The following is a 57,671-nucleotide window of genomic DNA, read 5'->3' as shown; positions in this document are numbered from 1 at the left end:
ACCGCCTCCTCGGCCATCTTTTGAGACAGCTCCTTGTCTGCATAGACGATGCGCATCGCCAGACGCAATTTCAGGGAGTTGGCAAACTTTGCCCACTTAGCGGGGTCCCCGTAGTAGACCTTGTCGGCTGGGAGATAGTAGTAGCCCTTGCCGGTCAGCTCCTTGATCGACTGATCTAGGTCTGCAAAGTAAGCCTTGAAGAGCTCCGGCTCACTGTCGTAGGGGTTAGCGATATCCTGAGCTACTGTCGTAATTTTGGAGTACGGTGTTGGTCCGTAGGTATCGGATATGCGGTGCATGGCAGCCACCTTGATGATCCGTGCTATGGCAGCAGGGATGGGGTTGCCTTTGCGGTCCGAGTTTCCGACGATGATCGCATAGTTCGTGTAGAGCTCGGGCATCACCTTGTCACTGTTCATGAAGACATTCGTCCAGTTGTTGGTGGGGTTGAAGTTGCTGATCGTCGCTCCCCAACCACTCTGAGAGTCTGCGAAGTACCCGCCCATCGTTCCCCCAAGCAAGAGGTCGGTAAACTGCAGGGTGTTGACATCTGCAGACATGACTGCCCCGGACAATCCGGCAAAAGCCGCCCCCAGCAGGTAGTTATCGGCAGAGAGGTCATCGGGCTGGTAGGGATGGGAGTTGATCTCCTTGAATCCTCCGGTGCAAGCCACACTCGCAAGAGACAGGCCGGCAACTGTGAGTAGTCGAAAAATATAGCTCATCTTATGCATTATCAAAATTTCATGTTTAGGCTGATACCAACACTTCTCAAGGAGGGCATCATGAAGTAGTCAATCCCGTCGTAAAAGTTGCCTGTAGTGGCGACACTCTCCGGGTCAAAGGGTGCCTTGTTGTACAGCATCAGCAGGTTGCGACCCACTGCGGTCACGGTAAGGTCACAGACTTCACCGAGCCACTTGCGGGGGATCGTGTAGCCGATCGAGGCCTCCTGCAGCCGGACGTTGGTGGCTGAGTAGGTATAGTACTGAGGTACGCCCTTGGTGCCGATGGTCGAGTACCACGACTCCGGGTTCACTCGGTCACTGCCATTGACGAGGACATACCCTCTGTCTCTGGCGAGTGCAGAGGCTTCGCTCACCCCGTACTCATCGAGGAGGCTCTGTGTCCTGGAGTAGCCCACGCCACCAATACGTGCGCTCACCAAGCACCCCACGGTCACACCGTAGATGCTAAAGTCATTTCGCCAAGCCATGTTGGCCTTTGGGAGCACACTACCCAGCTTGATGTAGTCTTTTAGAGACTTTATGTCAGCCGTTGCCAGCGTCTGTCCGCGACCGATCAGGATATCGTGGTTGCTGTCTCTCTGCAGGTCCACTCTGGAGTAGAGGTCGCCCATACTGCCCCCCTTGCGGAGGATGAAGCGGGCGTCACCCATACCGCCCATGTCGAGCGACTCTATCGAGAAGCGACTCCCGGTGAGGGGGTTGGTCACATCCTCGGCTAGCGACAGGATCTTGTTTTGGTTGGTGGAGAAGGTGTAGTTGGAGGACCAGCCGAACCACCCCCACGTATTGCTGTACCCCAATGACAGCTCCACACCTTGGTTGAGCACGGCACCGGTCTGCACATACATCTTGGAGTAGGCACCGCCACCTAGTTGTGGGTCAAAGGTCTGGTTGCCTGTTACAGCATGGTAGTAGGTCAGATCGAGATTCAGGTGCCCAAAAAGCTTTGTCGACAATCCCGCCTCATAGGAGTTGGTTCGCTCGGGCAGGAGGTTGTACACGGGGTAGGTAGTGGTGTTCTTCCATACATTCTTGCTGCTGTCCCATTCATACGTTGGATTGGCGATGAATCTTGGGAAAGGGGCACCCACCGAGGCAAAGGAGCCTCTAACCTTGAGGAAGGAGACAAACTTGGGTAGCTCAAAGATCTCAGAGAGCACCGTAGAGAGCCCCACCGATGGGTAAAAGAAAGAGCTATGTACCGACTTGGGTCCAGCCAGCTGAGAGGGCCAGTCGTTACGCCCGGTCAGGGTGAGATAGACCATGCTACGATACCCCACCTCCAGAGAGCCATAGAGTGCTTGTGTCTGCTCTCGCCATCCATCCTGGATGCGCTTGGTGTTGGAGGGACTCAGGTTTTGGATCGAAAAGAAGTTGGGCAGCCCGGCCGGCTCTCCCTCCACTTTGCCATCCGAGATGGGTCCCCTGTTTTCGATGAGGTTGTTTTGCACATCGGAGATCGAAGCACCGAGGTTGGCATCGACCGACCACGAGTTGCCGAAGTGCTTGTTGATTGAGAGCAACAGGTCTCCGTACATCTGCTTGTCGTGGATGCGCTGTATGCCGTAGAGACCGCGTTCAGACTTTTCGGTCAGCTGGTTGTTGGTCGAAGCGTAGTTTTTGGTCTCATAGTCGGTGGTGCTGTTGTCCAGTCGGGCACGACCGGAGAGGGTGAGCCAGTCCAAGATCTTGTAGGAGAGCGAAGCATTGAGCATGTACCGATTCTTGTTGTTCTCTCGGAGATTGCGATAGGCTACCCAGTAGGGGTTTTGCATCACCAGCGATCCACCGGATCCTACCGGCCAGTACTGAGTGGAGAGCTGGCGCTCCTCGTCGTACCGCTCATACATACGGATATCCTCCCAGTCATTGCCTCGGGGGAAAAGGTAGGCACCGGTCAGGGGGTTGCCGTACACACCTTGGTTGACCATGTTGCGGTCATACTGCTTCACGTAGCCCGCCCCTAGGTCCAGGGTCATCTTGTCATCCAGGAAGTGGGTCGTGTGCCTGATGTTGAAGTTGTACCTATTGTACTTGTTGTTGGGCACTATGCCATCCGAGTGTACAGACGCCACGGAGAGGTAGGTCTGGTTTTGGGCATTGCCGGTGGAGAGGGAGATGTTGTTGGAGAATATTGTCCCGGTGCCCAAGAAATCATTGACCGGGTTGTACCCACAGTCGTCCGAGCAGGCTAGCTTTCGTCCCCACGACTTGTCTAGAACCACCTCCTTGGAGAGACCGCTACCGGTACCGTATCTGTTTTGAAATCTCGGGGTGACAAAGGCTTTCACCCACTCAGATGAGCTGCCCACAGTCAGTCGCACCCGTCCGTCCTTACCGGACTTGGTCGTGATCACAATAGCACCGTTGGCCGCAGCCGAACCATAGAGTGCCGCCGCAGCCGCACCGGTCAGCACCGACATAGACTCGATATCCTCGGGGTTGAGGTCGGCTATTGGGTCGGTGAAGCCGGAGGAGTCAAACTCCTTTCCCGCCTTTCTCGAGTGCGTATAGATCGGCACTCCGTCTATCACGTAGAGAGCGTTGTTGGAGCCCTCTATGGACTTGGTACCACGCATCACCACCTTGCTGGCGCCACCGATACCGGCGGACGACGCATTGATGTTGACTCCTGCCACCTTGCCCGACAGTGCGTTGATGAAGTTGACATCCTTCACCCGTGTCAGCTCGTCATCCTTTAGCTCTTGCACATTGTAGGATAGAGCTTTCTCCGAGCGCTTGATACCCAGTGCGGTTACGACCACCTCATCCAGGAGCTCGGTATCTTCGGTCAGTGTGACATCGATGCGTGTCATCCCATTCACAGGACGATCCACGGTGCTCATCCCCACAAACGAAAAACGAAGCGTCGCCTTGGCGGGCACCTCCCGAAGCGTATAGTGCCCATCGATGTTGGTTACTGTACCTGTGCCGGACTTGCCGACCACCTGTACCGTGACACCCGGCATAGGGAGCCCATCAGAGTCCGAGACTGTACCGGACACGGTTAGGGTCTGCGCATAGAGCGTGCCGGACAAAAAGAAGACCAGCAAGCCGTACACGAGCCGGAGGAGAGAAAAGTTGGATTCTCTAATCATGCTATTGTGTTATTGAGAGTGATAATTATAGTGTTGTGGCTTTCAAAATGGAAGCGCAACAAGGTTTATTCTTAGTTTCTTTTCCGCAAAGATAGCAAATAAATAAAAGAAATGGGGGGGGAGTGTTTATTTTTATAAACTGGCTAGGGATTAGCGTAGATACGAAAAATCAATTTCACCGATCGTACCTCCACCGGACTCCAAAAACGAACTGCTCTTACTCGGATGACCGGTTTGTCAAATGCAATCAAGCCTACTGTGCATCTCCCCCTCTCTGACATGCTACTTTGGATAAACGGAGGGAAAAAGATACCTTTGCGACAATACGTATTATTTATGTCCTACTAGCTAGTATGAAAAGATTTATTACGACTTTAGCTATCGCCACCATTGTCTTGGCCGGATGTACAGACAAGAAGGCCGAAAAGGATGATACCACAGCGACAGAAGTCGCTCAGGAGGCCACCACACAAGAGGCGGCTACTCCAAAGGTTGACTCAGAGGCGGCAAAATCCCTAATCACCCAGCTCTACACCGATCTTTATGTCAACGAGATCTCCAACGACAAGAGGGCAGGATTCCTTGGCGACAAGCTTAATGCAAAGCTAAACGAGAAGGATGGAGAGATGGCACTGATAGACTACGATCCGTTTATCGACGCACAGGACTATGACGCCAAGAGTGTCCAATCCTCACTCACCATCACGGAGGTGTCCGATGGCCTTTTTCAGGTGGAGGTAGAGCCTCTGAAGGGGTACAAGAAGACTCTCCGGCTGACACTGGGCCTTGAAAATGGGGCACTAAAGATCCTTGATATCCCCAGCGACCCCAATATTTCGGTCCTGAAGTAGGCCGACCAAACCATCATGCACAAAGGGGTGTGCCGGTTTTGACCATCGGCACACCCCTTTGGGTATATCGCCCGATGGGGATGCGTGCCGGCGGCCGGGCGCATAGCGGCCGAAGGAGGCAACCGGGTTGTGATGACCAAAGTATACAGTACTAAATATTGTAGCTGTTGAGAATAACTAATACTCCCACCACACTAGTTGACGTACCCCCTATCTTTGTCGGCAGAAAATCGTCTATCCGTCCAAGCGATTGCTTCTATCCGTGAAAAGTTTCGCTTCTATCCGTGAAAAAGATCGCTTCTATCCGTGAAACTCAAGGCGCTGTATAAGTGTTTGATTATCAATATCCCACAAGATGGGGCTTTTGCCCAAAAATGGCCTGTTTTTTTATCTTTTTTTTGAGGGTGCCTTTTGGTTGGGAAAAGTGTCGGACTTTGCCGACCTGTTTTGCGACCACTGGCGGGGTGCGACCGGCGTCCTTTGGAGACTGTTGCACGAAGGCGATATGCTGCGTTGCTTTCGGAATTCGGGCTAGGTCACGTACGTGAGTACGCTCCCTTCGCCCTCATCCTCAGCGCCTTGCATCTCATCCTTCGTGCAAAGTCTCAGCACATTTTAGCAAATGTGCGAGAATGGCACTTCGTGCAACATTCTCTTTTGGTGGGGCGGAGGCTCTAGTGGGGGCTGTTTTTGGGGGTTGCTTCTTGGTCGCGCATTTTTTTATGCCAAAAGAGACCGGCCCGGGGTACCCCCTGACCGGTCTCTTTCGTGCTCGCTTGGCTGTAGTCGCTACTCTTCGTCGTGGTGTGCGGCTAGGAGTTGCTCTTGGACGTCTTGTGGTACAAGCTCGTAGTCGGCAAACTCCATCGTGAACGACCCTCTACCTCCTGTGATAGAGCTGAGTGTCGTGGAGTAGGTGGAGAGTTCTTTGAGTGGTACTCTGGCGTTGAGCTCTTCGTAGCCATTTTGGCTCTCCATGCCTAGGATGAGTGCTCGGCGGTTTTGGAGGTCGCTCATGGTGTCTCCCATGAATTCTGCCGGGATCTGTACTTTTATGGTATAGATGGGCTCAAGTACTTTGGGACCTGCCTTCCGGAAAGCTTCGCTGAATGCGTTTCGTCCGGCTAGCATGAAGGAGACTTCGTTGCTGTCTACCGGGTGCATCTTGCCGTCGTAGATGATCACACGTACATCTCGGGCATAGGAGCCAGTCAGTGGTCCACGCTCCATCCGCTCCATGATCCCTTTTTGGATGGCGGGGATGAACCTTGCATCAATGGCTCCGCCTACGATGCTGTTGACGATCACCAGCTTGCCCCCCCACTCTAGGTCCACGACGATGGTGTCTTTGGGCGAGGTCTTGATCTCTTGCCCATCCAGCTTGTAGACTCCGGGCTGAGGCATCCCCTCAGTATAGGGCTCGACGATCAGGTGTACTTCGCCAAACTGTCCTGCTCCACCGGATTGTTTTTTGTGTCGGTAGTCGGCTCGTGCTGCCTTGGTGATTGTTTCGCGGTAGGGGATCCTGGGCTCTTGAAACTCTACCGGGATCTTGTCGTTGTTTTCGATACGCCACTTGAGGGTGCGTAGGTGAAACTCTCCTTGCCCGTGTACAATGGTCTGGCGTAGCTCTTTGGACTGCTCGATGACCCAGGTCGGGTCTTCGGCATGCATGCGCTGGAGGGCGGCGTTCATTTTCTCTGAGTCGCTTGTGTTTTGGGCCACGATGGCTCGTCTAAACTTTGGTGCCGGGTATTCGACGCTGGGCATTGAGTGGGTGACTCCTTTGGTGCACAGGGTGTCTCCTACACGCACATCTTTTAGCTTCACTGTGCAGCCGATGTCACCGGCTTTCATCTCGGTCAGGCGCATCTTGGAGGGTCCGTATGGGACTAGGAGCTGGGTGATCCGCTCTTTGGTCTCATCTCGTGTGGTGTTGTATAGGTCGTCTCCCTCATGCACGGTGCCACTCAGGACCTTGAAGTACATCACTTCGCCAACGTGTGGCTCTAGGTCGCACTTGAAAAAGTAGAGAATCGTGGGGCCGTTGCTGTCGGGGACAATAGGTGTGCCGTCTGCCGCTGTGGGGGGCTCTAGCTTGTCGGTGCAGGGGACAATGTCGCCCAAAAACTCTAGTGTCCGGCGCACGCACATGTCCTTGCCGGCACTGACACAAAAGACGGGGAACATGTCTCGGTTGATCAGCCCTTGACGGATGCCTTGGCGCATCTCATCCTCGGTGAGGGTCTCTTTTTCAAAAAAGAGCTCCATCAGGTGATCGTCGTGCTCTGCAGCGGCTTCTACCAGTGCTTTGTGGTAGGCTCCTGCTCTCTCTTTTTCGCTCTCGGGGATATCCAGCACCTCCGGCTTGCCTCCCTTGGGGCCCCAGCGGTACATTTTGTTGGTCAGGACATCGACTACTTCATTGAAGTTTGGTCCGGTAGTCACGGGGTATTGTACGGGGACGACCTTGCTGCCAAACTGTTGCTGTAGCTCGTGCAGGCTATTGTCGTAGTCTGCGTTTTCGTGATCCAGTTGGTTGATGATGAAGATGACCGGCTTTCCGAGCTTTTCGGTCTGTGGAAACTGGTTGACCAGCCCGACCTCGACTCCATATTGTGCGTTGACGACCATCAATGCGGTATCGGTCACGTGTAGTGCGCTGACTGCCGCTCCCACAAAGTCGTCACTCCCGGGACAGTCGATGAAGTTGATCTTGCGGTCTTTCCAGGGGACGGAGAAGAGGGTGGAAAAGACGGAGTAGCCGTACTCTTTTTCGACCGGGAAACGGTCGCTCGTGGTATTTCCCTCCTCTACGGTGCCTCTGCGATCGATGGCACCGCCCTCAAAAAGCATGGCCTCGGATAGGGTGGTCTTTCCGGAGCCGGAGCTCCCTAGGATGGAAACGTTTTTGATCTGGTTCGTTTCGTATACGTTCATAGCAAATTTGCAGATTAGGATTATGGTTTTTTGGTCTGGTTGTGGTTTTTGGCAGAGTATGGAGTCCTTTTGGTGAACAGTAGGTCGGGCTGTTGGACAAGCGGACTACCTCTCATCACCCTAAAGATAAGTAGTTTTCATGATGTAAGCAAATTTAGGGCATACAAAAAGAGACATTTTCTCAGCTCTGTAGCCAAGAAAATGTCTCTTTCTTTGTTTCCTTATCACGCTCTGGTACCCGGAGCGGGACTTGAACCCGCACGACCGTTGTCGGGTCAAAGGAGTTTAAGTCCTTCGTGTCTACCGATTCCACCATCCGGGCGGGTAGATCATGAGCGGAAGACGGGACTCGAACCCGCGACCCCAACCTTGGCAAGGTTGTGCTCTACCAACTGAGCTACTTCCGCGTTTTTGTTTCGTGCACAAAGGTACCAAAACATTTTGGATCGCCAAAATATTTGTCCAAAAGCTTTTGTCCGTCGGACTGGGATGCTGTGGGTGCTGCATTTATGCGGTGACCGGTGGTAGTGTGTATAGGTGGCTTTCGTGATTTTGGGGGAAGCCCGGGTGAGTCGTGGGATGAAGAAAGATGGTATCTTTGTGTTTCTGAAAAAAGAAGACGCTCATATGCCACAATGGTATTATCTCTTTGGGTCATGAATAAAATAAAAGGACATCTGCAAGGTATTGCCTCCTCCACGACTTTTGGTCTCATTCCACTCTTTAGTGTTCCTCTCCTGCTGAGTGGGATGCCTCCGGCGTCCGTGCTGGTTTTTCGTTTTGGGATCGCTGCTGTGGTGACTCTTTTGCTAGCCTTGGTGGGGGGTGTTTCGCTACGGGTGCGTCCAAGCCTGATGGTGTGGTATCTTGGGCTGGGGGTCCTCTATTTTTTTTCGGCAGTGTTGTTGTTGAGTGGCTACAACTATATGAGTACGGGGGTGGCTACGGTTTTGCACTTTTCGTACCCGGTCTTTGTGGCCTTGATCATGGCTTTGGGGTTTGGGGAGCGTCTGAGTATGGCCTCTATTTTGGCTATTTTGATGGCCCTGTGTGGGGTAGTCCTACTGTCGGGTATCACCTCCGGTGTCTCCGGTGTCTCTCTTGTGGGAGTGGGGATCGTCCTAGCCAGTGGTTTGGCGTATGCACTCTATATCGTGATCGTCAATCGTTCGTCAATAGGCCGTGAGCATCCGCTGAGGTTGTCCTTTTATATCCTTGGGCTTGCGGCGTTGCTCTGCCTGGCGTATAGCCAGACCGGGGATGGGCTGATCTTCCCGGACGGGCTCTACGGTTGGCTCAATGCTCTGGGGCTGGCTGTGATCGCAACGGTGGTGTCGAATGTGATGCTGATACACGCCATCAGCAACATTGGCTCCACTCCGACCGCTGTGATGGGTGCTCTGGAGCCTATGACTGCTGTGGTGGTGGGGACGGTGGCATTTGGCGAGGTCCTGTCGCCGGCCGGGCTTGTAGGGGTTGTCTTGGTGCTGAGTGCGGTGGTGACGCTGGTTTTTCGGAAGCGATAGCGGGGAGGGGTTGCGCTTTTTTTGAGAAAGGAGTGTGCGGTATCTCCCGCTCGCTACGCGGGGTTGTCGTTGTACCGCTCCGGCACTTTGCCCATGGAGGAGTGGTAGTAGGACTGTAGGTGTCGGAGGTCCTTGTCGATGTCTCCTGTGGGATAAAAGAGGTCGATGATCCCTACTTCTCGCTTGGCATAGTCGAGCTTGCCGATCTCGATGGGGACACCGGCACCCAGTGCGATGCGGTAAAATCCGGTCCGCCACCGCTCGGAGTAACCTCTTGTCCCCTCGGGTGTGATGGCCAAATGGAGGTTGGGGTGCGACCCAAAGGCCTCAATCATTGTGCTGACCATGGAGCTTCCTTTCACCCGATCCACCGGGACGCCTCCCAATGCTCTGAATGCGAGGTTTAGGGGAAAGAAGAACCACTCTTTTTTGATCAAAAAATTGGGCATACCCCCATAGGCGAGGTAGAAGACAAGACCTATCCAGAAGTCGGTGTTGCTGGTGTGGGGTGCGACACAGATGACACTCTGTGTCGGGCGTGAGGCCGGTATGATAGGCGTCCAGCGCATCACTTTGTGGAGGACGAAGGCCCAAAATCTGGACCGTGGTTTGGAGGAAGGGTAGGTCATAATAAAACGAGGGTAAATGCCATGATCACCATGCCGAGTATAAGTCCGATGATGGCCAAGTGGTGCCGACCGTACTGCTCTGCCGCCGGTAATAGCTCATCCAGGGAGATGAAGACCATGATGCCGGCGATGCCTGCGTTGATGATTGAGATCAACTCCGGGGTGATAAAGGGGCGTAGGATGAAGTAGCCGGCGAGTGCGCCCAGTGGCTCGGCTAGGCCGGATAGGAAGGAGACCCAAAAGGCCTTGGAGCGATTGCCACTGGCATAGTAGATCGGGACGGCGACCGAGATGCCCTCCGGGATATTGTGGATGGCGATCGCAATGGCGATGGGTATGGCGAGTGATACCTCGTTGAGTGCGGTCAAGAAAGTGACCATCCCCTCGGGGAGGTTGTGCAACCCAAGGACAAGCGCACTGAGTAGCCCCACACGGTGGAGCTTGCCAAAGTCGGGGAGGTTGTCGGGGTTTTGCATATCCTCGATCATATGCACCTCATGAGGGTTCTCCTCTTTTGGAATCAAAAAGTCTAGGATCATGATGATCGCTATTCCGCAAAAGAAGGCAAGGATCGCATAGGTCACACCCATCTTGTCGCCATAGGTGGCACTGAGGCTGACCTGGGCTTTTGCCAGGAGTTCCATGAACGAAATGTAGATCATCACACCGGCGGAGAGCCCGAGTGAAAAAGCGAGGAGTCCAAAGTTGGTCCGCTTCGCAAAAAGGGCGATCAAGCTACCTATCCCGGTAGCCAGTCCGGCAAAGAGAGTTAGGGCAAATGCCCAAAGTACGTTTTGTTCCATGTGTTTGAGGCGAGAAAATAGGGATGCGGATCGCTCCGTTATTCGGTCCGATGTTTGCTGATCCAGAGTCTGCCATCGTAGGTCTTGCCCTCCAGTGCCAACTCCTCCAGCGTCGAAAAGACACGCTCCAGTCGGATGCTCCTCGAGCCTTTGACCAGTATGCAGCTGTCATCGGGGATCTTTTGCCCCTTGAGGTAGCTGACCAGCTCATCGACATCCGCAAAGCACGGGTACTCCTCAGGTGCCAAAGCTGAGAAAGCATGGCCACACAGCAGAGCGTGGATAGCTGGGTGCTGGCGTAGCCATGCCAGGATAGCACGATGCTCCTCCGCTGTGGCCACACCCAGCTCGAGCATGTCGCCCAGGATGGCGTACTTGTGTTGCTCCGGTGCCTCGGACAGATTCTCAAGAGCCTCGTGCATACTGGAGGGGTTGGCATTGTAGGCATCCATGATGACATTGATCTCGCGGTGTAGCTGCTCGATCTGTGAGCGGTTGTTGCTTGGGGCATAGCTCTCAATCGCATTGCGTATGTCGGCCATTGGGACCCCGAGGTACAGCCCTACCGTGGCCGCTGCCAGGACATTCTGGTAGTTGTACTTGCCGGTAAGCGAGGTCGGTACCATGTCCTGCGCTCCCATTCCGGAGACCAATACGGTCAGGTGTGGCTGGTCGATGAGGATGCGTCCTACGACGTCTAGGCGGTGCTCGACACTGTGGTGCGAGCCATACTTGAGGCGGGCAAAGTCGCTCCATCGCTCACGAAGGCGGTCGTCATCATCGTTGAGGAAAAAATCTCCTCCGGTCTTTCGGAGCTGCTCCGGCAGTTCACTCTTGGCCTCCAGTACCCCCTCCACGCTGCCAAAGCCCTCTAGGTGAGCTTTGCCGATATTGGTGATGAGTCCGGCAGTGGGTTGTGCAATGGCAGATAGCAGTCGTATCTCCCCCTTAGCGCTGGCCCCCATCTCAATGATTGCCACCTCGTGCTCCGGGCGTAGTCTCAGGAGGGTGAGCGGGACCCCTATATGGTTGTTGAGGTTGCCTTCTGTCGCCAGCACGTTGTACTTCTGGTTGAGGACGACATGGCAGAGCTCCTTGGTGGTTGTCTTGCCATTGGTACCAGTGATGGCGATCACCGGCCCGTGAAAGGTCATCCTGTGGGTATAGGCCAGCTCTTGCAGGGCACGGAGTGTGTCGGGGACATAGAGATAGCGCTCATCTTGCTGTGCCAGCTCTTTGCGGCTCACCACAGCATAGGCCGCCCCTGCATCCAGTGCGGCTTGAGCGTAGTCATTACCATCGTGGTTGGGCCCTACGAGAGCAAAGAAGAGATCACCCTTCTGCACCCGACGATTGTCGGTGCAGACATTGGGGTGATGCAAAAAGTAGCGGTATAGGAGTTTGCGGTTCACACGAACTTTAGGAGGAAGTAGTTCTTTTTGCCCCTCTGAACGATCATATACTTCCCATCTATCAGGTCGTCGTTGGTTGGGCGATATTGTGCGTCCTCCACTTTCTCTTTGTTGAGGCTGACACCTCCACTCTGTATGAGCTTGCGCAGCTCCCCATTGCTTTTGAAAAAGCCTGCATGCTCTACCAGCAACTCCAGTAGGCCGGTGCCACTTCCGAGCAGATCACGCGATAGCTCCGCCATAGGCACGCCGTCAAAGACGGACAAAAAGGTCTCCTCATCCACCTTCTGCAGGGTGTCCTTGGTCGCTTGGCCAAAAAGGATCTCACTGGCCTGTACTGCCATGTCGTAGTCTTCGCGTGAGTGTACGAGCGTGGTCAGCTCTTCGGCTAGGCGCTTTTGGAGGATGCGTTGGTGTGGTGCTTGTGTGTGCTCTGCTTCCAGAGCCTCGACCTCCTCACGCTCCAGCATCGTAAAGATGCGGATAAACTTGCCGGCATCCTCATCCGAGACATTGAGCCAAAACTGATAAAACTTGTACGGTGTTGTGTAGCGCCTATCGAGCCATACATTTCCGCTCTCTGTCTTGCCAAACTTTCCGCCATCCGCCTTGGTGATCAGTGGACAAGTGATCCCAAACGCATCATTGGCACCCAAGACGCGACGGATCAAGTCTACACCGGTCGTGATGTTGCCCCACTGGTCCGATCCTCCAAGCTGGAGTCGGCACCCCTCTGCCTCGTAGAGGTGTAGGTAGTCGTAGGCTTGTAGTAGCTGGTAGGAAAACTCTGTGAACGACAGCCCGGTCTTGGAGTTGGCATCCAGGCGTTTCTTCACCGAGTCCTTGCTCATCATGTAGTTCACCGTGATGTGCTTCCCGACGTCTCGTATAAAGTTGAGAAACGAGTAACCCTTCATCCAGTCGTAGTTGTTGACCAGCTTGGCCGCATTGGGCGCATCACTCTCAAAGTCCAAAAACTTGCTCAGTTGGGCTTTGATAGCCTCTTGGTTGTGCCGGAGCGTCTCTTCGTCGAGCAGGTTGCGCTCAGCCGACTTGAGTGAGGGGTCTCCGATCATACCGGTGGCACCACCGACCAGTGCGATGGGGCGATGTCCGGAGTTTTGGAAGTGGCGGAGCATCATCACGCCCACCAAGTGTCCGATGTGTAGCGAGTCCGCTGTCGGGTCGATGCCCAGATATCCGGAGACTACACCCTTGCTCAGCTCTTCTTCTGTCCCGGGAGTAAGGTCGTGGATCATTCCCCTCCACTTCAGTTCGTCTACAAAGTTCATTTATGTCTATATCGCTTTAGAGTGTCACAAAACATTGCATGCGCATGTGGATATCAAGCGATCAACCACCTGCTTTGCAAAGTTAATCAGAAATAGTAAGATCCGGAAACCTGTTTTTCCCCCTTTCTCGATTTCCACTTACGGCACTCGCTCCCCCATGACAATCATTGTGGGTATAAAAAAAGGAGGCCCCACCGGTTGATGGGGTCTCCTTTTTTCATATCGGCTCCGATGAGCCTATCCTTGTAGGCTGAGGATCATTCGTTGTCGTTGCGACGATTGTCTCCGCGATGGCCTTGGCGCTCGCTACGTTGGCCACCTCGTCTTTCGTTGTCGCCACGCTCTCTGCGGGGACGTCTCTCCGGCTCTACATAGCCCTCGGGCTTTTCGATGATGGCACGACGGCTCAGGCGGAACTTCCCGGTCTTTGGATCTACCTCCAGGAGCTTGACCTGGAGCTTTTGGCCCTCTTGTACTCCGGTCTCCTCGATGGTCTCAAAGCGCTTCCAGTCCCACTCACTGATGTGGAGCAGACCCTCCTTGCCGGGCAAAAACTCGATGAAGGCACCATACGGCATCACGCTCTTCACGGTTCCCTCATACACTTTGTCTACCTCAGGGATGACGACAATGGCGTTGATCATCTCCAGAGCCTTGTCGATAGCCTCCTTGTTGCTGGCGGCTACTTCGATCACTCCGCCCTTCTCGGTCTCCTCGATGTTGACTGATGCACCACTCTCCTCTTGGATACCTTGGATCACCTTTCCGCCCGGCCCGATGACCTGACCGATGTACTCCTTGGGGATCAGCATGGTGGTGATGCGCGGGGTCTGTGGCTTGAAGTCCGCACGTGGCTCGGAGATCGTCTCCTCTATGATGTCCAGGATGTGGAGGCGTCCCTCACGCGCTTGGGCGAGGGCATTCTCCAGGATCTCGTAGCTGAGGCCATCCACCTTGATGTCCATCTGAGTGGCTGTGATACCATCGCGAGTGCCGGTGACCTTGAAGTCCATATCACCCAAGTGGTCCTCGTCGCCGAGGATATCGGATAGGATTGCATAGTTTTGCCCCTTGTTTTCCGAGATCAGCCCCATTGCTATACCACTTACCGGCTTCTTGATCTTCACACCGGCATCCATGAGTGCCAGAGTACCGGCGCACACAGTGGCCATGGAGGAGGAGCCATTGGACTCCAGGATGTCACTCATGACCCGAACCACATAGGGGTAGTCCTCCGGGATCATGTTTTTGAGTGCACGCATGGCCAGGTTGCCGTGTCCAATCTCGCGACGAGATACCCCTCGTGATGCCTTGGCTTCTCCGGTGGAGAAGGGCGGGAAGTTGTAGTGGAGCAAGAAACGGTCCTTGCCGTAGTTGAGGACATCGTCCACCAGCTTTTCGTCGTTTTTGGTGCCGAGCGTGACGGTCGACAGAGATTGGGTCTCTCCACGTGTGAAGATAGCAGATCCGTGTGGGCTGGGTAGGCAGTCCACTTCGCACCAGATCGGGCGGATCGTCCGAGTGGTCCGGCCATCGAGGCGCTTGCCGTGATCTAGGATGGCACGACGCATAGCCTCCTTCTCGGCATCGTGGTAGTAGCGGTCGATGAGGGCTCCTTTGAGGAGGAGCTCCTCTTCCGTAAAGGTTGCCTTGAAGTCCTCCACGATCTTGCCTAGGCGTTCGCCGCGTGAGTGCTTGTTGGTATCGCCCGACAGAGCCACCTCGAGAGCCTTGGGGTAGAGTTCGTCGTGTATGCGTTGCCTGAGTGCCTCATCGTTGGCCTCCGGCTCGTAGGAGCGTTTTTGGGTCGTTCCGAGCTCTTCCATCAGCTCTATCTGTACACGGCACTGCTCCTTGATCGCCTCGTGTGCGACCTTGATTGCCTCGAGCATGTCGGACTCCTGTACCTCCTTCATCTCGCCCTCCACCATCATGATGTTGTCGAGGGTTGCCGCAACCATCAGGTCTAGGTCGGCACGCTCCAGCTGGTCGGTGGCGGGGTTGATGACAAAGTCGCCATCAATACGTGCGACACGTACTTCCGAGATGGGACCGTGAAACGGGATATCACTCACCGCCAATGCCGCCGATGCCGCCAGTCCGGCCAGTTGGTCGGGTAGCTCATTGACATCACCGCTAAAGAGGGTGACGCTCACGTACACCTCAGCGTGGTAGTCGTCGGGGAAGAGGGGGCGCAGTGCGCGGTCTACAAGCCTGCAGACGAGGATCTCGTAGTCGGATGCTCGTCCCTCACGACGGGTGAACCCTCCGGGAAAACGGCCCACAGCCGAAAACTTCTCCTTGTACTCCACCTGGAGGGGCATGAAGTCGACATCCGGCTTGGCCTCCTTGGCGGCGACTACGGTTGCCAACAATACGGTGTTGCCCATGCGAACCGTTACGGCACCGTCGGCCTGCTTGGCGAGCTTGCCGGTCTCGATGGTGATCGTACGACCATCGGGCAGGGTGACGGTTTTAGTGATAACATTCATATCTTGATCTTTTTACGTAAAAAATAATTGGATTCTTTTTATACCTCAGTACATTCGGGCAAATTTACCCAAATCTTTTGAGACTGTGTCTGTTTGCCCAATCGTCGGTCCGCCGGGATCAGTCGTGGACCCTGAGACCTTGAGACGCAGGATGGGGAGCACCAAGGCTCCCCATCCTGCGTCTCGGACTTGGTAGTCTGTCCGGTAGGTCTCCGGTTACTCTTGTGGTAGTCGTTTGGGGTTGGGTCCGTATTGGTTGTCATCGACACTGTCTAGGACGGTCACGACAAACACAGCGATGCTAATGGACCAACTTACTATCATGCCAATGCCCTTCAGTATTAGCATGTTGTCCGGATTTATGAGGGCGATGGACTCTATGGATACTTCTATCAGCGTGCTGACTACCCCTGCACCAATGATCCACCAGCCACTCAGCCCTCTGTCGTGAAAGCGACGTACTTGTGCGCAAAAGCCGACGTATGCCAGCGGTAATGATAGGATGCCTGCCAATACGCAAGCAACCCCAATCGAGTTCGTACCACCGATAAGGAATCCCAAAATCAGCGCAACGGCCCAAATAGCAATTAGGATTCCGATAAGTTTTAGCTGCAGTAGCCAATAGGATTGGCGTCTGCTTCTCCCCTTCCATGACCAGATTGATGTCTTCTCCATAGGTGTTTGAATGATGTGTGATGGTAAAAAGTGTGTCTGTCGGGGTGCAGTCTCCTGACACTATCCCGATTTTGTCTGCTCGGTGACGAAGATAGCTATTTTTTTGACAATAATTGGGACTATTTGCTGTTTTTTGTGAATGGCTGTTGCTGGCTTGAGTAGGTCGCACAAGGAGGGTGACCAAGCCCGTCAGCCCAGAGTCACGATACTGTCCGAATTTCGGCCACAACTTTTGCTCTCCTATCCGTCTGAGCGATTGCTTCTATCCGTGAAAAGGTTCGCTCCTATCCGTGAAACCTTTTGCTTCTATCCGTGAAACTCGAGGCTCTCTACAAGTGATTGATTGTCAGTGTCTCCGTGGCGCACATTTGGAGCCCCCAAGAAATCGCCTCTTTTTTGCCCCTTTTGGTGACTCCGTCGGGGGTGGCTCACACGCTCTCAGAAGTCTCGTTTTTTGTACGTAAACTTGGCTAGCAGCCCCAGTATGGCTCCGAATAGGAGCAGGATGGCGAGGTCGCCTCGGACGGGAAGCAGGCCGGCTCCTCGGAGATAGATGAGTCGGATGGCGTGGATGTAGTAGGTGAGGGGGTTGATGCGTGCGATGATCTGTGCCCAGGTGGGCATGTTGTCTACCGGTGTGAAGAGTCCGCTGACCAAAAAGAGGATGAGGATGAAGAATAGGACCAAAAACATGGCCTGCTGCAGGGTCTCGGAGAGGTTGGAGAGGAGGACGCCGAATAGGGTCATGGCAATGATGAAGGCCAGCGAGATGAGGTATAGTACGGGGAGTGGCCCAGCCACGCTCAGTCCGTAGATGAGCTGTATGAATAGGATGGCAAATGTGAGGACGGCGAGCCCAATGATCCAGAATGGTAGGACCTTGCTGATGATGTAGGTGAGACTCTTGATGGGTGTGACGTTGATCTGCCGGAGTGTGCCTGTCTCTCGCTCGAGGACGATGGACATGGCTGTGAATATGCCACAAAACATGGTGAGGAGTATGACGACGAATGCGGGGAGCATATAGGTCTTGTAGTCCATGTGGGGGTTGAACCTGTAGTCGGGCAGGAGCTCTATGGGGGTCAGTTCGGCCGCTGTGTGGCCGGTTTGTTGGGCTCGGATGTCGTCGGCGTAGCTATTGATGAGCTCTTGGAGGTAGCTGAGTGCGAGTGAGGCTTGGGTGGCGTCGATGGAGTTGGCCAAGAGCATGAGGTTGGTGTGCCGATCTCGTATCAGTCGTGTGCCAAAGTCGTGCGGTATGTGTAGGATGAGTGTGGACTTGGCGCTATTGATATCGCTGAGGGCTTGGGGGTAGGTGTGGTGGATGTCGGTGATGGTGAAGGTGGGTGAGGCGTCTACTTTTTGGATGAGTTGCCGAGCTTCTTGGCTGTTGTCCTGACAGATGACGGAGACGGAGACGTTTTTTAGGTCAAAGCTGACAGCCCATGGAAAGATGACAATGACCATGAGAGTGAAGAATACAAAGATGCCAACCATGATGGGGTTGCGGGCGATCTGCTTGAACTCTTTTTCGAGTAAGAAGGGTAGGGTCATGTGTGGTGGGGTCTCTTTTTATCGATTGAGCCGTGGGCGTATGTTGCGGATGGCCAGCGTGAGGAGCAGGATCAGCATGCCGATGAGGATCGCCATCTGTCTCCATACTGCCGCCAGGGATAGTCCCTGGATCATCACCATGCGGACGGCCTCAATGTAGTAGCGGGCCGGGACAATGTCGCAGATCCACTGTAGGATGGTGGGCATGCCGGCTATGGGGAATAGCATGCCACTGAATACAATGGTGGGCATCATCATGGAAAATCCCGAGAGCATGATGGCCTCGGATTGATCGTTGGCGATGGAGGATATGAGCATACCGATGGCGAGTGCCACGAATACGTATATGAGTGTGAGGAGTACAATGAGCCACAGAGGCCCACGCATGGGCACACCGAGGACATAGTAGGAGATGAGTAGGATGCTGGCGATGTTGATGGCCGAGACGACAAGGTAGGGTATGGTCTTGGCGAGTACCATGGTGTGTGGCCGGACGGGGGAGACCAGGAGTAGCTCAAAGGACCCTTTCTCCTTTTCTCGTGCGATGCTCACGCTGGTCATGATCGTACAGATGATGATGAGTACGAGCCCCATGATCCCGGGTACAAAGTTGTACGCGGATCGGAGTGAGGGGTTGAACATCATGCGGGTATTGCAGTCGATCGTGTAGGGACTCTGAGCGGTGTCCGCCCCCAGTGCGGTGGCGAGTACCCCCTGTGTGTAGGCGTATCGTATCCTCGCACTATTGGGGTCTGTGGCCTCGGTGATGATCTGTATCTGTGTCTTGTCTCGTCGCTGCAGTGCTGTCTCGAGTACAGGAGGTAGTACGATGGCCAGATCGGCCCGGTCGTCTCGGAGCAGGGTGTCGGCGTAGGTGGGGGTGGGCACCGTGCCGGTGTAGACGAAGTAGGGGTTGGCCTCGATGGCTCGGGAGACTTGTCGGTAGAGGTCGCCATGTGCGCTGTCGACGATGACAGTGCGTATGTTGCCCACCTCCATGTTGAGCGCAAATCCAAAGATGAGCATCTCGACAATGGGCATGCCGATGAGGATCAATAGTGTGAGTGGGTCTCGTATGATGTGTACGAACTCTTTGGCCACAAATGTCCTAAACAGTCTCATGGTGCTTGGTGGTCTCGTGCCAGTTTTTTGAATAGTGCGTCGATGGTGGGTACACCGAAGTGTTGCTTTAGCTCGGCCGGCCTGCCGAGTGCCCGTATCTGCCCGTCCACCATGATGGATACTCTGTCGCAGTACTCCGCCTCGTCCATGTAGTGTGTGGTGACGAAGGTGGTGATGCCACTGTGGTAGGTGGCATCTAAGATCAGCTCCCAGAATCTTCGCCTGGTGGCCGGGTCGACACCTCCGGTAGGCTCGTCCAAAAAAACGATCTGTGGGTGGTGAAAGATGGCGATGGAGAAGGCCAGCTTTTGTTTCCATCCGAGGGGCAGTCTTTGGACCAGCGTGTCTCGGTAGGGTAGGAAGTCGAGTCGGCTGAGGAGCTCATCTGTCTTGTCCGCTATCTCTGCTCGCTTTAGTCCATAGATGCCTCCGAAGAGCCGGATGTTTTCGGAGACGGTGAGGTCTTCGTAGAGCGAAAACTTTTGGCTCATGTATCCGATGTGTGCTTTTATTTTTTCGTTTTGGCTGATGATGTCCAGCCCAACGACTTTGCCGGTGCCGGAGGTCGGCTTGCTCAGCCCACACAGCATGCTCATGGCGGTGGTCTTGCCGGCACCATTGGCCCCCAAAAAACCAAATATCTCCCCTCTCTGTACCTCGAAGGAGATGTGGTCCACGGCGGTGAAGTGGCCAAACTTTTTTGTGAGTCCCTCTACATGGATTACCGGTTCATTCATCTGCTCTTTTTGTGGCATGTGACAGAGCCAAGAAGGCGTCTTCGATTGTGGGGAGGATGGGGGTGACTGTGGCTCCGTGTTGTGCAAGGAACGATGGGTCCTCCCCTTTGGGGATGCTTACGTGAAAGGTCTCACCAAAGGTGTACACGGCCAGGACTGCCGGGTGTCGTCGGAGTTGGCCGAGCAGTGCGAGCCGGTCTTGTCCACTGACAGCGTAGAGTGCGTAGGGGTAGCCTTGCTCCAGTGCTTGTGGGGTGTCCAGGGTTGCGAAGTCTCCATCCTGCATGAATGCTATGCGGTGGCACTGTCCGGCCTCGTCCATGTAGGCTGTGGAGACTACGATGGTGACTCCTTGCTTGGCGAGCTTGTGCAGCATGTGCCACAGCTCAACACGACTGACGGGATCGATACCGGTGGTGGGCTCGTCCAAAAAGAGGATCTTGGGGCTGTGGATCAGTGCGCAGGAGAGTGCGAGCTTTTGTTTCATCCCTCCTGAGAGAGACTTGGCCGCTCGATCCTTGAAGGGTTCTATCCGTGAGTAGATATCTCGGACGAGGTGGTAGTTTTGCTCGATCGTGGTGTGAAATATGGAGGCGAAGAAGCGCAGGTTTTCCTCCACGGTGAGGTCTCCATAGAGTGAAAAGGTGCCGGGCATGTAGCCAATGTGGTTGCGCAGGAGGCGATACTCGGTGATGATGTCGTAGCCGGCCACTTTGGCGGTCCCTCTTTGTGGCTTGAGGAGGGAGCAGAGGACCCGAAAGAGTGTGGTCTTGCCGGCTCCGTCGGGTCCGATGACGCCAAATATCTCTCCCTCCTGTACCTCAAAGGAGAGTCCGTCCGGACCGGTGCCGATGCCTACCCGTCGCCCCATGGGGGAGGGATAGGTGAGCGAGAGGTGATCCGCTATGATGATGGGGGTGGTCATGGTGGCACTCAGTCTTTGGCGACCTCACCGTACATGCCGATCCTTAGGTAGCCGTCGTTGGGGACTGATATCTTGAGTGCGTAGACGAGGTTGGTGCGCTCATCCTTGGTCTGGATGGTCTTGGGGGTAAACTCCGCCTTGGGTGAGATCCAGTCCACTGTCCCGGTGTATGTTCTCATCTTTTTGCCTTCGTCCACACGCACGGTCACGCTTTGTCCGAGCTGCAGGTTGGCCAGGTCGTCATTGGTGGCGTAAGCCCGTAGGGTCATCCTGCTCAGGTCGGCGACCCTGAAGAGTGGAGCTCCGGCACCGGTGAGCTCTCCTTGCTTGGCGTAGTTTGCCGTGACGACTCCATTGATCGGAGAGCAGATGATGCTGCGAGCGATCCTGTCGTTGACCTGGGTCACTTGTACATCTATGCCGGAGGATTGTGCGGATATCTGGGCATTGCTTTTGGCCAGTGTGCTTTGGGTGGCACTGAGTTGGTCTTGGAGCATTGCGATGGCGGTGTTGGTGTCGTCCAGCTCTTTTTGGGTGGCGACACCGGCGCGGAAGAGCTTTTCGACCCGCTTTTTTTGGAGCTCCAGGTCTTGGAGTTGTGTCTCGAGTGCGGCGGTCTGTGTGTTCACGTTTGGCCGGACGGAGGTCACTGCTTGGCCACTCCGCAGGAGCACCTCTTTTTGGTAGTAGAGTTGCATGGTGTCGACCAGTCCGATTGGTTGGTTGGCCTCTACGGTTGTGCCTTCGCGGAGGTCCCATCTCAGGATCTTGCCGGTCACCTCACTTGAGACCAGTATCTCGTCTGCCTCAAAGCTTCCGGCGGCTATGCGTCGTTCGCCACTGTCGTGGCAGGCGCTCATCATCAGAGTGCCGGCGAGGCAGAGGATTTGGGTGATGTGTACTATTCCTTTCATCATTGTGTGCTGAGTAGATTAGTTGCCGAGCGTGTGTTTTATTTTGTAGAGTGCTCTCAGGAGCTGTATTTGGTGGGTTTCGTGGGTCTGTTGTGCGACTGCGAGGAGGCTGAGTTGGCGCAGGCGTTCGGTGGTGGTGATGGTCCCTTCGCGGACCTGTATTTCGGCTCTGTCGCTGATGTTTTTTCGGAGTCGGAGGACCTCTTCGTCGTTGCGGATCAGGGTTTGGTATTGGGTGACTTCGTTTTGTTGTTCGGCGATTTTGGCTTTCGTGGCGGTCTCAAATGCCTCTCGCTTGAGCTCTGTCAGTCGGCAGGTCTGCTCTCTCACTTTCTTTTGCTTGCCTATGGTGTAGAGTCCACCAATGTTCCACGAAAACTTGGCTCCGTAGATGAGGTAGGGCTGTGGCTTGGCGCTGAGGAGATTGAGCCCCGGGCGTCCGTAGCCTCCTCGTGCGAATAGTCCAAGAGTCGGCAATCCCTCGGAGAGTGCGGATCTGTACTTGGCATTGGCCAGATCGATCTGTGTGTCTAGGATTTGGTGTGTGCTTTTGTTGGGGGCAAACCTCTGTCGGTTGGGGGTGGTTGCCTGTGTCGGGGTCAGAGGGGGTGTGGGTGGTGTGGCCACGGTGTTTTCGTCCAGGGGATTCCCCATGTATATGCTTAGGGCTTGGAGTAGGGCTCTGCGGTTGTCCTTCAGGACTTTCATGGTTTGGCCGGCCTTGAGGACCTCTAGGGCCACTTCGTCGGCGTCGTTTTGTGCCCCCACACCGTTTTTCAGGGCGTTGTGGATGCGCTGTTGTTGTCGATCCAGCTCGTCCAAAAGTATTTGTTGGACCCGTATCTGTGCGTCCAGCATCAGGAGGCCAAAGTAGAGCTCCTCCACGCCCTCCTCCACTTGCTCCAGTTGTTGCTTTTGTTGGGCCAGCTGCAGGGTCGTGTTGGCCTCTATTTGTCCGGCGGCCGCTTTTAGCCTACCGCCGTCCCAGAGTAGCTGTGACACTTGTGCGTAGGTGTCGTATTGGAGCTTGGGTACTTGTGGCATCTCTATCCTGCCCATCACTTTTCTCATCAGGTCGTCCGAGGGAAATGGTTTGCTCCCCTTGGGCTCCTCCTTGAGCTTCAGCTCCATGGCGGGGACCGTGGACTGGTAGTGGACTGTCCCCTCCAGGGATAGCTGAGGGATGTAGGCATACCACAGTGCTTGGCGCAGGTTTTTGCCGATCTCTTGGGTCAGAGGTCTCTCGGCATAGGTGGGGTAGTGGTGGCGGACGGCGCATAGGACGGAGTCCAGTGTGAGTGTGGCGCTCTGTGCCGATCCGGGCTGTGTCGCTAGGAGGGTGCTCACGAGGAGGCAGGCCCATACGAGGAGCCTCGGGGGTATGGTCCGAGCCGGTGAGGTGCTTGCCGTGGTCGTGGAGATCTGCGTTTCCCGCATTGCCGCAACCGATGTGTTGTCAATAGTCATATCTTTTTGTCTTGCACAGGTCTGGTGGTTCCGAAAAAAAAGTTGAGAGCGGATCTTTGGCCCTCCTTTTTCCCTAAAAGTGGGGCAGTGCTCTCCTTGTCCCAAACAAATGTACGCCTTTTTGGGAGATTCCTATTATTTTGGCTCTTTTCGGCCCCTGGATCTAGATTCTGTACAAGCTGTGGTGGGGCAAAGTGATGAAAAAGGTAAGAGCACAGGAGATAAAGTCATCCCTATGTACATACAAACTATTTCCTCCGGCTGAAAAAGTTGAAATCACTGTGTGATTTGAATAAATCACTTAGTGATTTCAATAGGTCACTTAGTGATTTGAATAAATCACACAGTGATTTTATCTTTTTCATGGGACATGGTGTTTTTTTTCTCCGACCTCGTCATCTTTTTCTCCGGGAAAAAAGAACTTTTCCCTCTGGACGAATGAAAAAGGCAGGACGTTTTTGAGCGAAAACGTCCTGCCTTTTCCTTGTTTCTCTTTTTGAAGGGCTCGGGGAGCTGGGAGGCAGACTTTTGTCCGTCCCAAAGGTCCGGTGGCTCAATCTCGGCTCTTGCTCTGTAGGATCCTGATATTGCTGAGGTGTGCCGGTGAAGCAAGTGGCACTTGGTGCGGTCTCTTGACCTCGACGAGCAGGTATCCTGTGTCGGTGGAGTCGAGCGGAGCTATGGGCATGCTGTGGACTCGGTAGCTCTCCGAGGGGCTCATGCGCAGGTAGGTGCCGGCTTTGTCCCAGATGTTGTAGCTCTTTATGTCTAGCGTGTTGAGTCCTTTTTTGAGGGGGATGAGTAGGGTCCGCTCCCGTAGCTCATCGCGTGATAGATCGCCATCCAGGTACGCTCCGTTGATATAGATCAGCACCCCACCGCGGTAGGCAAAGCGTATCGGCAGGTCGCACGCTTTGGGGCTATAGAGGACTTGCCTGTAGGCTGTGCCGGACTTTGGCTCGGCACTTGAGCGCAGCTCCTCTGTCCAGGATCTGTCGGATGGGTGGTGGAGGTAGCTGTCGGGCCTAAATTTTCCGAAAAGTCCCCTTGCCTCGGCTTCCAAAAGTGGGCCTATGGGGCGTACCGGATTGCGCACCACTGTTGTGCTCTCCGCAGTGGGGGTTAGTCGTGTCTCTCGGCCATTGAGGAGCACGGTCCGACCTGCCTCCTCGTCGGTGAAGGTCAGTGTCAGGTCGGTGTCCAGAGGCACCCACCACCGATAGCCCACGATGCTCCGGTACCCACTGTAGTAGTCGGCAGATGAGTGGGCGTAGATCTCTTCGGCGCAGTCCGGTCGTAGGATGGGCAGTCGTGTCACCTGTGCGGTACGATTGGGGAGGGCTTCGCGGTCAAATCTTAGGCAGACAACTCGCCATGGTGCCTTGGTCTTGGGAATGTCCTGTAGGAGGATTCGGCCCTTGTCGTCTCGCTCAAAGGGTAGGACTTGGTCGGTCTCCAGTAGTCTGGCCTCGAGGGGTATGTGGCGCATTGGTGGAGTGGCTGCTCTCTCCTCCTCTTGTCGGACGAAAAGGTACAGCTCTGTCCCATCCATGCTGAGGGTCATGTGTGAGCCAAAGTCTGCCGGGCGGGTGTCGTAGATCCCCTTGCGTATGGGTGCCAGCCACGCTCCTATTTGCTTGAGGACGTCTGCCTCCCACGGTACCACACTGCCATCTCCTTTTGGCCCGATATTGAGCAGGTACTTCCCCCCTTTGGTCACCACCTCTATGAGGTCGTCCAGCTTTTCGCGCGCTTTTGCCTCCACGCTGCCTCGCTCCTGCCACGATCGGTAGCCCCAGGTCTCTGCAAACATACTGGCCGCTGTCTGCCAGGGGAGGTCCATCCGGTAGTCGGGTAAGGCATTGTCCGGCATGACGGCAAAGTCGGCATAGTCGTTGCCCAGCCGGCCACTGACCATGCAGTCCGGCTGTAGCTTGTGTACCAGGTCGTACAGCTCGGCACTCTGCCGGGCGGTGAGAGACCCCATGTCGAACCACAGCTCATCCACGGGTCCGTACTTGGTGAGCAATTCGCTCACCTGAGCTTTGTTGTACTCATGGTGCGGTGGGGTCACAGGATCCGCATTGTGTGAGGTGAAGGGCACGGCATAGGGGTAGTGCCAGTCGATGAGCGAAAAGTAGATCCCAAAGCCCAAGCCCGACTCGTGGCACGCTCTTGCCAGCTCGTCGATTAGGTCTCGGTGAGCCGGTGTGCTGTCGTAGGCGTTGTAGTCCGTCGTTGCTGTCCGAAAGAGGCAAAAGCCGTCGTGGTGCTTGGCGGTCATCACCACACTCCGCATTCCTGCCGACTTGGCTAGCGACACTATGGCTTGTGGGTCGAAGCGCTCGGCTGTGAACTCCCGTGTGTAGGCCTCGTAGAGGTCGCTGAACCCGATCCCAAAGGTCAGGATTTGCTCCGAGTACCCTCGACGCACCGGCCGGCCCTCGTAGACACCGCCTGCCACCGAGTAGAGCCCATAGTGGATAAAGAGGGAGTACTTGTCGCCATACCAAGAGGCAGTGGCGTTGCCGGCACTCAGGAGGAGCTGTATGATCACTGCAAGGACAATCGGTCTTTTCATCTTTCTTCTTTATTGCTGTACGTAAAAAAAACACCCGTCACAGGTTGGTTCTCTTTTGGAGGGTTGTCAAAGCCTGAATTTGGGGCGAAAATTGAGCTAAACAGAGGTTTGGAGTGGGTGTGCTCCAAGCCTTTGCAAATCTAGTCTTTAGGGCAAACATACGCAACTCACCGGTGTGGGAGCTTGCTAGAGTAGGGCGGAGGTGAGATCGTGCTCCCGAAGGGCTAGGAGGATGGCGCAGACAATGACCTTCTCGTCTTGCGGGGTTGTCATCCGGTCGGCATTGATGGTGAGGTGTGCCCGTGAGTAGTACTTTTCGTGTTGGGGTAGGGTCTCCCGGACATATTGCTCGACCTCTTGCTTGGTTTTGTCCGCAACCAAGGGGCGACTCTCTCGGACGAGGTAGAGGCGCTGGGCGATGGTCGGAACCGAGGCGGAGAGGTAGATGACCACACCACTGTCGAGCATGAGGTCGAGGTTGTCGTCGTGTGTGGGCAGCCCTCCTCCTGTGGCTATGACGGTGTCTTGCAGGTGGGCCAACTCAATGATGGCCGCTCGCTCGCGCTTGCGAAACTTCTCGATCCCACAGGTGGCAAACATGTGGGTGATCGTGCTGTGGTAGCGTCTCGTGAGGAAGTCATCGGTGTCGACAAAGTCCATTTGGAGGTCTTGTGCAAGTCGACGTGCAATGGTGGTCTTGCCCACGCCGCTGAATCCGATGAGGAAGATGGGTTTCATGGTCGTGTGAATTCTTTTGGAATAAGGAAAGAAAATGCAAAGGGGGCTTGGCAAAAAAAAACTCCACCTACATCATGTCTCAATGGTGTAGGTGGAGGGGTATCAAGCTATCAAGCCATCAAGTGTGAGGTGGCTAGCCGATTACCGAAGCAAGGAGCGGTACTTGGCAAAGTCGCGGTCGTCCTTGAGGAATGTGGCGATGGACGGATCGGCTTGGATGGCCGCCTTGAGCCCGTCTTGTACCATATCGCTCTGTGCCGTGCGTGCTCCGATGAGTGCGCGGAGGTAGTGAGTGCGAGCATCGGGGCGACGTACGAGCTCGAGTAGCTGCATGGCGCGGTTGTAGTCCTTGTTGAGGATCTGTGCGAGGACTCCGTTGTTGGTGGGGGTGTTGTAGAGCTCACGTGCGGCCTGTGGGTACTGTCCCTCTTGCATGTAGATCAGCCCCAGTGCTTCGTTGAGCTCCGGCACATTGCTTACCTGCCCGATGAGGGTCTTGCCTTGGTTGAGCTGGCCATCCTGGAGTTTTAGGAGACCTTGGTTCATCAGTACCTCCTCGGCTTTGACACCGGCAGCCTTTGCCACGGTCTGAGCTTTTTCAAAGTACATGGCCGCACGTGCGTAGTCTTGGCTCTCATAGGCGAGGGCTCCGAGGTTGTTGTAGGCGCGGTAGTCTTTTGGGAAGAGTGAGGTGGTGGTGGCGTAGATCTTTTCTTTGGTGGCCGTGTCGTTGGTGAGTGTGGCAGCGTAGAGGATTTCGTCTATAGAGAGTTGTGCCGGACGAGTGGCTGCCAGGTCGCTGATCTCTTTGTCGCTTTTGCCAATGATCCGGATGTTGGCCACAAGGCGTGAGCGACGCAGCTGTGGTAGGATCTCATCTGCCAATTGGCTGAACACTGAGGAGATGTTTTTGATCTCACGCTCGCGGACTTCGGGGTCTGGGTACATGGCCAGGACCCGTAGCACGAGGTCCTTGTCTTGTAGGTTGCTCTGCTCGACGAGGGCCTTGAATCCCTCCCAGTCTTGCGCTGTGTAGTGAGCGGCCACGGGTGCGTCTACATCCATGCGCTTGAGCTCACGACGCAGGTAGTCGGAGGTGTTTTTTTCGCGGCGTTCGGCGAGTTTTTCGTTGAGCTCCAGACCGCCATCAGGCGATGCATAGGCTTGCACTTCGACGTCTAGCTCTTGGTTGGGCGTGATGTGTGCGCTCTCCACGATGTTTTTCCACTCCCGTACGTTGGCACTGTTGAGCTCACTGGAGCGGAGTCCGGCCTGCTGGATGAGGAAGTGAATGTTGGCATCGTAGTTTTCTTTGATGATGCGCTGAAACTTGTCCGGAGCAATAGCCGGGGTCACAAATCGTGCATCGGCAAGCGCTTCGGTAGCGATCACTCCCTCTCCTATCTTCAGATCGGGTAGGCGTACCTCCTTGCCATTGATGCTGGCGTTGAACATGAGGACAAGCTGGGAGTTGCGCATGGCCGGATCCCAGGGGAAGTCGGAGTTGAGCACCTGTGTGGAGGCCGTCTTGTAGGGTACGGTCAGGGCATTGCCACGTACCTTTTCGCCTTGGAAAGTGTAGGCTGTGCCCCACTTTTCGCCTGTGGCATACTTGAGTACCGGGGTGATGCGCACGGTGGCGTTTTTGTTGAACCACTTGGCCGGGAAGCGCACTGTGATCGTAGCCGGTACTTGTCCACCCTGTAGAACAAGAGGCTGTGGGTCCACTACTACGTGTTTGGCGTCCAGAGGCTTGAGTGTCCCTGCGCAGGAGGCCATCAGTAGGGCCATCGCACCTGCTAGAAATAGGGTCGCTGTTTTTTTCATGTTGTTGCTGTTTTTTTATAGTGTTTGTAGTGAAACAAAATGGTTATATCCGGGTGCCGGTGTTGTCGACCGGCAAGTATTCGTCGTAGCTTTCGCCAAAGTCGGCAAGCTCACGGACAAGCGAGCTGCTGACCGAACTGAGTGTCGGGTCCGCCAGTAGGAAGATGGTCTCGACCCCAAACTTTTGTCGGTTGACCTCGGCCAAGGGTCGCTCGGCCTCCAGGTCGTAGGTGTTTCGGATCCCGCGTATCAGCACGTTTGCTCCCACACTGTGTGCGTAGCGAGCTAGGATGCCTTGGTGGCTTGTGACGTGCACTCGCGGCTCCGATCGGTACAGGGTCTCCAGCCTCTGTAGACGCTCCTCTAGGGGCATGAAAGGGGTCTTGTGGATGTTTACTCCTACGACGATATGTAGCTCATCCACCAGCGCAAGTGCACGCTTCACGATGTCGGCGTGTCCTTTGGTGAAGGGGTCAAAGCTACCTCCGTATACGCCTATCTTGGGTTCGGTCATAGCTCCAATTGCTCGTCTAGCTCTAGGTTGTCGACGATGAAGGACTGGCGCTCCGGAGTGTTTTTGCCCATATAAAACTCCAGTAGTTCTTTCACGTTGTCCTCCTTTTTCATGACCACGGGATCCAGTCGCATGTCTTCGTTGATGAAGTTTTTGAACTCCTCCGGAGTGATTTCGCCGAGTCCTTTGAATCGGGTGACGTGTGCTCCGGAGCCAAACTTTGCGACCGCTCTGTCTCGCTCCGCCTCATCGTAGCAGTAGATGGTCTCCTTGTCGTGTCTGTCTCGGACTCTGAAGAGTGGAGTCTGGAGGATAAAGACATGGTTCTGACGGATGAGGTCTGGAAAAAACTGTAGAAAGAACGTAATGATCAGCAGGCGTATGTGCATGCCGTCCACATCGGCATCGGTCGCGACGATCACCTTGTTGTACCTCAGGTTGTCGATACTGTCTTCGATGTTGAGTGCAGCCTGTAGGAGGTTAAACTCCTCATTCTCATACACGATGGCTTTGGAGAGCCCGTGTGTGTTGAGGGGCTTCCCTCTGAGGGAAAACACCGCTTGATACTCTGCATTGCGACTCTGTGTGATGCTTCCACTGGCCGAGAGTCCCTCGGTGATAAAGATTGCGGTCTCCTCCGGGTCGACGGCCTTGGGGTCGTTGTAGTGTACGGTGCAGTCGCGTAGCTTCTTGTTGAATACTGCGGCCTTTTTTACCCGTTCTTTGGCCCGTTTGCTGATTCCGGAGAGGGCTTTGCGCTCGCGCTCGTTTTCCTGTACTTTTTTCAGAAGTGCTTCGGCGGTCTCCGAGTGGATGTGCAGGTAGTCATCCAGGTGCGACTTGAGGAAGTCACCGACAAACTTCTGTATCGACACTCCCCCCTCCACGATCTCACGGGAGCCGAGCTTGGTCTTGGTTTGGCTCTCAAAGAGTGGCTCTTGGATGCGGATGCTGATGGCGGCGGTGATGCCGGAGCGGATGTCGTTGTAGTCAAAGTTTTTTCCAAAAAAATCCTTGATCACCCTTGCCACACTCTCCTTGAATGCCGACAGGTGCGTGCCTCCATGGATGGTGTTTTGCCCGTTGACAAAGGAGTAGTACTCCTCTCCATACTGTGTGGAGTGAGTGAGTACCACCTCTATGTCCTTTTCCACAAAGTGTATGATGGGGTACAGTGGGTCGCTGGTCATGTTGTCTTCCAATAGGTCGAGCAACCCATTTTTGCTGACAAAGCGTTTGCCATTGAGGTGGATCGCCAGTCCGGGCTGGAGGTAGGCATACATTCGCAGCATCTCCTCGCAAAACTCCTGCTGGTACCTGTAGTTGCGGAAGATGGTTTCGTCCGGCAGGTAGGAGACCAGTGTGCCGTTTGGCTCATTTGGTGCGTCAAAAAGCTCGGTGCTACTCACCAGGTTGCCTCGCTCAAAGACCACCGTCCGACCCTTGCCCTCTCGGTAGGAGGTGACCTCTATGTGTTCGCTCAGGGCGTTGACGGCCTTGAGCCCGACACCGTTGAGTCCGACCACTTTCTTGAATACCTCGCTGTCGTACTTTGCTCCGGTATTCATGGTCCCTACCGCCTTTTCGAGAGAGGCTTGGGGTATACCACGTCCATGGTCGCGCACGGTCACGTGACGTTCGTCTCGGATCGTGATGTAGATGACCCGGCCATAGCCCATCGTGTACTCATCGATAGCGTTGTCGATGACCTCCTTGAGCAGGACATAGATCCCATCGTCCTTGGCAGTTCCGTCTCCCAGCTTGCCGATGTACATACCCGGCCTCAGGCGGATATGCTCCATCGGAGAGAGGGTCGACATTTTGTCGTCCGTGTACTCTGCGGCCTCGGGTAGATCTCGCTTTATATCTATATCTTCGGTCATTAGATTCGTCTCAGAGTTGTTTTACGTAGCAGCGACGGCGCTTGTGGTGCACTTTCTTGAAATAGGTCCACTGTAGCTGCACACTCGTGTTGTGCTCCAGCTCGGGGTTGCTCTCCACGTACTTGACCTCATACCTATTGACAGAGGGGATCAGATCCTCAAAGATGAGCGCATTCACCCCTTTGCCCTGATAGTCGGGGCGTATCCCGATCAGCATCAGGTCGATGATGTCCGCCTTTTTGCTCTTCAGTGCTTTCATCAGGTGCAGAGCGCCGGTGGGCCACAGCCGGCCGTTCGCTTTTTGGAGCGCACGGGATAGGCTTGGCAGTGCCAGACCAAATCCGATCAGCTCCCCCGTAGTCTCCGCCACTATCAAGCTGAGTAGATCCAGCTTTACCAGTGGCAGATAGGCCTCTATGTAGTATTCGATTTGCTTCTGTGTTAGCTCGGTCACGCCATAGAGTTTGGCATAGCTTTGGTTGATGAGGTCAAAAAGGGGGTACCCGTACCTCTCCCTTAGGGTTTTCTTGTCGTCCAGGTGGATGACCCATACTCCGTACTTTTTGCGTACCAGGTCACTGACTCGCCTGTGGCGTTCGGGGACCGCCTTGGGGACATAGATCTTGTACTCTTGCCAGTCCACATCCTTGTCGTATCCCAGTCGCTCCAAATGTGTGGGGTAGTAGGGGTAGTTGTAGAGCGTGGCCACCGTCGCCGGTTGCTCAAAGCCCTCGATCAGCATGCCCTCACGATCCAGGTCCGTAAAGCCCAGTGGCCCATGTATCTCGTCGCACCCCATCTCTCTGGCCCATCCCTCCACTGCCGAGAAGAGCAGGTCGACCACCCTCGTGTCGTCAATGAAGTCTACGTACCCAAACCTGGCCCGCCGCTGTCCCCACTTCTCGTTGGCCCGATGGTTGATGATTCCGGCGATGCGTCCGACGACTTCGTCGCCACGATAGACGAGGTAGCAGACGAGGTCACAAAACTCGAGAGAGGGATTCCGCCCTGGGGTGAGAGCATCGAGCTCATCACTCATGAGGAGGGGGACGTGATACGGGTCGCCATCGTACAAGTCGATGTTGAACCTCACAAAGTCCCTTAGCTCACTTCTGGTCCGAACCTTTTGGAGCCGAAGGGTCAGCGTCTCATGGTCCTTGTTCCGAAGGTAGCGTCTGACCTTGTTTTTGTATTCCTTGATTCCAAAGCTCATGGTGTGTCGTCTTTACTTCCCTATATGTGTGGATTGGCTTGCTGTCTAGCCACTCCCCCATGCTACAAAGATACCCAAAAATCTAGTTAGTCTCCCGATATCATGTCTCGGACAGACGTATCGGAAATAGAGACCCCCTTTCGCCCCAAAAGAGCAAAGTGCGACAGCCCCCTCAGGCGAACTTTGTTTTTCTTCTATCCGTCTAAGTGATCGCTTCTATCCGTGAAAACTTTTGCTTCTATCCGTGGAACCTTTTGCTTCTATCCGTGAAACCAAAGGCTCCTTGTAAGTGTTTGATTCTCAATATCTCCAAAAGAGGCTTTTTGACCCCGAAAATCGCCTGCTTTTTCACCTTTTTTAGAGGACTTTTGGAGGGAAAGGGTGTCGGTGTTTGCCGATCTAATTTATGTATTCCAAGGACTTTGTATTCAGAGGCTTTTCTATCACATGGCCCGGTCGGGTGACAAATCTGATCCTGGGAGGTCGCAACGCCCTTCTCCCAAGGGTGGAAAACCTGCGACGTTTGATTAATTGCCGAAAAATAGCTACCTTCGCACACTGAACGTGTGCAATACGATTAGCAACAATTGTGTATAAATGGCAACATTAGAAAAAATTAGAAACAGGGCAGGGTGTCTGGTCATGATTATTGGCTTTGCACTCCTAGCTTTCCTAGCCGGTGACCTGATCAATGGCGGGTCTACACTCCTGAGAGCGCGTGAGCTCAACGCTTTCTCTGTCAACAAAAAGACAGTCCAGATCCACGACTATACCGATAGAATAGAGCGTGCGACCGAGCAGTATCGAGCTCAAGGACAGAGCCTCAATGAGGCTCAGACCGTCCAGCTGCGCAACCAGATCTTCTCGACCATGGTGGCCGAGCAGATCTTGCATGAGGAGACCTCCAAGCTCGGCCTGACCGTCACACCGGAAGAGACCTTTGACCTTGTGCAGGGTGACCATATCTCACCGGTAATTCTCAGCAATCCGATGTTCGTCAACCCCGAGACAGGAGCATTCAACAAGGCAGATCTCCTCAATTTCCTCAAGACGATCAACGACAAGAACGGCAACTATGCCCCCGATGCACAAGCACAGATCAGCCAGCTCAAGGCAATGTGGGCCGATACCGAGAAGCAGGTGCGTGACTTTAGCTTGAGCGAAAAGTACACCAACCTTATCAGCAAGGCAATCGTGACCAATGCCATCGAGGTGGAGCATGCACTGGAGGCCAATCGCACCGAGGCGGACATCCTCTATGTCAGCCAAAATGCGAGACAGGTGAGCGACTCCTTGGTACAGGTCTCCGATGCAGATATCAAGGCCTACTACGACAGCCACAAGGAGTACATGCGTACTCAGCCCGGTGCTATCGTGGACCTAATCTATGCCAATATCACACCATCCGATGCAGACTTTCAGAAAGCACAAGAGGATGCCCAAGCCGCTCGCGAAGAGCTGAGCAGGGGGGATAATCCGGCTGTGGTGCTGAGTGAGTACTCCGACGTCCCCTACAACAACGTCTACATCACTATGGCGGACTTGCAAAACTCTGGGCTTTCGCAGCAGATCCTGGAGTTTGTCACCGGCGCCACGGTGGGGCAGGTGTCCGAGGTGATGACCGAGGGCAACAACTATATTGTAGCCATGCTCGCCGGCAAGAAAAACAGTGCCGAGAGCCTAAGGGTACGTCACATTGTGCTGGCACCCAAGGGCTCCTATGAGGGTCAAGTGAATGCAGACAGCTTGTTGCAAGTCCTGCAGGCTAGTCCCGCTACGTTTGCCACTGTGGCTGCAGAGCACTCCATGGATCGCAACTCCAGTAAGAACGGTGGCGAAATAGGATGGCTCAACGAGGCACAAGCCACACAATACATAGGTGCGGACTTTGCCGACGCTATCTACCACGCACAGGTCGGACGCCCATTTGCCTTCACCTCCAAGTATGGTGAGCACATCATATTGGTGGAAGAAGCGCGCCCCAATGTGGACAAGTACAATGTGGCACTGGCCGTCAATCAGGTGACCGCAAGCACCGATACGCACACTCGTATATACAACGAGCTAAGTCACTTCCTGACCACCAACAAATCCGTGGCAGGGATTGATACCGCAGCTGTCAACGCCGGCTATCAAGTCATGGATGACCTGAGAGTAATGAGTGCACAGCCTGTGATCGCCAACAATATCACAGACAGCCGTGAGGTGGTGCGCTGGGTCATGAACAACGACAAGGGACAAGTCTCCTCGATCATGGAGGCCGGTGACAAGTACGTCATTGCACGGGTGGTGGACAAGTTTGGCGAAGGCTACACCGACCTAAAGAGTGTGTCCGACCAGATACGTCCGATCGTGGCGATGGAGAAAAAGACGGACTACCTGTACGACAAACTGGTGGGTGCCGGATACAGCAGTCTGCAAGCCTATGCCGATGCTGTGAACCAACCTGTGGACACACTCTACAGTGTCAAGTACACCACACCGCAGCTCGAGGCAATCGGTGCTGAGCCGGCACTCAATGCAGTGGCCACCTATGCACCGCTCAACACCCCCACTCCCGTAAAGGGCAATGGCGCGGTATATCTGGCCAGTGTACTCCGTCGAGACCAAGATCCCAACGCTCGCAGTGAAGCCGCTGTGAGAGCCGACCTCATCAACGGCCGACGTGGCTTGGTGCGGATGCGTGCCCTCGAAGTGGTGATGGGCAAGGCTGACATCAAGGATCTCAGATGGAAGTTCTTCTGATCTCCTGACCGATAACAAAAAATCAGGTGGGGCCGTATCAACGCGAACGTTGGTACGGCCCCACTGCTTTTGTACGCCGATACTTTTCTTGCGCTACGGTGACGGCCGTAGTCTCACGGTACTACCCAACGTATGCCTAGATTTTGCGGCGGGGGTGTGTATGCGGATTTCCAAATTTTGCTATATTTGTTTTGATGGCAATAGCCTGATACGCCGGCGGAGCCGACGTCTACACCCAAACCTTTTTCAGTAGAGACAAAGTGACTATGGCAAAGAAAAACTACGTACTGGACACCAATGTCATCCTCCATGACTCAAACTGTATAGCCAACTTTGAGGACAACAACGTCTACATCCCTATCACGGTACTCGAGGAAGTGGATCGTTTCAAGAAAGGCTACGACCAGATCAACTTTAATGCCCGTAGCTTTAGTCGCATCTTGGACGAAAGTCTCGAGAAGAGCGGAGAGAGTGTCCGCGTCCTCGTCAATGGCGTCCAAATCAACTCGGACGGTGGACGACTCTTCATCCTCACCAATGGAGAACGTCACCCCAAGATACACGAAGTCTTTCAGACAGAGATCAATGACCATAGGATCCTATCCGCCACACTGACACTGGCCGAAAGCGACAAGACCCATCCGACAATATTGGTCACAAAAGATGTCAACCTCAGGATCAAGGCTATAGCACTTGGACTGAAGACGGAGGACTACACTACCGACCAAGTAGACCCGCAGGACATTTTTGCACCCACTAACCAAGAGGTGGAGATCGCCGACTCCGGTGTAGTGGACAGCCTCTATCTCTCTCGCTCAAGTGGTATACCGGTGGAGGAGGCCAAGCTGCCTTTCGCTCCAATCCCCAACCAAACCTTTGTCCTCAATAGCCCAAAGGGAACGGCGCTTGTGCGTGTGGATGCTGAAGCCAAAACCCTACGCACAGTCGAGAAAAAGACCCTCACCGGGATTTCGCCCCGCAATGCGGAGCAAGCCCTTGCGCTAAATGTGCTTGCAGATCCCTCTCTGTCGTTGGTGGCACTCACCGGCACTGCCGGGACCGGCAAGACGCTACTGGCACTGGCTGCCGCACTCTCGCAAATGGACGACTATCAGCAGATCCTCCTGGCACGCCCCATCGTAGCACTCTCCAACAAAGATATAGGCTTCCTCCCCGGCGGCTACAAGGAGAAGATCGCCCCCTACATGCAACCCCTATTTGACAACCTGAGCGTCATAAAAAATCAGCTCGGTGCCACCTCCGCACAATATCAAAGGATAGAGGAGCTCCAGAAAGATGAGCGACTTGTCATAGAGGCTCTGGCATTCATCCGCGGAAGATCTCTCAACCACACCATCTGCATCATCGATGAGGCGCAGAACCTTACACCACAGGAGATCAAGACGGTCATCACGCGCGCCGGTGATCATACCCGCATGATCTTCACCGGAGATGTACGACAGATCGACTCCCCCTACTTGGAGGTCTACAGCAATGGCCTATCCTACATGATCGAGCGTATGAAAGGGGAGAGCTTTTTCGCACACGTGAATCTCGTCCACGGTGAGCGATCACAACTCAGTGATGTGGCCGCCCGCAAGCTCTAGCCCCCTATTCACACCCGCTCCCGTAGCAACGTAATCCAACCAATCCAACAACTATGGCAAAAAGAAGTATTCAGTTTAGTCTCATGTACCGGGACATGTACCAAAGCTCCGGTAAGTACCAGCCTCGTGCCGAGCAATTGGAGCGTATCGCTCCCGCTATCATAGATATGGGGTGTTTCGCACGAGTGGAGACCAATGGAGGCGCCTTTGAGCAAGTGCAGCTCCTCTATGGCGAAAACCCCAACCACGCCGTGCGTGCTTTTACTCATGCGTTCAACGAGGTGGGGATCAAGACCCATATGCTTGACCGAGGACTAAACGGACTACGAATGTACCCCGTACCTGCTGATGTACGACGGCTCATGTATCGGGTGAAAAAGGCCCAAGGAGTGGATATAACCCGGATCTTTGATGGACTCAACGACCCACGGAACATTATCCCATCCATTGTGTATGCCAAAGAGGCCGGGATGACTCCACAAGGAACCCTCTGTATCACACACTCCCCTGTCCATACAGTCGACTACTATGTAGGCGTAGCTGTACAGCTCATTGAGGCCGGTGCCGAGGAGATCTGTCTAAAAGATATGGCAGGAGTAGGTCGTCCCGCTACACTGGGAAAGATCGTGCGGGAGATCAAAGCCGCCTATCCGAATATCACGGTAGAGTATCACGGACATACCGGGCCCGGCTTTTCTGTCGCATCCATGCTGGAGGTGGCAAGGGCAGGTGTCGATATCTTGGATGTGGCTGTCGAGCCCCTTGCTTGGGGAAAGATTCACCCGGATGTCATCACCATACAAGCTATGCTGGATGATGCTGGCTTTGATGTCCCCAAGGTGAACATGAACGCCTATATGAAGGTCCGTGCGCTGACCCAGGAGTTTTTGGATGATTTTTTGGGCTATTTCACCAACTACACCAATCTCCGCATGAATTCCCTACTTGTCGGCTGTGGCCTACCTGGGGGCATGATGGGATCCATGATGGCTGACCTAAAAGGGATCCACTCGGCCATCAATATGTTTCACCGCCAAAACAATACCCCGGAGCTCTCCATGGACGATCTTTTGGTCAAGTTGTTTCAGGAGGTGGAGTACACCTGGCCTCGGCTTGGATACCCACCACTGGTCACGCCATACAGCCAATATGTCAAGAATATTTCGCTCATGAATGTCTTCAACATGGAGCGTGGCGAAGGACGCTGGCAAGCCATCGATGCCAAAGCATGGGATATGATCCTGGGCAAGGCCGGTAGACTACCGGGCAAGCTAGACCCTGAGATCATAGAGCTGGCAAAGGAAAAGGGCTATGAATTCACGGACGAGGATCCGCAAAACAACTACCCCGATGACCTTAACAGGTACCGCAAGATCATGGATGATGAAGGGTGGGCATATGGACAGGATGACGAGGAGCTATTCGAGCTGGCGATGCATGAGCAGCAGTATCGAGACTACAAGAGTGGTGTGGCCCGTGAGAGATTTTTGGAAGACCTCGCCAAGCTCAAGGCCGAAAAGCAAGCAAAAGAGGGCTATACCGTAGAGGATGTCCGAGCACTGGAGCGTGCGAACCTTGTACCGGTGGTGGCACCAATCAGCGGTCAACTCTTTTGGGAAGTAGACTGCCTGGATCGCTCCGTCGCACCGGCCATTGGCACCAAGTACGCAGAGGGTGACACCATCGCATTTGTGCAGTCCCGCGAGACCTATAGTGTAGATGTCCCGATCCTCATCTCAGGCACACTCCGTGAGGTAGTGGGCAAGCAGGGTGCTTTTGTCCAAAAAGGTGAGGCTATTGCCTACCTTGCGCCTAAGGAATGAGCGAAGAGGAGCACCAAACTGTCTTTGACCCCATAAGGCGACAGCGGGTCCGGCTCACGCCGGAGGAGCGTGTCCGACAAGCCATGGTCCATGCGTTGGTACACGACTATGGCTATCCACCAGAGTTGATGGCCAATGAGGTTACCATTACGGTTGGAAAAGTGACACGACGTTGCGACACCGTGGTCTACTCACGTGATCGTACCCCGCTGATGATCCTGGAGTATAAGGCTCCCCGAGTCGACCTGAATGAGAAGGTCGTACTGCAAGCTTTTCAGTACAATAGTGTCCTCTGTGTGCCGGTCATTGTCTTGGCCAATGGACCTAGGATACTGGCCTATCGAATCGGGTACAACGGTGATTCGACCACGTTGCTGTCGGATTTTCCATCCTATGAAGCATTGCTGGAGATGCGCTTGCGGTAACCTGTGGGGATAGTCACTGAGGAGATCTGAAGTAAAAAAAGGTGAGGGAGTGCCTTTTGGGCACTCCCTCACCTTTTTTGAGAGACCTTGCTTAGCTTTTATTGGTGCTCAAGCTTCAGAGTCTCTGTGGGGATGTCGCATACGCTCTCAGGGCCAAAGTACTGGATTGGTCCGGGATAGACGTAGCAGGTGTTTTTTGCCCACTCTTCTCTGTTGGCCTCAAAGGTCTTGAATGGTGCGCCCTCTAGGTCTACCAGAGCTTTGCGAATAACGGGCTTTAGCTCGCCATGGCGTCGCTCGATATTCATCATCATCGTGATAGGGATACCTCCGGGGATCCATTCCTTTACATTTTTGGTCAGGTTGCGTACCGAGCTCATGTAGCCGGTCTTTCCGGATGCGATGAGCTGCGATGCGGTGTAGCCCAGCGTGTAGCAGTAGTCGGAGTCAAAGTTGGATGGAGCTGCACAGCGTCCTTCGTAGCCAAAGAAGTGGCGCTGTACCGCAAACTTGCCTGAGTACTTGCCCTCTTCTTTCCACTTTGCTAGCTTGGCTTCTACCATTGTCGCCAGTAGTTTTTCGGTCTCGATCAGCGAAACTTGGACATTGCCATGTGGATCGCGATCTGCTGTGAGTTGCTGTGCTACTTCAGCAGGTAACTCGGAGAGGATCTGGGCATTTTGGGAGGATAGGTGCTGTGCGACCACTCTCGGAAGCTCCTCCTTGGACACGCCTGCCAGCTCTTTTTCCTTTTTGGCCATCACGTCGTTTAGCTCGCTGATCAGAGCGCGCATGGCGGGAATGAACTCAATGAGCCCCTCGGGGATAAGGACAGTACCAAAGTTGTTACCCTCCTCAGCGCGCTTGGCTACGGCCGTGGCGATCTGCTTGACGATGTCGTCCAGGCTTTGCTCCTTGGCCTCTACCTCCTCTGAGATGATGCAGATATTGGGTTGTGTCTTCAGTGCACACTCTAGAGCAATGTGGCTTGCGGAACGCCCCATCAGCTTGATGAAGTGCCAGTACTTGCGAGCAGAGTTGCAGTCACGCTGGATATTGCCGATGACTTCGGAGTATACTTTTGTGGCGGTGTCAAATCCAAATGAGGTCTCGATCTGCTCATTTTTGAGGTCACCGTCGATAGTCTTTGGACAACCGATCACTTGTACTCCGGCATCGATAGCTTTGTAGTACTCAGCGAGTACGCAGGCGTTGGTATTGGAGTCATCTCCACCGATGATGACAAGTGCACGTATGCCCAACTCACGAAGGATCGTGAGGCCTTTATCAAACTGCTCCTTTGTCTCGAGCTTGTCTCTTCCGGACCCAATGATATCGAATCCTCCTGTGTTGCGGTACTCGTCAATGATGTCGGAGGTGAGCTCTTTGTACTTGTGGTTGATCAATCCGGCAGGTCCCATCAGGAATCCATACAGCCTGCTGTCCGGGTGGATGCTCTTGATGCCGTCAAAAAGTCCGGCAATCACATTGTGCCCACCGGGTGCTTGTCCTCCGGAGAGGATCACCCCTACATTGATGGGGGCTTTCGCACCGGACTCGGCACCGGACTCAAAGGTCACGGTCGGCAGACCATAGGTGTGAGGAAATAGCCTTTTTACCTCATCCCTGTCGGCCACGGACTCTGTGGCGTTTCCTTCGATGGCGTGAAGGTCGTTGTGCAGTACCGGTGGCATCTTCGGCTGGTAGACAGCACGTGCTTTTTGTAGCGAACTAATCTTCATTTCTCTTATGATTACTTGGTATTTTATGAGTTATTTACGGTTGCGTGACCCGGGCCTTCGCTTGTCATTGATTCGCACAAAGCCATACATTAGGATTAGATTGGCCGCGATGACAAGACAACAAAGGCTGAAAAATGTCTGCCTCAACCCCTCCAGCGTAATGTAGCAGACGATTGAGGCCACTATGGACAGCGTGGCTAGGATAAGTAGGACTTTTTTGAGCGTTGCCCAAAATTTTGGTGTCGGTGCTACCATGGTGGAGATGTGTCTTAGTGTGTGAGTGTACCTTTGGGTACCATTCTATGCAAATATAACGAAAAGTGAGCTATTCCGCTAGTTGGCGCGCTTGGTAAACGCCACTCCACCTCTCGGCACTGTACGGATCTTGGCCCACGAAAAGGTCTAGAGGGTAGGCGATGTACTCTAGGAATAGTCCTTTGGCGGATGCTGTGGTGGTGATCAAGCTCCGGTCCTGCAGTCGCAAGTAGTCTGCCGGGGTGTCAGGGCTAATTTTTCCCCGACCCACCTCTAGCAGTGTACCTACTATGGCTCGGACCATGTTGCGCAAAAAGCGGTTGCTAGAAATGTGAAAAACCCACTCCGTCGCCCCCACTTGGGACCATTTTGCCTCGGTGACTGTGCAGAGGTGGTTGTTGACTTGGCTGTGTTTTTTGCTGTAGGTCGTGAAGTCGTGCGTGCCTAAGAGTAGGCCGGCCGCTTGGTTCATGGCCACAAAGTCTAGTCCCGGTGCGGTGATCCGAAAGTCTCGTCCAAAAGGGCTCGGCTCCGTGCTGAGGTAGTAGCCGTATCGGCGTTCTGTGGCCGAAAACCTTGCATGGGCATCGGGGTGTACGGGGTAGAGTCCGTATAGGGTCAGGTCTGGGGGGAGAAATCTATTGGCTCGGTAGACGATGTCTCCGGGGGTGAGCCCTTCCGGGAGGTTGAGATCCATGTGTGCCACCATCCATCGGGCGTGTACTCCGGTGTCGGTCCGTCCTGCTCCGGTGATGGTCACTTCTTGTCTTAGCAGTGTGCTCAGCCTTTCTTGGAGTACGCCTTGTACTGTTCTGCCTGTGGCTTGCACTTGCCAGCCAAGGAAGTCGGACCCATCGTAGCCTAGTGTCGCAAAGTATCTAGTCATGATGGTAGGGGTGGTTGTTGAGGATCGTGAGTCCGCGGTAGACTTGCTCCACAACGAAGAGCCGGACGAGCTGATGGTTCAGCGTCATCCGGCTGAGAGATATTCGGTTGGGGATCTTTTGGTAGACTGCTTCGGAGAATCCATAAGCACCTCCTATGATCAGGATCAGTCGTCTAGGGGTGGTCTGCATCTTTTTCTGAAGCAGTGCCGAGAATCCTCGGGAGCTGTACTCCGTTCCGTTTTCGTCAAGTAGGATGGCCTCATCTTGTAGCCCGATGGCGTTTAGGATGGCCTCTCCTTCCAGTTGTTTTTGCTTCTCTTTGCTCTCCTTTTTGGAGATCTTGACTGCCGGCAGTATCTCTACCGCTATAGGTAAAAAACGATTGGCTCGCTTGAGGTACTCATCTATGAGTGCCTGTATGTGGTGTGAGTCCGTCTCTCCTACGAGGAGGATTGTGATCCCCTGCATCTTTGCCGGGTGCCGGTTTTGGGGGTTATCAGTCTTTTTTCGCAGCGTACTGCTTGTTTAGGTACTCGATCACTTCGTCTGTGATGTCGTACACCTTCTCTGCGTAGAGGATGTTGTCGTTGAGTGAGTTGGATAGGATGAGCTGATAGTGCCCGTGCAGTGCGTTGTAGGTTTTGATCTGGCTCATGATGGTGTCTCTCAGTGCAACATTCATGGCATTTTGGTCTTGGAGCATCTCGTTGTTTAGTCTTTGGCTCAGCTCCTGAAACTCTTGCTGACGCTTGAGGATGCGCTCTTGCTCTCTTTTGGCTCGGTCTTGGTCGAAAAAGGCGTTGTTCTCTACTTTTCTCTGAAAGTCTCTCATGTCGGACTCCAGAGAGCGTCCTTGCTCATTGATGGTGGCTTGGTTGGACTCAGCCTTTTTCATGAATTCATCTTGCAGGTGCTTGGAGTACTCGTAGTTGGTGAGGAGTGAGTCCAGGTTGACATACGCTAGTGGCATCACGGCTGTGGCGGAGTCTCCGGAGCCGATGGTGCGCGGTGCCGGAGTGTTGTTTTTGCTCGTAAAGTGGAGTACGAATAGTACAGCGACACAAATTGCCAAGAGTGCTGTGATGATGGTATTGGTAGAGTTCTTCATTGTGTGTTGTTATAAAAAACCTCTTTTGTTCGTTGGATGTATTTCGTCTTATGTGGATTGCTTTTTTGGGGTAGATCACGCTTGTTGCTCGCCTATTCGGTCAAATAGGTTTTTGTGACGCTGTGCTTCTCGGTGCTGGCTCCTGTGGCAGGATAGTCCACGCTTGCGTAGCTCCGGCTGATCCTCTACGTGAGAGGAGGGAAAGCCCCAGCGCTTTGTGAAAAAAACGCGGATACCGAGCAACAGTACGGATATAGCGACTAGGAGTAGTGTTATGATGAGTAGTCGTGCCAATCGATTTTGTGATCTGGACTTTTGGGTTTGCGTTTGATATAAAACTATCTACCTCGCAAAGATAAGTTTTTTCCTAACGCCGACAAAACTATTCTAGCCGAACTTTCCTGAGAATATCGCTTGTTTCAAAAAAAACATCCATGGCCGAGAATCCTTTTGTGGTTGTGGATTCGTCCTGCCATGGATGTGTGTGTTCTTTTTTCCCTCGTTTCTACTTCACCTCTGTGTCGGAAGAGACGAGGCCGGTGAGCTTTTTGAGGCTCGTCGTCTGCGGGGCTACGTTATTTGAGCCTGCGCGCTCCGTCGCCGATGATTACATCGTAGACTTTTGGTGCGTGTCCAAACTTTTCTGTGAAGCGTTTTATGGCATCGTCGATGAACTTGTCGTGGAGCTCGTCCTTGACGAGGTTGATCGTACAGCCGCCAAATCCGCCGCCCATCACTCGTGAGCCTGTGACACCGTTGTCTTTTGCGATGTCGTTGAGTACATCGAGCTCTTCGCAGGATACTCTATACAGTTTGCTCATGCCGTGGTGCGTCTCGTACATTTTCTGTCCGACCAGTTCGTAGTCACCTCTTTTGAGTGCTTCCGAGACATCCATCACTCTCTGGATCTCCTCGATCACGTACTCTGCGCATAGGTAGTCTTCGTGGCTGACCTGGTCTTTGACCTCTTGGAGCATGGCCAGTGTTGCATCGCGGAGAGCCTTGACCTCGGGGTGCTTTTTTTGGATGTGGGCGACGACGTTTTCGCAGGAGCGACGACGGTCGTTGTAGGCACTGGAGGCTAGTTCATGCTTCACGACCGAGTCGAGCAGCACGAGGCGGTAGCCTTTGGGGTCAAAGGGGAAGTACTCGTACTCGAGTGATCGGCAGTCGAGACGCATGATGTGGCCGGCTTTGCCATGGATGCTGGCAAATTGGTCCATGATGCCGCAGTTGACGCCTACGTAGTTGTGTTCTGTCTTTTGCCCCACTATGGCTAGCTCAAATTTTTCGATCTTGCCTGCCCCAAAGATTTCGTTGAAGGCGGTGGCGTAGCAACTCTCGATAGCTGCGGATGAGGACATTCCGGCTCCGAGAGGTACATCTCCGGCAAAGACGGTGTCAAAGCCTTTGACCTCCACGCCGCGTTTGATCATCTCCTGTGCCACACCGTAGAGGTATTTGGCCCAACCCTCTTTGGGGAGGTCCTCTTTGCCGAGGCCAAATGTGCTACTCTCGTCCAGGTCGATGGCATAGGCATTGACTCGGTCGGTATCATTAGGTCGGATGACCATGGTGATTCCCTTGTCTACTGCGCCGGGAAAGACGAAGCCATCATTGTAGTCGGTGTGCTCACCGATGATATTGATGCGCCCGGGTGCGAAGTAGACGTGTCCAGTAGCGCCATCAAAATGCTTGGCAAAGTGGCTCTTTACGAACTCTATATCTTTCATGCGATCTTATTGTTTTTGGTGATTAAATATGCCCCTTGTCGGCCTTCATTACTTTGTGTCCGCTGAATGCGTAGTAGAGCAGGTAGAGCTCGCCTACGATTACGATAACCCAAGTCCAAGTCCAGTTGCCAATAGAGTCGGCGAGGACACCCTGGAGTAGGGGAAGTACGGCACCGCCTACCACACCCATCATCAGGAGCCCGGAGCCCTTGGCTGTGTATCGTCCAAGTCCCTTGATGGCGAGGTCAAAGATAGCAGGCCACATGATGGAGTGGAAGAGACCCACGCCACAGAGAAGCCACGGATTGCCTGTCGACATAGATGCCGCTACTAGGAGCATGGCCGCTATAGAGGCGATCAAGAGCTGTGTCTGAGCCGCAATGCCGCTAAGGAAGCTACCTACTGCTCTACCAATCAGCATCCCAAACCAGTAGAGGGAAGCCAGCTTGGCGGCTGAGGCTATAGTAAATCCACCCTCCTTGATTGCAAAGAGATTGATGTTGGACCCTACACAAACCTCCACACCCACGTAGAAGAAGATAGCAACCACTCCCAGCACCAGGTGGCGGAAGCTCAGGATGCTATCAGGCAGTTTCTCATCTTTGCCTACTGCTGTGGATGGGATCTCCGGAAGGTTCAGTGATGGTAGGACTGCCGCAATGACCCCCACGATGATCATCAATACCAGGATCGGAATGTACAAGGAGGTAATGTTGATCTCAAGACCTGTCTTGCCGTTGAAAATCAGGAATGCCACTAGGAGCGGGCCAATGGTGGTCATGAGGGAGTTGCCCGTGCCGGCGATGCTCTGGCGGGTTACTCCTGTAGTGCCACGTACTTCGCATGCCACGATGTAGGGGTTGATCACCGCTTGCAGGAATGTCAGTGCGGTACCGGCTACGAATGCAGCGAACAGAAAGATATAGTACGCTACCGGAACCACTGTCGGACCCTCATACTTGAAGTCATCGCCTATCGATTTTGCTTGGTCCAAAATAGGCTGGAATGTCACCAGGTCGTGCTTGGTGAAGACATAAGCGGAGAGCTGATAGAGGCCAAATGCGCAGATCAGAATAACGAGTCCGGTAATCAAAGCGGACTTATAGCCATTCTTCTGGATATACCGTGAGCTTGGAATACCCATTACCAGATAAGCCAAGAAAAAAGCAAATACCAGGAGCGTGGTGAGCGTATTGGTCATATTGCCCCCCATGATTAGGTAGGCAGACTGCATGGGCGCCTGGAATTGTTGATTGATACTGGTGATGAGTCCCACCAGAGACATAAGCACCACCATGATGATAAATGGCGCCATGTAGCTGTGCTTCTGATTGTTGGCTGTGTTTGTTGTCATTGGTTTAATTTCTAAAAATATGTTGATGTATAGTTTTTACTCTGTCACTCCAAAGCGGTAGGAGGTTTTGCTACGATAGGTCTCGCCCGGACGAAGTACCGTGGTCGGGTACTCAGGCTTGTTGGGACTGTCCGGGTAGTGCTGTGTCTCAAAGCAGACAGCCGACCGGGCCGGGTAGCGGCTTTCGCCTTTGCCTCTCATGTTGCCGGTCATCCAGTTGCCGGTATAGAGTTGCATGCCGGGCTCTGTGGTGAGGACTTCCATCCGGATGCCCGTTCGGGGCGATCGGCAGTCGGCCACGACCTCGTACTCTCCCGGTGCCTTTTGGTCCAGTATATAGGTATGGTCGTACCCTCTTGCCCATCTCAGCTGATCAATGTCCTCATCGATACGCTCTCCGATCTCGTGGAATGCCACGAAGTCAAAGGGTGTGCCGGCCACCTCCTTAGCATCTCCATATGGTATGGCGACTTCGTTTGTAGGCAGGTAGCGGGTGGAGTTGATTTTCAGTTCGTGATCGTGTATGGTCTCCACGCCTTCGCCCGAGAGGTTGAAGTAGGAGTGGTTGGTCAGGTTGATCACTGTGGGCTTGGTGGTTGTCGCCTCGTAGTCGATCTCAAGCTCGCCATTGCGGAGGGTGTAGGTCACGGTCGCCCGCACCTCGCCCGGAAATCCCTCCTCGCCGTCCGGTGATACCACCGACAGCACTACGTGGCTGTCACTCTGTTCTACCACATCCCATACCTTGGCGTTGAACCCCTTGTAGCCCCCGTGGAGGCAGTTGGGGCCATTGTTGATGGGGAGCAAAAAGGTCTCGCCATCGATCTCAAAGCGACCGTTGGCTATACGATTGCCGTACCGACCAATGATGGAGCCAAAGTACTGCTCCTCGCTCTGAATGTAGTCTCCAAGTGTGTCATGTCCGAGGACGACATCGACCGGGTTGCCGTGGCGGTCCGGGGTGATCAGTGTCACGATCTTGCCTCCGTAGTTGGTCACATCGGCTTGGAGCCCTTTGCCATCGGTCAGATGGATCAGGCGTACCGGTTTGCCGTCCAGTGTTTTTTTGAAACTCTCCGCCCGAAGGGCTGAGGATTGTGGATAGATATTCATAAACTGTGAGTTGGTTGCTATTGAGGCTAACTAAAAAGTGCCTAGTTATGCCGATTCGTACGTTTCAAAGTTACTAAAGAAATACGGAAAGCAAAAACAATCCTAAAGAGTGTTACCGTTGTCTCTCTCGTGGCGTTTCCACCCCCATTTGTCCGCAGCTGAAAACGCTTCGGCAGTGCGGGTCGCTCATTAGTGGGCGAGTGTTTATTCAGCAGATAATCAGCCGGATAGGTTATTCGTAGAGTGCGAAGAGGGGGTGTCGGTTTGACGGACGTATTGTCAGAAAAAAACTTTTTTCTAAATTTGCGCACTTTTTTTTTGAACCAACTAGATTAGAATTAAGATGAAGTCAGCGCTACGAAAAGGCCTCTGCCTGTTCCTTGGAGCCACTCTCCTATTGGCTTGTGCAGGGACACCGGGACACACGCCCACTCCACCAACCCCAAAAGAAAAAGAGCAACCCACCCCCACTCCTCCCGAGAAGGAGAAGGAGAAAGAAAAGGAGCCTGAGGCCCCCACCCCCACTCCTCCCGAGAAGGAGAAGGAGAAAGAAAAGGAGCCTGAGGCCCCCGCCCCCACTCCTCCCGAGAAGGAGAAAGAGAAGGAGCCCGAGGCCCCCGCACCCACACCTCCTGCACCACCCAAGGAGAAAGAAAAGGAGCCCGAGCAACCGGCACCGACCCCTACGCCACCTTGCGAAAAGAGTACCAATATACTGGGCAAGTGGAGAGTGGCCAAAGCTTCCAAGGACTACGCAAAAGGTAGGTGGGAGCAAAAAGATAAGTCGGAGCAATCCATATATGTGTTTGAGAAAAACGGAGCCTACAGTTTCTCTCTATCCCTAAATGGTGTGACGTTTGCAAATATAAGCGGTACCTATGCTTTCGACACCAAGACACTAACCATCACCCCCAAGGGTCAGGCCGGTGGCCTCTCCGGCTCGTACGAGGTCATGACCTGCTCCGCCGATGGCAATGAGTACACCCTGAAGGGCAAAGCGGATGGAAAAGGTTTTGTCCTCGTGAGAGTACCTTAGACCGCTTCGGCGCATTTGACAATCAGGCCCCCGACCGGTCCGGCAGTCTATGGAACTGCCCCGGTCGGGGGTCGGTCTCTCCTGAGGGGTCGAAGTCGCGAGGGAGGGGGGCGCTTTTTGGCGGAAAAAACATGGGGTGAAACAAGGGCTAAAAGGGCGATTTTGGAGTCCCCAAAAAGTCTCTTTTTGGGGGTCTTGATAATCAGATACTTGCAGGAGGCCCTGAGTTTCACGGATAGAAGCGCAACTTTTCACGGATAGAAGCAAAAGTTTTCACGGATAGAAGCCATCGCTTAGACAGATAGGAGAAAAAATGGTGTGGAGTAACTCTAAATAATTCGGTGTGTGGTATCCCGGTGACGAAAAGAGAAAAATTTGTGGGAATAATGTATCTTTGCTTGGGAGGTTGTACACAGACAAAGGTCACATATGACACGAAAAGATCTACTGCAACAAATACAGGCAAAGCGCTCCTTTCTGTGCGTTGGGCTGGATAGTGATCCTCTGAAGATCCCTGGACACCTGGGTACTGGGGCTGAGGGCGTCTTGGAGTTCAATAGACAGGTGGTGGATGCCACCGCTCCATATACAGTGGCGTACAAGCCCAATGTCGCTTTTTACGAAGCCATGGGGTACCGAGGACAGCAGGTCCTGGAGGAGACAATCGGGTACATTCGGACGAAGTATCCCGAGATTTTTGTGATACTGGATGCCAAGCGAGGAGATATCGGCAATACCTCCAGCCTCTATGCCCGTGCGGCGTATGAGGTATTGGGCGCCGATGCGGTGACCGTGGCACCCTACATGGGCTCGGACAGTGTGTCGCCCTTTTTGGCCTATGAGGGTAGGTGGGTCGTCCTGCTGGCCTTGACCTCCAACCAAGGGTCGGCGGACTTTCAGCACCTAAAGTTTGAGGACGGCCGTACTGAGCTGTACGAGCAGGTGCTGCGTACCTCGGCCACGTGGGGGGATGCGGATCGGATGATGTATGTGGTGGGAGCCACTCAGCCGGAGTACTTTAGGCAGATCCGAGAGATCGTCCCCCACTACTTTCTTTTGGTCCCCGGTGTCGGTGCGCAGGGCGGTAGCCTGGCCGAAGTCTGTCGCTATGGGCTCAATGATGAGTGCGGGTTGCTTGTCAACTCCTCTCGTGGGATCATATTTGCCGGGAACGGTCCGGACTTTGCCGCCAAGGCGGCCGAGCAGGCCAAAAAACTCCAAGAGGAGATGGCCGAGCAGCTGAGGAGTAGGGGGATCGTTTGAAAACGCAAGTTTTAGAAAAAGCAATCAGTAGAGGCAAGTGAAGAAAATAGAGATAACAGCCGGGCAGGTGGCCGAATACTTGCACGGGACAGTAGTCGGAGACCCCAATGTTGTGCTCTCCAACTTTAGTAGTATAGAGAAGGGTGGAGCGGGAGATCTGAGCTTTTTGTCCAATGCGGCGTATGAGCATTTCTTGTACACCACGTCCTGTAGTGCCGTGCTGGTCAATCGGGACTTTGAGCCTCAGGGAAAAGTCACCGCGACACTGATCTGTGTCGACAATGCCTATGAGTCTCTGGCGACACTCCTCAAGATCCTCAAGGGGCAGTCTCATCTGGAGCCGGGCGTCTCCGAGCTGGCGGTAGTACACCCGACCGCTGAGGTGGATGCCACAGCCTATATTGGCCCACTGGCCTATGTGGGTGAGCATACCAAGGTCGGAGCCCGTTGTGCGATCATGCCACAGGCTTTTGTCGGGAAAAACTGCACCATCGACGAGGAGACCAAGATCTACCACCAGGCTGTCATCTGTGACCATACAATCATCGGAAAGCGGTGTATCATCCACTCCGGTGCGGTAGTCGGCTCAGACGGCTTTGGGTTTGCTCCGACGGAGGAGGGGTACGAAAAGATCCCCCAGACCGGCAAAGTGATCCTGGAGGACGATGTGGATGTGGGTGCCAACTCCTGTATAGACAGAGCCGTATTGGATGCCACAATCATTCGCAAAGGCGTAAAGATAGACAACCTGGTGCAGTTGGCACACAATACAGAGGTGAATGAGCATACTGTCATAGCCGCACAGTCCGGTGTGGCAGGCTCTACCAAGCTAGGTGCTTGGAACCGGCTGGGAGGCCAAGTGGGGGTGTCCGGACACCTCCATACAGCGGACAGGGTGACCTTTGCCGCACAAGCCGGGGTGATCAGTGACGTCGACAAGGAGGGAACTTACTTTGGATCACCGGCACAGCCACACTTCCAAGCCATGAAAGCGGCCGCCAAGTACATCACTCTTCCCGAGATGGACCGAGAGCTAAAAAGGCTGCGCAAGGAGGTGGAGGACCTCAAGAGACTACTGGCCGAATCGGCAAACGAAAAAGCAATCAAGTAGAGCGACATGGACAATAAGCAACATACACTGGCCGGATCATTTGAGCTCCGCGGAAAGGGACTCCATACCGGACTGGAGATACACATCAAGTTTTGCCCGGCAGAGGACAACTACGGCATCCGGATCCGTCGTGTGGATCTGCCTGACAAACCCACTCTGCAGGCGCTGGCCGAATACGTGACCAAGACTGAGCGAGGGACGATACTATCCGATGACAAAATGAAGGTGAGTACCGTCGAGCATGCCATGGCGGCACTGTATGCTCTCGGTGTCGACAACTGTCTGATAGAGGTGGACGCTCCGGAGTTTCCGATCATGGATGGCAGCACCAAGCCCTTTGTCGAAAAGATACAAGAGGTGGGCCTGGAAGAGCAATCCCAGGTGAGGGAAGAGTACATAGTGACCAAAAAGATGGAGGTGAGTGATCCCTCTACCGGTGCCCGTCTCACCTTGTTGCCGGACGATAGATTTTGCGCCAATGTGCTTATTTCGTTTGACTCGGCCATCCTGTCCAATCAGTATGCGACGCTTGAGTCGTTGGAGGACTTTGCCGACGAGATGGCCGGTGCCCGTACCTTTGTTTTTGTGCGCGAAATAAAGGGACTGCTGGAGAAGGACTTGATCAAAGGGGGGGATCTGGACAATGCAATCGTCATCTATGATCAACCACTCCCACAAGAGCAGATGGACCGCCTCACAAGCTCTATAGGAGTCAGTGGTATACCGGCTGATCAGCTAGGCTACATCAACCACAGACCACTCCAATACAACAACGAGCCGGCACGCCACAAGCTGCTGGACTTGGTGGGAGACTTGGCTTTGATCGGCTGTCGCCTGAGAGGACGTGTGATTGCCACCTGTCCCGGACACTCGATCAATAGCAAGTTGTCGAAACTGATCCGCAAGGACATCCGACAAAATCAGGAGCGTGCCCCCCTTTATGACCCCAATAGAGAGCCACTCATGGGGATCAAGGAGATCAATAAGTTTTTGCCACACCGGTACCCCATGTTGATGGTGGACAAGGTGATGGAGATCAGCTCAAACGATATAGTGGCGGTCAAGAACTTCTCGATCAACGAGCCTTTTTTCCAAGGGCACTTCCCGGGTGAGCCGGTTGTGCCGGGGGTATTGCTGGTGGAGGGTGCCGCTCAGGTAGGGGGTATCATGGTGATGAACCAGCTCAAAAAGAATGTCGCCGGCTACTCGACCTACTTCATGAAGATCGAAAACACCAAGTTTAGGCACAAGGTCGTACCCGGAGACACAGTTGTTTTCCGAGTGATCTCCATGGCCCCTGTCCGTCGTGGCATGGCAAGCCTGAGGGGCTTGGGCTTTGTGGGTGATAAGCTGGTCTTTGAGACAGAGTTTTTGGCACAGGTAATCAAGAATGAAGACAAAATAGTCGATAATGAGTAGTACCAATCAGATAAGTGAACTGGCAGTCGTCCACCCGGACGCTGTATTGGGCGAGGGAGTGCGAGTGGATGCTTTTGCAATCATTGAGGACAATGTCACTATCGGTAGAGGCACGCATGTGCACTCCGGAGCTATTATCCGAAGTGGGGCCCGTATAGGTGAGGAGTGTCAGATTCACCCCTATGCGGTCATTTCCGGTCTGCCACAGGATCTGAAGTTCAGGGGTGAGGAGACCACTGCGGAGATAGGCGACCGCACAACGATACGTGAGTGTGTCACTGTCAGCCGTGGCACCGCCTCCAGGGGGGTGACCAAGATCGGCAGTGACTGCCTAATCATGGCCTATGCACACGTTGCTCATGACTGCGTGGTGCACAACCATGTGATTCTCGGAAATGCATCCCAAATAGCGGGAGAGGTGGAGATCATGGACTATGCCATCTGTAGCGGTGGTACATTGGTCCACCAATTTGTACGGATAGGTGATCATGCAATGATACAGGGTGGTTCGCGCCTGGTGATGGATATACCGCCCTATACGCTTATTGGACGTGAGCCGGCATCCTATTGTGGCATCAATATCGTGGGGCTCAGGCGTCGCAACTTCTCCAATGAGCAGATCTTTAGGATCAACGACATCTATCGTACCCTGTACAACAGGGGGCTCAACAACAGTGATGCGCTCAGGACGATAGAGCTCGAGAGTGAGCCCAGCCCGGAGCGAGACAAAATACTGGAGTTCATCAAGTCCTCGAAACGAGGTATCGTCCGTGGGTCTATAGAGTAAAAGATGGAGTATGGTTTACCGTATTGTTGTCGCCTCCAATGAGGTCAAGGGTTTTCGTCGAGATTTGCTGATCGATGGTTCGGCCACCTTTTTGGAGCTTTATCAAGCCTTGACCAAGACCCTACACTACTCCACCGATGAGCCCTCCCTCTTTAGGATCACCGACAGCCAATGGCGGCCCAAGTACGACATACACCTAGTCGATATGGGTACTGGTCGGTCGGATGAGGAGGTGTACCTGATGGAGGATACCTACCTGGAGGATTTTCTGGATCATGAGGGTGATCGACTGCTCTACACCTTTGATATGCTTGGCAATCGCTCGCTGTACATGGAGCTGCGTGAGATCCGCCTAGGTGAGTCTGTGAGCGAACCGAAGGTGGTACTCGAGACCGGTGAAGCACCACACCAGAGTACATTGCTGGAGGAGCTATTGGAGCCCCGGCAGAGCCAAAAAGAGACCACGCCAAAAGGCACTCCCGAGTCTGTGGATCTGATCAAAGAGATGGGGTACGACACGGAGGACTTTAGTGAGGATGAACTCTCCGACCTGGATATCACGGACGAAAATGACCAGTGAGCCATCGTGGAGCTGACCAAGGGGGTTACGGTCGTGGTGGGGCCTACCGCTGTCGGTAAGACGGAGTATGCTCACAATTTGGCCAGGCTGTATAGCGCCCCCATTGTATCCGCTGACTCCCGGCAGGTTTACTCCGGAATGTCTGTAGGCACTGCGGCACCGTCACCTCGTCTACGGCGAGAGGTGGAGTACCATTTTGTCCAGACAATTTCGCCTGGAGTGGTCTACTCGGCACGTGAATTTGCTGATGAGGCTCTCCGGCTCATCGGCCGTTGGATGGCGGAGGGGCGAGAGCATGTCTTGGTGGTTGGGGGATCAATGCTGTACGTGCGTGCGCTACTCTACGAGATGGATCCCATCCCGCAGCTATCTCCTACCGTGCGCACAGAGGTCCGGCAACTATATGAAAAAAACGGGCTGGAGGCGATCCGGCAAGAACTACTCCGGGTTGATCCGGACTATTTGGAAAAAGTAGATCCCAATAACTACAGACGATTGCTGCGTGCCCTAGAGGTCTTTCGTGGCACAGGCCGAGCTTTTTCGTCCTTTCATACCGGTCGCTTGCGTCACTTCAATTTCCCTCTCCGGCTTGTCGTCCTTGAGCGCGAGCGGTCGCTCCTATACGATCGAATCGATAGTCGTGTGGATGAAATGATGAACGAAGGTCTGCTGGATGAGGTGCGAGCGTTGCGCCCCTACCGATCAACCTCTGCTTTGCAGACCATTGGGTACAGGGAGTGTTTTTCCTACCTCGATGGTGCGATTGACCTAGAGGAGTGCAAGCGACTAATCCGGAAAAACACCAGGACTTTGGCACGACAGCAGGACCGTTTTTTCCGAAAACTGCCCGGTGCTGAGCTCGTAGAGATTTAGAGGAAAAATTAGGATCCGTACACCCTTTGTGGTACCCCAAAAAAGAGAGGAGCGAATGAGACATTGTCTCTTCGCTCCTCTTTGTGAATATGGTGTACACTCTGGTTGGTGCTCTATTTGGCGTGGTATGCGGGAGGGAATTATCTGCTCTTGGCACTATCCTTTAGGATCACATCGTGTGCACCGCCCTCGACGATGGAGGTTTGAGACACCAGGGTGATGTGTGCGTTTTCCTTGAGGTGCGGAATAGTAGTGGATCCGCAGCTACACATGGTCGACTTGATCTTGCTGAGGGTGCTCATGAGACTGTCCTTCATCTTACCGGCATAGGGAATGTAGGAGTCGACTCCTTCCTCAAACTTCATGCCCGAGGTTTCGCTTCCGGAGTCGTAGCGTTGCCAGTTTTTGGCTCTGTTTGAACCTTCTCCCCAATACTCTTTTACGTAGTTGCCATTGACTCGGAGTAGCTTGGTGGGGGATTCGTCAAATCGTGCAAAGTAGCGTCCCATCATCAAGAAGTCTGCACCCATGGCCAGTGCGAGTACAATGTGGTAATCGTAGACGATACCTCCATCTGAACAAATGGGAATGTACTCTCCTGTTTTTTCGTAGTAGGCATCGCGAGCCTCCGCCACTTCGATCACGGCCGAGGCTTGTCCGCGACCAATGCCTTTTTGTTCGCGAGTGATACAGATTGATCCACCGCCTATGCCTACTTTGATAAAGTCCGCACCGGCTTTTGCGAGGAATTCAAATCCATCCTTTTCCACCACGTTCCCTGCTCCAACGGGTATGTCGGGGTAGTGCTTTTTGACCCACACGATGGTGTCTTCTTGCCACTCGGAGTAACCATCGGATGAGTCGATACATAGGACATCGGCTCCGGCCTCTACAAGTGCCGGCACACGCTCACGGTAGTCTCGTGTGTTGATACCGGCTCCTACCAGGAGGGTTTTGTCCTGCTTGTCTGATAGCTCGTAGGGGTTTTCTCGGTGAGAGTCATAGTCTTTGCGGAATACAAAGTGGCTCAGGTGTTGGTCTTCGGTGATGATAGGAAGTGTATTCAGCTTGTGGTCCCAAATGATATCGTTGGCCTCGGAGAGTGTGATGCCGACTTTTGCGACAATGAGTTTGTCGAATGGGGTCATGAATTCGCTGATCTTTCGGTCACGCGGGGTCGTGCTGAGTCGGTAGTCTCTACTGGTCACGATGCCGAGTAGCTTGCCATCGGGCATGCCGTCATCGGTGATCGCTATGGTGGAGTGGCCGGTACGGTCGATCAGGTCAAGAACGTCCTGTAGGGTGTTGTCCGGAGTAAGGTTGGAGTCCGAGGTTACAAACCCGGCTTTGAACTTCTTCACTCTCCTCACCATCTCCGCTTGGTTCTCTATGGTCTGTGAACCGTAGATGAAAGACAAGCCTCCATTTCGTGCCAGCTCAATGGCGAGGGTGTCGTTGGATACCGATTGCATGATCGCACTGACAAAGGGGATGTTGAGCTTGATTTTTGGCTCTTCGCCCTTTCGGAACTTGGTGAGAGGCGTCCTGAGGTCGATGTTTTCGGGGGTGCAGTCACGGGTGGTCAGCCCGGGGATCAGCAGGTATTCCCCAAAGGTATGTGAGGTCTCTGTGGTGTATCTGGCCATAATATTTTACTTGGCAAATTAGAGAATGAAATTGATTAATTTGCATACAAAAGTACCAAAAAATAGCCCCGTCTCAAAATCAATACTATTGCTATTCGCTGAGGCGATGGTCGTAGTCTCGGACGAGTTACCCCCTTGGGGATCGAAACAAAAAGAGCCACTCGATCTCCGAGTGGCTCTTGGGTATATCACTGAGCGCTAGGTGTTACTTTTGGAGTTGCGCTTCGATGGCATCAAACTTGTCGTTCATCTTGAGGTTGTAGTAAACATTGCGAAGTGCCATTAGGTACTCTCTGTTTTCGCCATCAAGATTTACTGCCTTTTCCAAGAATGGTAGGGCTTTTCGGAAAAGCTCTTGTGCTTTTGCATCGAGTTCTTTCATCTTGGCTTCGTTGGTGATGTTTTCGGTAGCTTCGTTGGCATAGCGTAGTGCTTGGTTGTAGTGCATTCTTCCGATGCCCATCACAGCTTCTGCATAGTCAGGATTGATCTCGATGGCCTTTTGGTAGGTTGCTTCTGCTTTCTCATAATCTTCCTGCATAGCATAGATGTCAGCCAGTGCGTTGTAGTACATCTCTTTGTTGTCAGCGTCTGAGGCGATAACTTTTTGGAGGTACTCCTTGGCTTGTTCGTAGTCACCCTTGTTGAGGAAGAGGTTGATCATGTTCCCCAAAAAGAAAGGCTCTCCCGGGAAACGCTCTGCTCCTTCTTGCAGAGTGTTGCGGTAGTTGACGGTGTCCTTTTCGTTGAGATAGGATTGCGCCAGTAGCTGAAAGACCTCTTTCTGGTTGAAAGGAACATCTTTTATGCTGTTTAGGAGCTCAATGGCCTTGTCGTTGGCGTTTTCTATCTGCGTGGTGGAGTAGGCGTTGTAAAACCCGATCTCCATGGACAGTGAGTCTTGTTGGGCAACCGGTGTCCCCTCAAATAGTGGCAGTCGCTTTACTTGCAAAAACTTGTCAAAGTACTTGTGTGCATTGGCAAAGTCGTTGTTGTTGAGGTACTCTGCTCCACCGTTTACGAGGAATACGTAGTAGGTCTGGAGGCCATTCTTGATCTCCGAGTCGTATTTGCGACGGACGCGCCCTTTGGCATCAGGTTTTGAGTCCATCTCGTCGGCCTTGATGAAGTAGTTTGCCATGTTGTACACGGCATTGTAGAACTGATTCATATTGACCTCCTTTTGCATTTGTTGCGCCAGAAATCCTCGCTCGGCGTCCTTCTCCTCTATGAGTCCGGCAACATACCATGTGCGGGCATCGTTTTCGGTTTCGGGGTTGGTGAGAGCCGGCTTGATCAGATTGCGCGCTGCGTTGAGGTCGGCGTTGTCTTTTTTGGCCATCCGCTCTACCTCTTTTACCAGCTTGGTTTGTCCGAAGGACGGTGCGACTGCCAATAGGCAGACTGCTATGAGTAGTAACGTTTTCTTCATGAGTTATCCGTTTCTTTGAGTTTGATAATGTCTAAAGTTTCTTTGGCTTCTCTGATGCTGTGATGGGTAAATATACAAAAAGTTTGATATCACTCATCCGTTTCCGGATCATCCTCTTCGGTGGTATCGATTTCCTCTACATAGATTTCGTCCGAGAGATCACCGTCGGTGAGGTCGTCTTCTTGGATTACCCCTTCGTCGATGACCTCCTCTTCCGGAGTGTCTTCGTCGGTCAGGACTCGGCAGATGCTTGCGATCTCATCTCCTCGGCGTTCGAGGTTGATCAGTCGTACACCCTGTGTGTTTCTGCTCAGGACTGAGATGTCGCTCACATGTGTGCGAATCACGACGCCACTCTTATTTATGATCATGATGTCGTGCTCGTCTGTGACATTGAGTAGAGAGATGAGTGCTCCGGTTTTTTCGGTGATTTTGAGGGTAATTACTCCCTTACCACCTCGGTTGGTGATTCGGTAGTCCTCGACTTCGGAGCGTTTGCCATAGCCCTTTTCGGAGATGACCATTACGGTCTCGTTTTGTGGGTCGTGTATAGCGGCGGCTCCGATGACTTCGTTGCCCTTGCCGTCCAGTCTCACGCCACGTACTCCGGTGCTCATTCTGCCCATTACGCGCAGGACTTGCTCGGGGAAGCGGATAGCCCTACCGGATCGGGTGCCGATGATGATATCGCACTTGCCGTTGGTGAGGAGGACATTGACCACTTTGTCGTCATCGCGTAGCTTGATGGCGTTGATGCCATTGCGCCTTGGACGTGCAAAGTCTGCAAGTC

44 protein-coding genes, 2 tRNA genes and 1 pseudogene (2 of these 47 running past the window's edge) are annotated in these 57,671 nt (G+C 53.8%); 13 read left to right on the top strand and 34 right to left on the bottom strand.

Features of this window, described 5'->3' with window-relative positions; all coding sequences use genetic code 11:
* Both AC1EK1_RS04805 and AC1EK1_RS04800 read right to left on the bottom strand, forming a co-directional pair.
* A protein-coding gene (locus tag AC1EK1_RS04805) for a SusD/RagB family nutrient-binding outer membrane lipoprotein (RefSeq protein WP_480306656.1) crosses the window boundary here: on the bottom strand, nt 1-725 show its start. 874 nt of this gene lie to the left of the window's left edge; 725 of the gene's 1,599 nt are visible here — the first part of the coding sequence; its start codon is at nt 723-725; the stop codon falls past the left edge of the window.
* Nucleotides 726-736: 11 nt separating this feature from the next.
* Entirely contained in the window at nt 737-3,847 is a 3,111-nt protein-coding gene (locus AC1EK1_RS04800; RefSeq protein ID WP_480306654.1) for a SusC/RagA family TonB-linked outer membrane protein, read from the bottom strand.
* Nucleotides 3,848-4,200: 353 nt separating this feature from the next.
* On the opposite strand from AC1EK1_RS04800, the gene AC1EK1_RS04795 reads away from it, so the two are divergent.
* Complete coding sequence (locus tag AC1EK1_RS04795) at nt 4,201-4,698, top strand: DUF3828 domain-containing protein (protein ID WP_480306652.1); 498 nt, start codon at nt 4,201-4,203, stop codon at nt 4,696-4,698.
* 789 nt (nt 4,699-5,487) lie between these two features.
* On the opposite strand, the gene AC1EK1_RS04790 is transcribed toward AC1EK1_RS04795, so the two are convergent.
* The 3 genes from AC1EK1_RS04790 to AC1EK1_RS04780 all read right to left on the bottom strand — a co-directional run bounded on the left by AC1EK1_RS04790 (nt 5,488) and on the right by AC1EK1_RS04780 (nt 8,045).
* Nucleotides 5,488-7,638, bottom strand: coding sequence for an elongation factor G (locus AC1EK1_RS04790; RefSeq protein WP_480306650.1), 2,151 nt, complete (start codon nt 7,636-7,638; stop codon nt 5,488-5,490).
* A 232-nt stretch (nt 7,639-7,870) separates the two neighbouring features.
* Nucleotides 7,871-7,960, bottom strand: a tRNA-Leu gene (locus AC1EK1_RS04785).
* A 12-nt stretch (nt 7,961-7,972) separates the two neighbouring features.
* Nucleotides 7,973-8,045: transfer RNA gene (locus AC1EK1_RS04780), tRNA-Gly, on the bottom strand.
* A gap of 249 nt (nt 8,046-8,294) precedes the next feature.
* Here AC1EK1_RS04780 and AC1EK1_RS04775 point away from each other — a divergent pair.
* Nucleotides 8,295-9,164 (top strand): DMT family transporter, encoded by an 870-nt coding sequence (locus AC1EK1_RS04775; protein ID WP_480306648.1) that lies wholly within the window; start codon nt 8,295-8,297, stop codon nt 9,162-9,164.
* A 53-nt stretch (nt 9,165-9,217) separates the two neighbouring features.
* Here the strand turns inward: AC1EK1_RS04775 and AC1EK1_RS04770 are convergent, their stop codons facing one another.
* The 17 genes and pseudogenes from AC1EK1_RS04770 to AC1EK1_RS04690 all read right to left on the bottom strand — a co-directional run bounded on the left by AC1EK1_RS04770 (nt 9,218) and on the right by AC1EK1_RS04690 (nt 31,873).
* Entirely contained in the window at nt 9,218-9,733 is a 516-nt protein-coding gene (locus AC1EK1_RS04770; RefSeq protein ID WP_480306646.1) for a 1-acyl-sn-glycerol-3-phosphate acyltransferase, read from the bottom strand.
* Between the two features lie 56 nt (nt 9,734-9,789).
* Entirely contained in the window at nt 9,790-10,596 is an 807-nt protein-coding gene (gene zupT / locus AC1EK1_RS04765; RefSeq protein ID WP_480306644.1) for a zinc transporter ZupT, read from the bottom strand.
* Nucleotides 10,597-10,634: 38 nt separating this feature from the next.
* Nucleotides 10,635-12,008, bottom strand: coding sequence for a UDP-N-acetylmuramoyl-tripeptide--D-alanyl-D-alanine ligase (locus AC1EK1_RS04760; protein WP_480306643.1), 1,374 nt, complete (start codon nt 12,006-12,008; stop codon nt 10,635-10,637).
* Nucleotides 12,005-13,300, bottom strand: a complete 1,296-nt coding sequence (gene tyrS, locus AC1EK1_RS04755; protein ID WP_480306642.1) for a tyrosine--tRNA ligase — start codon at nt 13,298-13,300, stop codon at nt 12,005-12,007. The genes AC1EK1_RS04760 and tyrS overlap by 4 nt, the downstream gene beginning before the upstream one ends.
* Nucleotides 13,301-13,557: 257 nt before the next feature.
* Complete coding sequence (gene pnp, locus AC1EK1_RS04750; RefSeq protein WP_480306641.1) at nt 13,558-15,792, bottom strand: polyribonucleotide nucleotidyltransferase; 2,235 nt, start codon at nt 15,790-15,792, stop codon at nt 13,558-13,560.
* Nucleotides 15,793-16,008: 216 nt separating this feature from the next.
* Nucleotides 16,009-16,467, bottom strand: coding sequence for a DUF805 domain-containing protein (locus AC1EK1_RS04745; RefSeq protein ID WP_480306640.1), 459 nt, complete (start codon nt 16,465-16,467; stop codon nt 16,009-16,011).
* Between the two features lie 438 nt (nt 16,468-16,905).
* Entirely contained in the window at nt 16,906-18,021 is a 1,116-nt protein-coding gene (locus AC1EK1_RS04740; protein WP_480306639.1) for an ABC transporter permease, read from the bottom strand.
* An 18-nt stretch (nt 18,022-18,039) separates the two neighbouring features.
* Nucleotides 18,040-19,143, bottom strand: coding sequence for an ABC transporter permease (locus AC1EK1_RS04735; protein ID WP_480306638.1), 1,104 nt, complete (start codon nt 19,141-19,143; stop codon nt 18,040-18,042).
* A pseudogene (locus AC1EK1_RS04730) lies at nt 19,140-20,751 on the bottom strand (ATP-binding cassette domain-containing protein). The gene AC1EK1_RS04735 and the pseudogene AC1EK1_RS04730 overlap by 4 nt, the downstream one beginning before the upstream one ends.
* Nucleotides 20,752-20,813: 62 nt before the next feature.
* Nucleotides 20,814-21,722 (bottom strand): HlyD family secretion protein, encoded by a 909-nt coding sequence (locus tag AC1EK1_RS04725; RefSeq protein ID WP_480306637.1) that lies wholly within the window; start codon nt 21,720-21,722, stop codon nt 20,814-20,816.
* A 15-nt stretch (nt 21,723-21,737) separates the two neighbouring features.
* Nucleotides 21,738-23,186 carry a TolC family protein gene (locus AC1EK1_RS04720; protein ID WP_480306636.1) on the bottom strand — a complete coding sequence of 483 codons (1,449 nt, stop codon included), beginning with the start codon at nt 23,184-23,186 and terminating at the stop codon, nt 21,738-21,740.
* Between the two features lie 553 nt (nt 23,187-23,739).
* Nucleotides 23,740-25,767, bottom strand: coding sequence for an alpha-L-fucosidase (locus tag AC1EK1_RS04715; protein ID WP_480306635.1), 2,028 nt, complete (start codon nt 25,765-25,767; stop codon nt 23,740-23,742).
* A gap of 186 nt (nt 25,768-25,953) precedes the next feature.
* Nucleotides 25,954-26,505, bottom strand: a complete 552-nt coding sequence (locus AC1EK1_RS04710; RefSeq protein ID WP_480306634.1) for a shikimate kinase — start codon at nt 26,503-26,505, stop codon at nt 25,954-25,956.
* Nucleotides 26,506-26,646: 141 nt separating this feature from the next.
* Nucleotides 26,647-28,332 (bottom strand): tetratricopeptide repeat protein, encoded by a 1,686-nt coding sequence (locus tag AC1EK1_RS04705; RefSeq protein WP_480306633.1) that lies wholly within the window; start codon nt 28,330-28,332, stop codon nt 26,647-26,649.
* A 43-nt stretch (nt 28,333-28,375) separates the two neighbouring features.
* On the bottom strand, nt 28,376-28,846 hold the full coding sequence (gene coaD / locus AC1EK1_RS04700) for a pantetheine-phosphate adenylyltransferase (RefSeq protein ID WP_480306632.1): 471 nt from the start codon (nt 28,844-28,846) through the stop codon (nt 28,376-28,378).
* Nucleotides 28,843-30,729 carry a DNA topoisomerase IV subunit B gene (locus tag AC1EK1_RS04695; RefSeq protein WP_480306631.1) on the bottom strand — a complete coding sequence of 629 codons (1,887 nt, stop codon included), beginning with the start codon at nt 30,727-30,729 and terminating at the stop codon, nt 28,843-28,845. Before AC1EK1_RS04695 ends, coaD begins: the two co-directional genes overlap by 4 nt.
* 10 nt (nt 30,730-30,739) lie before the next feature.
* On the bottom strand, nt 30,740-31,873 hold the full coding sequence (locus AC1EK1_RS04690) for a hypothetical protein (protein ID WP_480306698.1): 1,134 nt from the start codon (nt 31,871-31,873) through the stop codon (nt 30,740-30,742).
* Nucleotides 31,874-32,539: 666 nt separating this feature from the next.
* Between AC1EK1_RS04690 and AC1EK1_RS04685 the strand changes: the two genes are divergently transcribed.
* The 4 genes from AC1EK1_RS04685 (at nt 32,540) to AC1EK1_RS04670 (ending at nt 38,542) form a co-directional block, all read left to right on the top strand.
* Nucleotides 32,540-34,687 (top strand): peptidylprolyl isomerase, encoded by a 2,148-nt coding sequence (locus tag AC1EK1_RS04685; RefSeq protein WP_480306630.1) that lies wholly within the window; start codon nt 32,540-32,542, stop codon nt 34,685-34,687.
* Between the two features lie 266 nt (nt 34,688-34,953).
* Complete coding sequence (locus tag AC1EK1_RS04680) at nt 34,954-36,294, top strand: PhoH family protein (RefSeq protein ID WP_480306629.1); 1,341 nt, start codon at nt 34,954-34,956, stop codon at nt 36,292-36,294.
* A gap of 53 nt (nt 36,295-36,347) precedes the next feature.
* The gene (locus tag AC1EK1_RS04675) at nt 36,348-38,117 is read left to right on the top strand and encodes an oxaloacetate decarboxylase (RefSeq protein ID WP_480306627.1); all 1,770 of its coding nucleotides are present in this window, start codon (nt 36,348-36,350) and stop codon (nt 38,115-38,117) included.
* A complete protein-coding gene (locus AC1EK1_RS04670; RefSeq protein WP_480306626.1) occupies nt 38,114-38,542 on the top strand; it encodes a type I restriction enzyme HsdR N-terminal domain-containing protein in 429 nt (142 codons plus the stop codon). Before AC1EK1_RS04675 ends, AC1EK1_RS04670 begins: the two co-directional genes overlap by 4 nt.
* Nucleotides 38,543-38,640: 98 nt before the next feature.
* Here AC1EK1_RS04670 and AC1EK1_RS04665 read toward each other — a convergent pair whose 3' ends face one another.
* From AC1EK1_RS04665 to AC1EK1_RS04625, 9 genes are all read right to left on the bottom strand, one after another.
* Nucleotides 38,641-40,284 (bottom strand): diphosphate--fructose-6-phosphate 1-phosphotransferase, encoded by a 1,644-nt coding sequence (locus AC1EK1_RS04665; protein ID WP_480306625.1) that lies wholly within the window; start codon nt 40,282-40,284, stop codon nt 38,641-38,643.
* A 30-nt stretch (nt 40,285-40,314) separates the two neighbouring features.
* Nucleotides 40,315-40,539: a hypothetical protein gene (locus tag AC1EK1_RS04660; protein WP_480306624.1), complete on the bottom strand. Its 225-nt coding sequence runs from the start codon at nt 40,537-40,539 to the stop codon at nt 40,315-40,317.
* A 70-nt stretch (nt 40,540-40,609) separates the two neighbouring features.
* Nucleotides 40,610-41,425 carry a tRNA pseudouridine(38-40) synthase TruA gene (truA, locus tag AC1EK1_RS04655; RefSeq protein WP_480306622.1) on the bottom strand — a complete coding sequence of 272 codons (816 nt, stop codon included), beginning with the start codon at nt 41,423-41,425 and terminating at the stop codon, nt 40,610-40,612.
* The gene (locus AC1EK1_RS04650) at nt 41,418-41,894 is read right to left on the bottom strand and encodes a 23S rRNA (pseudouridine(1915)-N(3))-methyltransferase RlmH (RefSeq protein ID WP_480306621.1); all 477 of its coding nucleotides are present in this window, start codon (nt 41,892-41,894) and stop codon (nt 41,418-41,420) included. The genes truA and AC1EK1_RS04650 overlap by 8 nt, the downstream gene beginning before the upstream one ends.
* 28 nt (nt 41,895-41,922) lie before the next feature.
* The gene (locus tag AC1EK1_RS04645) at nt 41,923-42,534 is read right to left on the bottom strand and encodes an OmpH/Skp family outer membrane protein (protein ID WP_480306620.1); all 612 of its coding nucleotides are present in this window, start codon (nt 42,532-42,534) and stop codon (nt 41,923-41,925) included.
* A 75-nt stretch (nt 42,535-42,609) separates the two neighbouring features.
* Nucleotides 42,610-42,828 (bottom strand): hypothetical protein, encoded by a 219-nt coding sequence (locus tag AC1EK1_RS04640; protein ID WP_480306619.1) that lies wholly within the window; start codon nt 42,826-42,828, stop codon nt 42,610-42,612.
* A 281-nt stretch (nt 42,829-43,109) separates the two neighbouring features.
* Complete coding sequence (galK, locus tag AC1EK1_RS04635; protein ID WP_480306618.1) at nt 43,110-44,267, bottom strand: galactokinase; 1,158 nt, start codon at nt 44,265-44,267, stop codon at nt 43,110-43,112.
* Nucleotides 44,268-44,289: 22 nt separating this feature from the next.
* Nucleotides 44,290-45,621, bottom strand: a complete 1,332-nt coding sequence (locus AC1EK1_RS04630; protein WP_480306617.1) for an MFS transporter — start codon at nt 45,619-45,621, stop codon at nt 44,290-44,292.
* Nucleotides 45,622-45,657: 36 nt separating this feature from the next.
* The gene (locus tag AC1EK1_RS04625; RefSeq protein WP_480306616.1) at nt 45,658-46,734 is read right to left on the bottom strand and encodes an aldose epimerase family protein; all 1,077 of its coding nucleotides are present in this window, start codon (nt 46,732-46,734) and stop codon (nt 45,658-45,660) included.
* Nucleotides 46,735-47,077: 343 nt separating this feature from the next.
* Here AC1EK1_RS04625 and AC1EK1_RS04620 point away from each other — a divergent pair, with 343 nt between their 5' ends.
* The 7 genes from AC1EK1_RS04620 (at nt 47,078) to miaA (ending at nt 53,803) form a co-directional block, all read left to right on the top strand.
* The gene (locus AC1EK1_RS04620) at nt 47,078-47,770 is read left to right on the top strand and encodes a lipocalin-like domain-containing protein (protein WP_480307254.1); all 693 of its coding nucleotides are present in this window, start codon (nt 47,078-47,080) and stop codon (nt 47,768-47,770) included.
* Nucleotides 47,771-48,199: 429 nt separating this feature from the next.
* A complete protein-coding gene (pyrF, locus tag AC1EK1_RS04615) occupies nt 48,200-49,033 on the top strand; it encodes an orotidine-5'-phosphate decarboxylase (protein WP_480306614.1) in 834 nt (277 codons plus the stop codon).
* 37 nt (nt 49,034-49,070) lie between these two features.
* A complete protein-coding gene (gene lpxD, locus AC1EK1_RS04610) occupies nt 49,071-50,144 on the top strand; it encodes a UDP-3-O-(3-hydroxymyristoyl)glucosamine N-acyltransferase (protein ID WP_480306613.1) in 1,074 nt (357 codons plus the stop codon).
* A 6-nt stretch (nt 50,145-50,150) separates the two neighbouring features.
* Entirely contained in the window at nt 50,151-51,563 is a 1,413-nt protein-coding gene (locus AC1EK1_RS04605) for a bifunctional UDP-3-O-[3-hydroxymyristoyl] N-acetylglucosamine deacetylase/3-hydroxyacyl-ACP dehydratase (protein ID WP_480306612.1), read from the top strand.
* Nucleotides 51,556-52,350 carry an acyl-ACP--UDP-N-acetylglucosamine O-acyltransferase gene (gene lpxA / locus AC1EK1_RS04600; protein ID WP_480306611.1) on the top strand — a complete coding sequence of 265 codons (795 nt, stop codon included), beginning with the start codon at nt 51,556-51,558 and terminating at the stop codon, nt 52,348-52,350. The genes AC1EK1_RS04605 and lpxA overlap by 8 nt, the downstream gene beginning before the upstream one ends.
* Before the next feature lie 10 nt (nt 52,351-52,360).
* The gene (locus AC1EK1_RS04595; RefSeq protein WP_480306610.1) at nt 52,361-52,930 is read left to right on the top strand and encodes an IS1096 element passenger TnpR family protein; all 570 of its coding nucleotides are present in this window, start codon (nt 52,361-52,363) and stop codon (nt 52,928-52,930) included.
* Nucleotides 52,931-52,936: 6 nt separating this feature from the next.
* Entirely contained in the window at nt 52,937-53,803 is an 867-nt protein-coding gene (gene miaA / locus AC1EK1_RS04590; protein ID WP_480306608.1) for a tRNA (adenosine(37)-N6)-dimethylallyltransferase MiaA, read from the top strand.
* 140 nt (nt 53,804-53,943) lie between these two features.
* Here miaA and AC1EK1_RS04585 read toward each other — a convergent pair whose 3' ends face one another.
* The 3 genes from AC1EK1_RS04585 to gyrA form a co-directional block, all read right to left on the bottom strand.
* Nucleotides 53,944-55,449 (bottom strand): IMP dehydrogenase, encoded by a 1,506-nt coding sequence (locus AC1EK1_RS04585; RefSeq protein ID WP_480306607.1) that lies wholly within the window; start codon nt 55,447-55,449, stop codon nt 53,944-53,946.
* 205 nt (nt 55,450-55,654) lie between these two features.
* Nucleotides 55,655-56,881: a tetratricopeptide repeat protein gene (locus AC1EK1_RS04580; RefSeq protein ID WP_480306606.1), complete on the bottom strand. Its 1,227-nt coding sequence runs from the start codon at nt 56,879-56,881 to the stop codon at nt 55,655-55,657.
* 89 nt (nt 56,882-56,970) lie between these two features.
* Nucleotides 56,971-57,671, bottom strand: the end of a protein-coding gene (gyrA, locus tag AC1EK1_RS04575; protein ID WP_480306605.1) for a DNA gyrase subunit A. Its footprint extends 1,906 nt past the window's final position; 701 of the gene's 2,607 nt are visible here — the last part of the coding sequence; its start codon lies beyond the right edge, outside the window; its stop codon occupies nt 56,971-56,973.

It is taken from the genome of Porphyromonas sp. C0026D3, from assembly GCF_056590775.1.
This window is presented reverse-complemented; position numbering and strand designations above follow the sequence as displayed.

What these genes read in the sequence shown, in the direction of transcription:
- AC1EK1_RS04800 (WP_480306654.1), bottom strand. Translation starts at nt 3,847, where the DNA reads ATGATTAGAGAATCCAACTTTTCTCTCCTCCGGCTCGTGTACGGCTTG.
- AC1EK1_RS04795 (WP_480306652.1), top strand. Translation starts at nt 4,201, where the DNA reads ATGAAAAGATTTATTACGACTTTAGCTATCGCCACCATTGTCTTGGCC.
- AC1EK1_RS04790 (WP_480306650.1), bottom strand. Translation starts at nt 7,638, where the DNA reads ATGAACGTATACGAAACGAACCAGATCAAAAACGTTTCCATCCTAGGG.
- AC1EK1_RS04775 (WP_480306648.1), top strand. Translation starts at nt 8,295, where the DNA reads ATGAATAAAATAAAAGGACATCTGCAAGGTATTGCCTCCTCCACGACT.
- AC1EK1_RS04770 (WP_480306646.1), bottom strand. Translation starts at nt 9,733, where the DNA reads ATGCGCTGGACGCCTATCATACCGGCCTCACGCCCGACACAGAGTGTC.
- zupT (WP_480306644.1), bottom strand. Translation starts at nt 10,596, where the DNA reads ATGGAACAAAACGTACTTTGGGCATTTGCCCTAACTCTCTTTGCCGGA.
- tyrS (WP_480306642.1), bottom strand. Translation starts at nt 13,300, where the DNA reads ATGAACTTTGTAGACGAACTGAAGTGGAGGGGAATGATCCACGACCTT.
- pnp (WP_480306641.1), bottom strand. Translation starts at nt 15,792, where the DNA reads ATGAATGTTATCACTAAAACCGTCACCCTGCCCGATGGTCGTACGATC.
- AC1EK1_RS04745 (WP_480306640.1), bottom strand. Translation starts at nt 16,467, where the DNA reads ATGGAGAAGACATCAATCTGGTCATGGAAGGGGAGAAGCAGACGCCAA.
- AC1EK1_RS04740 (WP_480306639.1), bottom strand. Translation starts at nt 18,021, where the DNA reads ATGACCCTACCCTTCTTACTCGAAAAAGAGTTCAAGCAGATCGCCCGC.
- AC1EK1_RS04735 (WP_480306638.1), bottom strand. Translation starts at nt 19,143, where the DNA reads ATGAGACTGTTTAGGACATTTGTGGCCAAAGAGTTCGTACACATCATA.
- AC1EK1_RS04725 (WP_480306637.1), bottom strand. Translation starts at nt 21,722, where the DNA reads ATGATGAAAGGAATAGTACACATCACCCAAATCCTCTGCCTCGCCGGC.
- AC1EK1_RS04720 (WP_480306636.1), bottom strand. Translation starts at nt 23,186, where the DNA reads ATGACTATTGACAACACATCGGTTGCGGCAATGCGGGAAACGCAGATC.
- AC1EK1_RS04715 (WP_480306635.1), bottom strand. Translation starts at nt 25,767, where the DNA reads ATGAAAAGACCGATTGTCCTTGCAGTGATCATACAGCTCCTCCTGAGT.
- AC1EK1_RS04710 (WP_480306634.1), bottom strand. Translation starts at nt 26,505, where the DNA reads ATGAAACCCATCTTCCTCATCGGATTCAGCGGCGTGGGCAAGACCACC.
- AC1EK1_RS04705 (WP_480306633.1), bottom strand. Translation starts at nt 28,332, where the DNA reads ATGAAAAAAACAGCGACCCTATTTCTAGCAGGTGCGATGGCCCTACTG.
- coaD (WP_480306632.1), bottom strand. Translation starts at nt 28,846, where the DNA reads ATGACCGAACCCAAGATAGGCGTATACGGAGGTAGCTTTGACCCCTTC.
- AC1EK1_RS04695 (WP_480306631.1), bottom strand. Translation starts at nt 30,729, where the DNA reads ATGACCGAAGATATAGATATAAAGCGAGATCTACCCGAGGCCGCAGAG.
- AC1EK1_RS04685 (WP_480306630.1), top strand. Translation starts at nt 32,540, where the DNA reads ATGGCAACATTAGAAAAAATTAGAAACAGGGCAGGGTGTCTGGTCATG.
- AC1EK1_RS04680 (WP_480306629.1), top strand. Translation starts at nt 34,954, where the DNA reads ATGGCAAAGAAAAACTACGTACTGGACACCAATGTCATCCTCCATGAC.
- AC1EK1_RS04675 (WP_480306627.1), top strand. Translation starts at nt 36,348, where the DNA reads ATGGCAAAAAGAAGTATTCAGTTTAGTCTCATGTACCGGGACATGTAC.
- AC1EK1_RS04670 (WP_480306626.1), top strand. Translation starts at nt 38,114, where the DNA reads ATGAGCGAAGAGGAGCACCAAACTGTCTTTGACCCCATAAGGCGACAG.
- AC1EK1_RS04665 (WP_480306625.1), bottom strand. Translation starts at nt 40,284, where the DNA reads ATGAAGATTAGTTCGCTACAAAAAGCACGTGCTGTCTACCAGCCGAAG.
- AC1EK1_RS04660 (WP_480306624.1), bottom strand. Translation starts at nt 40,539, where the DNA reads ATGGTAGCACCGACACCAAAATTTTGGGCAACGCTCAAAAAAGTCCTA.
- truA (WP_480306622.1), bottom strand. Translation starts at nt 41,425, where the DNA reads ATGACTAGATACTTTGCGACACTAGGCTACGATGGGTCCGACTTCCTT.
- AC1EK1_RS04650 (WP_480306621.1), bottom strand. Translation starts at nt 41,894, where the DNA reads ATGCAGGGGATCACAATCCTCCTCGTAGGAGAGACGGACTCACACCAC.
- AC1EK1_RS04645 (WP_480306620.1), bottom strand. Translation starts at nt 42,534, where the DNA reads ATGAAGAACTCTACCAATACCATCATCACAGCACTCTTGGCAATTTGT.
- galK (WP_480306618.1), bottom strand. Translation starts at nt 44,267, where the DNA reads ATGAAAGATATAGAGTTCGTAAAGAGCCACTTTGCCAAGCATTTTGAT.
- AC1EK1_RS04630 (WP_480306617.1), bottom strand. Translation starts at nt 45,621, where the DNA reads ATGACAACAAACACAGCCAACAATCAGAAGCACAGCTACATGGCGCCA.
- AC1EK1_RS04625 (WP_480306616.1), bottom strand. Translation starts at nt 46,734, where the DNA reads ATGAATATCTATCCACAATCCTCAGCCCTTCGGGCGGAGAGTTTCAAA.
- AC1EK1_RS04620 (WP_480307254.1), top strand. Translation starts at nt 47,078, where the DNA reads ATGAAGTCAGCGCTACGAAAAGGCCTCTGCCTGTTCCTTGGAGCCACT.
- pyrF (WP_480306614.1), top strand. Translation starts at nt 48,200, where the DNA reads ATGACACGAAAAGATCTACTGCAACAAATACAGGCAAAGCGCTCCTTT.
- AC1EK1_RS04605 (WP_480306612.1), top strand. Translation starts at nt 50,151, where the DNA reads ATGGACAATAAGCAACATACACTGGCCGGATCATTTGAGCTCCGCGGA.
- lpxA (WP_480306611.1), top strand. Translation starts at nt 51,556, where the DNA reads ATGAGTAGTACCAATCAGATAAGTGAACTGGCAGTCGTCCACCCGGAC.
- AC1EK1_RS04595 (WP_480306610.1), top strand. Translation starts at nt 52,361, where the DNA reads ATGGTTTACCGTATTGTTGTCGCCTCCAATGAGGTCAAGGGTTTTCGT.
- AC1EK1_RS04585 (WP_480306607.1), bottom strand. Translation starts at nt 55,449, where the DNA reads ATGGCCAGATACACCACAGAGACCTCACATACCTTTGGGGAATACCTG.
- AC1EK1_RS04580 (WP_480306606.1), bottom strand. Translation starts at nt 56,881, where the DNA reads ATGAAGAAAACGTTACTACTCATAGCAGTCTGCCTATTGGCAGTCGCA.